Origin of the sequence: Azospirillum sp. ST 5-10, from assembly GCF_051225715.1 — a bacterium.
Lineage (GTDB): Bacteria > Pseudomonadota > Alphaproteobacteria > Azospirillales > Azospirillaceae > Azospirillum.
Genome location: NZ_JBPJSP010000018.1, coordinates 55,751 through 111,338 on the forward strand (window position 1 = coordinate 55,751; position 55,588 = coordinate 111,338).

A 55,588-nucleotide genomic window follows, 5' to 3' on the forward strand; every position below is an offset into this window, starting at 1 on the left:
GACGGTGACCGTGGTCGGCACCGCCTTCGACGTGCGTTTCGACGGGGCGGTGCTGGCGGTGGAGGTGCAGCGCGGCGCCGTGGACGTGCGTTTCGACGGCGGCGGCCCGGCGCTGGACGCCCGCCTCGGCCCCGGCGATCGGGTGGCGGTCGACCGCGTCTCGGGGCGGGTGAGCCGCGGCCGGCTGGAGCCCGATGCGGTGGCGTTGTGGCGCGACGGTCGCCTTTTCGTCGCCGACGCCACCGTGACCGAGGTGGTCGAGGAACTGCGGCGCTTCCACCCCGGCTGGATCGTCGTCGCCGACGACGCGCTGGCGGGCCGCCGCGTGACCGGCCTGTTCGACCTGCACGACCCGGACCGGGCGTTGCGCGCGCTGGTCGAGCCGGTCGGCGGACGGGTGACGGTGGTCACGCCGCTGCTGCACGTGCTGACCGGCTCCTGAGCGTCCGAAAAAAAGTTCGCCGCCGCGTGAAAAGAAAACGCCCGCTCCTCGTCCTTCCCGCAATTGCGCGAATGCAAGGCATTCGCGTTTGACGGCACAGGGCGAGGGGAACTGGACGATGCGGTGGAACCGGGGGGCGAGGGCGTGGCCGGTGGTGGTGGCGCTGGCGGCGCTGGCGGGCGGAGCGCCGGGGTGGGCGCAGACGGCCGGGACGGCCGAGGAGCGGCCGGACGAGCGCCGCATCCGCTTCGACGTCCCGGCGCAACCGCTGGCATCGGCCCTCAACGCGTTCGGCCGCCAAGCCGGCCTGCAGGTCTCGGTCGACGCGGCGGCGGCCGCCGCGGCCGAGGCGCGGGCGGTGCGCGGCACCTACACGGTGGACGAGGCGCTGGCCCGGCTGCTGGCCGGAACCGGCATCGCCTGGCGCTTCAGCGGCGACCGGACGGTCGTGCTGTCGCGCGCCGCGCCGGAATCCGGCGCCCTGCACCTCGACCCGGTGACCGTCGAGGCGCGCCACGGCGTCGCCGAGACCGCGACCGGGCCGGTGGAGGGCTATCTGGCGCACCGCAGCCTGACGGCGACCAAGACCGACACGCCGGTCCTGGAGCTGCCCGCCTCGGTGCAGGTGGTGCCGCGCGACGTCATCGAGGACCAGGGCGCGCTGAGCCTGAAGGACGTCTACGAGAACGTCAGCGGCGTCGCCCAGGCCGGCAACACCTTGAACGCGCAGACCGAGGTGCTGCCCATCGTCCGCGGCTTCGAATCGCCGACCCTGCTGCGCAACGGCCTGCGCTCGACCCAGGTCGGCGCGGTCGACCTGGTCAACGTCGAGCGGGTGGAGGTGCTCAAGGGACCGGCCTCGATCCTCTATGGCGCGCTGGAACCCGGCGGCACCGTCAACCTCGTCACCAAGCGCCCGTTGCCCACCGCCCGCCACGAGCTCGAGCAGCAGGTGGGCAGCGAGGCCTTTCTGCGGACCACCGCCGACAGCACCGGGCCGCTCGCCGCGGACGGGTCGCTTCTGTACCGCCTGAACCTTGCCTACACCAACGCCGACTCCTTCCGCGACGACATCGAGCTGCGCCGGACGGCCGTTGCCCCGAGCCTCCTGTGGCTGCCGACCGACCGGACGGAGCTGCTGCTCGACGCCTCCTACGTCCGCGAGACCCAGCCCTACGACTCCGGCATCCCCCTGGACGCGGACGGCAATCCGCTGGCGGACGAGTCAACCTTCTTCGGCGACCCCGACCTGGACGGGCGGACGATCGAGGATTACGCCGCCAGCTACCAGTTCACCTACGAGGTCGATCCGGTCTGGACCCTGCGCAACCAGCTCCAGCTCCATCGCGCCCGCGCCGAGAACGAGTCGCTGCGCCCGCGCGGCGTCGGCGAGGCCGGCGGGCGCACCATGCTGGCGTTGCGCTACCAGAACGAGGACCGCCAGGACGACGAGGCGCAGTTCGTCCTCGACGCCACGGCCAAGTTCGCCACCGGGGCGGTGGACCACACGCTGCTGCTGGGCGCCGAGTTGCTGGCCCAGGATTCCGACTTCCGCCGCTACCGCCAGAACGTCCCGGCGGTGGTCGTGTCCGACGATCCCGACGTCCATTTCGACCCGCCCGCCGACCAGCCGCGGGAGGCCATCCTCGGCACCACCCGCTGGGCCGGCCTCTACGTCCAGGACCAGCTCTCGCTGCTCGACGGCGGGCGGCTCAAGCTGCTGGTGGGCGGGCGCTACGACGTGGTCCGGCAGGAGAGCGAGACCGACGGCGTGGCGGCGCCGGACGTCCGGGACCAGGCCTTCTCGGGGCGTGCCGGCCTGCTCTACCGGGTGACGCCGCAGCACTCGGCCTACGCCAGCGTCAGCCAGTCGTTCCAGCCCCAGGCGCCGGGCACCCTCGACGCCGGAGGGGCGGCGCTCGATCCCGAGACGGGGGTGCAGTACGAGGCGGGGGTCAAGAGCGCCTTCTTCGACGAGCGCCTGCTGGCGACGGCGTCGGTGTTTCGCATCGAGAAGACGAACGTCGCCGTCCTCGACCGGCCGCTGTTCAACGCCACCGGGCAGCTCGCCTATTTCCCCGGCGTGGAGGAGCGCAGCCAGGGGGTCGAGTTCGACCTGACGGGCGCGCTGACCGACCGGCTGTCGGTGGTCGCCACCTACAGCTACACCGACACCGAGGTTCTCGAGAACGCCGACGACCCCGCCATGGTCGGGCAGCCGCTGGGCGGCGTGCCGAAGCACAAGGCGCGGCTGTGGCTCACCTACCGCTTCGGCGAGGGGAGCGGGCTGGACGGCTTCGGCGTCGGCGGCGGCGTGCGCTACGTCGGGGCCAGCACCGCGCAGTTCGACACCGACGTGCGGCTGGACCCCTACGCCGTGGTCGACGCCGCGGCCTGGTACGACTGGGAGACGCTGCGCCTCGGCGTCAACGTCTACAATCTGCTGGGCCGCGACTACGTCGCACGCGCCAGCGACCGCGCCATCGCCCACCCCGGCCAGCCGCTGACGGTGGTCGGCTCGCTGACGGTGCGCTTCTGAGGCCGCGCAGCGATGACGGGAAACCGCCGCAGGGCGCTGTTCCGCCTGCACGCCTGGATCGGCCTGCATCTGGGATGGCTGCTGTTCGTCGTGTGCTTCTCCGGCACCGTGGCGGTGTTCGGGCCGGAGCTGAACCGGCTGGCCGACCCGTCCCTGCGCGTCGATCCGCCATCGTCGGGCGGGCGGCCGCCGCCGTCGTGGCAGAGGCTGCACGACGCGGTGGCGGCGGCCCATCCCCACGCCGCGGTGCTGGCGCTGGCGGCTGCCGACGGGCCGCGGTCGGCGGCGCTTGCCGCGGTCGCCTACGGCCCGGAGGACGTCCGGCGGGTGCCCGTGGACCCCGCCACCGGCCGGGTGCAGGGCCAGCGCAGCAACTTCGGCGTCGCCGCCTTCCTGCGCATCTTCCACAAGCAGCTCTACATCGTGCCGTCGGTGATGGGGGTGCACGGCACGCTGCTGGTGGGGGCGCTGGCGCTGCCGCTGCTGGCGGGTGCCGTCGCCGGATGGCTGTCGCTGGCGCGATGGCGGCGGGCGTTGACGACCCTGCGGGTGGGACGCAGCCCGCGCCTGCTGTGGTCCGACCTGCACCGGCTCGCCGGCCTGTGGGCGCTGCCCGTCACCGCCCTGCTGTGCCTGACCGGCCTGTGGTACCTGGCGGAGACGGCGCTGGACGGCACCGGCGCCCTGCCCGCGGGACCGCGTCCACTGCGGCTGGAGGCGGCGGCGCTGCGCGACCGCCCGGCGGTGCTGGCGCCCATCGACCTGGACCGCGCCGCGGCGATCGCCGCCGCCGCCCTTCCCGGCCTGGAGGTCACGCGCATCGCCCTGCCGGTGCGGCCCGGCGACCCGCTCACCCTGACCGGGCAGGCCGCGGCGTGGCTGGTGCGCGACCGCGCCAACCAGGTCCGCCTCGACCCCTACAGTGGGGCGGTGCTGGACGTCCGCCGCGGCGAGGACCTCGGCCTCGCCGAGCGCTGGGTCGAGACGGCCGATCCCCTGCATTTCGGCACTTTCGCCGGGCTGCCCGGCCGCCTCCTCTGGTTCGCCGCCGGGCTGGCGCTGTGCGCCGGCATCCTCGCCGGCCTCGGCGGCGCCTGGCTGCGGCTGCGGGCCGCGGGCGGCACGGCCTTCCGGCCGCTCGCGGCGCTGGCGGCGGCGCTGCCGGCCGCGGTCGTGGTGGTGGCCGCGGTGGCCGGCACCTGGGCCTACGGCGGCGGCGCGCTGCGGATGGCGCAGGCGCCGGCGGCGCTGGTGCCGCTGGGGCAGGGGAGCCTCGGCCCCTGGACGGTGGCGGCGGAGCGGCGCTTCGCTCCGGCGGCCCCGCCGGGCACGGTGGACGTGGCCTTGCGCATCGGCGTCGGTGGCGGCGGCACGGCCAACGCCGCCGGGGTGGCGGTGTGGACCGGCGAGGGCGGGCCGCCGGACGGCGAGGGGCCGGCGGTCCGGCGGCTGGTCGACCGGGTGTGGGCGCGGGTCGCCGACTGCGGCCCCGGCTGCCGGCTCCACGTGCGCATGGAGGATTGGGCGGGGCGGAGCCACCGGTTGTCGCTGCCGCTCCACGCTCCCGCGGTGTCGCTCGTCCCCCTGCCCCCAGCCGGGGGACTGGCGGCCGGGGAGGTCGCCGTCGTCACCCTCTTCCTCCTCGGCCTGGCGGTTCCGCTGGCGGGGTGGCTGTGGCTGCTGGCGGGCCCGCCGGGGCGGGGGGACGCCGTCACTCCGCGGTGCGTGCGCAGTCGTCCAGACCGTCGCGCGCCACCACCGCCATGCGCTGCTGGATGATGCCGGCACGGCGCGCCACGTAGCCGCTGGGCCGGGCCGGGTCGCGCCCCAGCGGGTTGGGCAGCGTCACCGCCAGCAGGGCCGCCTCGCGCGACGACAGGGCCGCCGCCGGCTTGCCGAAATGGGCGCGGGCGGCGGCCTCGGCGCCGTACACGCCGTCGCCCCACTCGGCGACGTTCAGGTAGACCTCGAGGATGCGGGCCTTCGGCCACAACGCCTCGATCAGCACGGTGAACCACGCCTCCACCCCCTTGCGCAGCCAGGTGCGGTCCGGCCACAGGAAGGCGTTCTTGGCGGTCTGCATGGAGATCGTCGAGGCCCCCTTGAGGCCGCCGCCCTCCTCGTTGTCGGCCAACGCCGCCTCGATGGCCGCGAAGTCGAAGCCGTGGTGGCGGCAGAACTTGGAATCCTCCGAGGCGATGACGGCGCGCACCAGGTTGGGGGAGACGGCGTCCAGCGCCACCCAGTCGCGCGCGATCCCGGCGCCGCCGGCGGCGCGCAGCAGCATCAGCGCGGTGGCCGGGGGCGGCACGACCCGGTACAGCATCACCCAGCCGACGCTGACGGCGGCCAGGGCCAGCGCCGCCGCCAGCGCCGCGCGTCCAAGTCGCCGTTTCAATGCCGCCAAGGTCTCCTCGCGCCCGCCGCCGGTCCGTCCCTCGCCAACGTCGGGTGTCGCCGGCCCGAGGTCAACCGTCCCGTGCCGCCGTCCCGTGCCGGCACGTTCGTGGCGCTCGCTTTGCTCCACGCCCGTTCCCTATACTCCGCAGCCATGAACATGGCCCCCGTCCCCGCCGGTTACCGCGCGCTCGCCGAGGCGCCCGCCATCGTGGCGGGGCCGCGGCACGTGGTGTGGCTGAGCGCCGACGGCGAGGTGGAGACCCTCGGCCCCGCCGACGCGGCGGCGCGGGTGCGCCGCGCGCCGCCGATCCTCTGCCACACCCGCGCCGTCGCCCGCCGTCTCGGCCTGGCGGAAGCGTTCCCGGCGCTGGACGTGCTGGAGCTGTTCGCCTTCGTCAAGCCCGCCAGCTTCTGCGTGCCGACGCCGCGCGGCCTGGCCGAGGCGCTCGACCTGCCGGTTCCCGACGGGGCGGAGGCCGACGCCGTCGCCCTGCAGCGGGCGGTGCGCCGGCTGCTCGGCCTGCTGGCCGCCCCCGGCCGTGCCGACGCGGCGGAGGCGGTGGCCGTGGCCTGGGAGATGGGGCGGGCCGGCTGGCCGTGGGCGGCGCCGGTGCTGGCGGCGCTCGGCCGTCCCGACGGGCCGCAGCGGGGCCGCGCGCTGGACGGCTTCCGCGTGTGGACCCGCCTCAAGGAGTGGCAGGAGGGTCCGCCCGAACCGCCGCCGCGCCAGAGCCCGGTCGACCCCGAGGAGGCGCGCCGGCGCCTCGCCGAGATGCTGGCGGCATCCGTTCCCGGCAAGGCGGCGGAGCCGCGGCCCCAGCAGGCCGACTACGCCAGCGCCGTCGCCGCCGCCTTCGCGCCGCGCCCGGCGCCGGAGACGCCCAACGTCGTGCTGGCCGAGGCCGGGACGGGGGTGGGCAAGACCCTGGGCTATCTCGCCCCCGCCACGGTGTGGGCGCAGAAGAACGGCGGCACCGTGTGGATCTCCACCTACACCCGCAACCTGCAGCACCAGATCGACACCGAGCTCGACCGCCTGTTCCCCGACCCGGCCGACAAGGCGCGCCGGGTCGTCGTGCGCAAGGGGCGGGAGAACTACCTGTGCCTGCTGAACCTGGAGGACGCGGTGCGCGGCCTGTTCGCCTCGCCCCACGCTGCGGTGGCGGTGGGGCTGATGGTGCGCTGGGCCGGCGCCACCCGCGACGGCGACCTCACCGGCGGCGACTTCCCGGGCTGGCTGGTCGACCTGCTCGGCCGGCCGCACACCCTGGGCCTCGCCGACCGCCGCGGCGAGTGCATCTACTCGTCCTGCGACCATTACGCCAAGTGCTTCATCGAGAAGAGCATCCGCCGCGCCCGCCGGGCCGAGGTGGTGATCGCCAACCACGCGCTGGTGATGGTGCAGGCGGCGCTTGGCGGCGGCGACGAGATGGCGCTGCCGACGCGCTACGTCTTCGACGAGGGGCACCACGTCTTCGATGCCGCCGACAACGCCTTCTGCGGCCATCTGACGGGGCGCGAGACCCACGAGCTGCGGCGCTGGCTGGTCGGGGCGGAGACCGAGGGCGGGCGCAGCCGGGCGCGCGGCCTGAAGCGCCGGCTGGAGGACCTGGTGGCCGGCGACGGCGAGGCCGAGGCGCTGCTCGACGCCGTCCTGGAGGCGGCGCGGGCGCTGCCCGCCGACGGCTGGCCGGCGCGGCTGATGGCGGAGAACCCGCACGGGCCGACCGAGCGCTTCCTGCTGACCGTGCGCGAGCAGGTGCGCGCCCGCGCCGCCGGCCAGGACGGTCCCTACAGCCTGGAGGCCGACACCGAACACCCCGTCGACGGCCTGCCCGCCGCGGCCGACGCGCTGGAGGCGGCACTGGCCCGCCTGTCCGAACCGCTGGCCGGCCTCGCCCGGCGCCTCGCCCAGCGGCTCGAGGACGAGGGGGCGGCCGAGCTCGACCCCGACCAGCGCCGCCGCATCGACGCGCTCGCGCGCAGCCTGCAGCGCCGCGGCGTGCTGACGGTGGAGGGCTGGCGCGCCATGCTGCTGGCGCTGAAGGCCGCCCCGCCGATCGAGTACGTCGACTGGTTCGCCCTGGAGCGCCAGGACGGCCGCGACGTCGATGTCGGCCTGTACCGCCACTGGGTCGATCCCACCGTGCCCTTCGCCGAGGCGCTGGGGGCGCAGGCCCACGGCATGGTGGTGACCTCGGCGACCCTGACCGACGGCACCGGCGACGTGGCGCTGGACTGGCGCGCCGCCGAGGACCGCAGCGGCGCCAGCCACCTGCCGCGCCCGGCCCTGCGCGCCCAGGTGCCGTCGCCCTTCGACTACCGCGCCCACACCCGCGTCCTGGTGGTCACCGACGTGCGCAAGGACGACCTCGGGCAGGTGGCGGCGGCCTACCGCGAGCTGTTCCTGGCGGCCCGCGGCGGCGGCCTCGGCCTGTTCACCGCGATCAGCCGGCTGCGCGCCGTCTACGACCGCATCGTCGCCCCGCTCGACGAGGCGGGGTTCCCGCTCTACGCCCAGCACGTCGACCCGCTCGACGTCGCCACCCTGATCGACATCTTCCGCGGCGAGGAGCACGCCTGCCTGCTCGGCACCGACGCGGTGCGCGACGGCGTCGACGTGCCGGGGCGCAGCCTGCGCCTGATCGTCTTCGACCGGGTGCCGTGGCCGCGCCCCGACATCCTCCACCGCGCCCGGCGCGACGCCTTCGGCCGGCGCCGCTACGAGGACATGATCGCGCGGCTGCGCCTGAAGCAGGCCTTCGGCCGGCTGGTGCGCCGCGCCGACGACGTGGGCGTCTTCGTCCTGCTCGACCCGATGATGCCGAGCCGCCTGTTCGGCGCCTTCCCCGAGGGCGTCGAGGTCCGCCGCGTCGGCCTCAAGGAAGCCGTGCGGGTGACGCGGGAGTTCCTTGCGGACTGAGCGGGCGCGGGGCGGCGGGAGGTCGGGTATGCTGGGACGACGTCGCGGACGAACGAGCGGCCCATGCCCCGCGTCTCCCTCGCCGAGCTCCTGACGGACGCCCGGTCCGGCGGCTACGCCGTGCCGGCCTTCAACCTGTGGACCTACCAGGACGCCCTCGCCCTGGTGGCGGCGGCCGAGCGGGCGCGCTCGCCGCTGATCCTCCAGACCTCGGGCACCTGCATCCGCCACAACGGGCTGCCGCTCGCCTACGCCATGGCCGAGACCGCGGCGCGTCCCGCCGGCGTGCCGGTCGCCGTGCACCTCGACCACGGCGAGGAGCTGCGGTCGATTTGCGACGCCATCCGGCTCGGCTACGACTCCGTCATGTACGACGGCTCCCGGCTGCCGGTGGAGCGCAACGTCGAGACCACCCGGGTGGTCAAGGCGGTGGCCGGCGCCTACGGCGTGTCGGTCGAGGCGGAGATCGGCCACGTGGCGAAAGGGGAGGGGGACCGCGAGGTCGTCACCACGCCCGAGGAGGCGCTGGCCTTCCTCGACGCCACCGGGGTCGACGCGCTGGCGGTGGCGGTGGGCACGCGCCACGGCATGCAGACCCGCGACGCGCCGCTGCGCTTCGACGCGCTGGACGCGCTGAGCGCGCGGGTGCCGGCGCCGCTCGTCCTGCACGGCTCCAGCGGCGTGCGCGACGAGGACCTGCCGCGGGTGGCGCGCTCGGCGGTGTGTAAGGTGAACATCGCCACCCGCCTGCGCCGCGTCTTCATCCGCGCGCTGGGCGAGGCGGCGGCGGCCTTCGAGGGCAGCGACCACGTCGCCCTGACGATGCGGGCCCACGAGGCGACGACCGGCGAGGCGATGCGGCTGATGGACCTCTTGGGCAGCGCCGGGCGCGCCTGAGCAGGGCCCGTCCGGCGGATGCGGGGGGCTCTAGAGCGGGATCGCTTCCGGCCTCCGGCCAAAAGCGATCCCGCTCTAAGCGGCGCGATTCAGCGCGTAGGGCCGGATCAGGATCTCCGGCGGGATGCACAAGGCCTCGGACAGGCGCCGGATCATCGACAGCGACAGCGCCCGGCGGCGGTTGAGGACTTCGGAGACGCGCCCGCTCGACCCGATGATCGGCTCCAGGTCGGCGCGGGTCATGCCGCGCTGCTCCATCATGAATTCGATGGCCGCGATCGGATCGGCCGGAGGCATCGGATGATGGCGGCGCTCGTAGGCCTCCACCAGCGTCATCAGGACGTCCAGGCGGTCGCCGTCCGGGGTGTCTGGATCGGCGTCCCACAGCCGTTCGGTCTCGGCGAGCGTCGCCCGGAAATCGTCGTCGGTCTTGATCGGCGTCACATCCATCAGATGCTCTCCAGCCGGCCCTGCCGGATCAGATCGTCCTATTCGGCATGGGTGCCGATCAAGCGGACATAGACCATGCGCCAACGGTACTTGATGACCACGACGAGGCGGTACTTGTTGCTCGCGATCTTGAAGACGACGCGCTCGCCGACGAAGCTCGCGGTGCGGAACTGGTCTTTGAGCTGCGACGGGCTGCCCCAGTCCGCCTTCTCGGTGATCGCGAACCACTGCACCAGGGGGGCTCGGCTGTCGGCGCGGCCGGGTGTCTCCCAATGATCGCGCAACGTCCGGTAGGCGATGATCCGCATGCGCCGACTGTAGCGCTCTCCCAATATGGGAGCAGGCGGGGCCGGATCAATCCGGTGCCCGCGTCGCCGCGCCATAGACGGCGAGCACCCGGCGCACCGCGGCGACGGCCAGCTCCCGCGCCGTCGCCGGCAGCCGGCCCTCGGCGACCTCGGGGTAGAGGGCGGCGAGGTATTGGCTGACCAGCGTCTCCGGCAGCGTCCGGCCCTCCAGGCGGCGGAACAGGGCGTCCACGGCCGCCGCCGCGTCGGCCTGCGGCCAGTAGTAGCGGATGCGGTCGGAGTAGCTGAAGTGGCGCTGCAGCCGCTGCTCCGCCGGGGTGCCGTGGCAGTACTTCGCCCACTCCCGGGGGTCGGCCGTCATCACCCGCTCCATGGCGGCGCGCAGGGTGCGCTCCGCGGGGACGCCGTCCAGCGCCTCGGCGATGTGGTCGAGGCCGTAGAGCGCCTCGCGGAGCGCGAAGGTCAGGGCCGGCCCGACCTTGAGGATGGCGAAGCCGTCCGCCACCAGCCGGCGCAGCGCCCAGGCCGGCTGGTAGTCGGTGGAGTGGGCCTCGAACACGAACTGCGGCATGCGCTCCAGCGCGGCGCTGAGCGCCGCCGCCCGGTCCGGCCGGTAGACCACCACGTTCTCGTTGCCGAACTCGACGCCGGGCTGCACGACGACGCCGATCGCCCGCTCGAAGGCGGCCGCGGCGCCGTGGTCGGCGAAGGCGCGGCGGTGCGCCTCCACCGTCGCCAGGGCCGCCGCCGGCGCGGTCACGGCGAGCTCGCCGATGGCCTCCAGCGCGCCGCCGGGGATCGGCACCTCGGTGCCGATGACGTAGACCGGCGCGGCGAAGCCCGACGCGGCGGCGGCGGTCTCGCTGGCCTTGGCGAGACGGGCGGCGCGGCCGGCCGTCACCGGATCGGGCAGGGCGGCCCCCTCGCCGGCGCAGCCCATGCTGGTGTCCAGGTGGATCTTGGTGAAGCCGGCCCGCACGAAGGCGTCGATCATCGCCTCGGCGCGCGCCATCGCCGTCTCGGCCGGCAGGTGCTTCCACGGGTTGGGGCCGAGATGGTCGCCGCCGAGGATCAGGTTCGCGGTGTCGAAGCCGACCGTGCCGGCGATGCCCTCGACGAAGCGGCGGAAGTCGGCCGGCGTCATGCCGGTGTAGCCGCCCTCCTGGTTCACCTGGTTGCAGGTGGCCTCGATCAGCACCGGGCCGCCGGCGTCGCGGCCGTGGCGCAGGGCCGCCTCGATCACCAGCGGGTGGGCCGAGCACACCGAGGTGATGCCGACCGGTTCGCCGGCCGCCCGGCGGCCCGGGAAGGAGCCGAGAAGGGTGGTGCTCATGACGCGTCTCCGTTGCTGTGCCGCGCCAGGAACGCGGTGAGTTCGGCCTCGGTGGAAGTCCCCTCCATGGGACCCTTGACGGTGACCGCCCGCGCCCCGCCGGCGTTGGCCAGGAGCAGGGCGCGGCGGGGCTCGAGGCCGCGCAGCCAGGCCGTCACGAAGATCGCGCCGAAGCAGTCGCCGGCCCCGGTGGGATCGACCTCGGCGACGGGGAAGGCGGCGACGCGGGTGCTGCCGCCGCGGTCGTGGTGGCTGGCGCCGGCGGCGCCGCGCTTGACCACGACGGCCCGGACGCCGCCCTCCAGGATCTCGGCGATGGCGGCGTCCTCCTCGGTCGCCCGGGTGAACAGGAACAGCTCCGGGCCGCTCGGCAGGAACAGGTCGGTGTGCCGGAAGACGTGCAGCAGGGCGTCGTGCAGGCCGGGCAGCCCGAGCATCTCCTTGCGGATGTTGGGGTCGAAGGAGACGGTGCCGCCGCGGCCCTTGACCGCGTCGAGGGCGTCGCGGATGAGCGCCACGACCGGCTCGGCGACGAGGGCCGAGCCCATGACGTGGAGGTGGTCGGCGCGGGCGATCAGTGCCGCCGCCTGCGGCGTCGGCCCGATCCGGCCGCAGGCGCTGTGCTTGATGTTGAAGACGAAGTCGCGCTGGCCGTCGGGGCGGTAGCGCACGAAGGCGCTGCCGGTCGGGACGTCGGCGGCGACGGCGATGGCCGAGACGTCGACGCCGTCGGCGCGCAGGCGCGCCACGTTCAGCGCGCCGAAATCGTCGTCGCCGACGCAGGCGACGATGCCGCAGGGCTGCCCCAGCTTGGCCACCTGGTCGATGAAGATCGCCGGCGCGCCCGAGGGGAAGGGGCCGACCAGGGGGATCGGCCGGCGGAAGCCGTGGCCCGGCTCGACCGCCATGATCTCGACGAGCACCTCGCCGATGGTGACGATGGTCTTCATGGGGGACCCGTTCAGGCGCGGTTGGACTTGCTGCGGACGTCGATCAGGACGGCCACGATGATCACCAGCCCCTTGACGATGAGCTGGTAGAAGTAGGGCACCGAGAGCAGGCTCATGCCGTTGTTGATGACGCCGATGATGAGGGCGCCGAGCAGCGTGCCGACCATCGTGCCGACGCCGCCGGCGAGGCTGGTGCCGCCGAGCACGGCCGCCGCGATGGCGTCCAGCTCGTAGCCCATGCCGGCGTTGGTCTGGGCCGAGCCGAGGCGCGACGACAGGAGGATGCCGCTGATCGCCGCCATCGTCCCGGAGATCATGAAGACGACGACCTTGATGCGGTCGACGCGGATGCCCGAATAGACCGCCGCCTCCCGGTTGCCGCCGGCGAGGTAGACGCGGCGGCCGAACACCGTCTTCGACAGCAGCACGTGGTTGAGGACGAAGAGCACCAGGACGATCCAGATCAGGATCGGCAGGCCGAGCCAGCGGTCGGCGCCGATCGCCAGCCAGGCGTCGTCGCCGATCGGCGCCGGCAGGCCCTGGGTGGGCAGGCTCACCAGGCCGCGGTAGATGCCCATGGTCGCCACGGTGACGATGAAGGAGGGCAGGCGCAGGTGCGCCGCCAGCACGCCGTTGCAGGCCCCCATCAGCGCCCCGGCGGCGAGGGTGAACAGCACCGTCGGCCAGAAGCCGAAGCCGAGGGCGAAGCTCTGCGCCGCCACCATGCCGGCGACGGCGAGGATGGAGCCGACCGACAGGTCGATCTCGCCGAGCAGGATGACGTAGGTCATGCCGTAGGCGGCGACCGCCACCACCGCCACCTGCTGCATGATGTTGAGCAGGTTGTTGACCACCAGGAAGCGCGGGCTCAGCGCCGTGAAGACGACGCACAGCACGGCCAGGGAGAGGACGATGCCGCCGTACTGGCGGGCGAGCGGCGAGCCGGTGAGCCGCGTGGCGAGCGTGTTCATGCGTGCATCCCCGCTGCGTGGGTCATGACCGTCTCGGGCGTGAGGCCGGCCGCGTCGAGCACCGCGGCCACCCGCTTGTCGTGCATGACGACGAGGCGGTCGGAGAGGCCGAGGACCTCGGGAAGGTCGGAGGAGACCATCAGGATGGCCGCCCCGTCGGCGGCGAGCTGGCGGATGATCCGGTAGATCTCGTGCTTGGCGCCGACGTCGACGCCGCGGGTCGGCTCGTCGAGGATCAGCACCCGTGGCCGGATGCGCAGCCACTTCGCCAGCACGATCTTCTGCTGGTTGCCGCCGCTGAGGTTGCCGGCGGGGGTGTCGATGCCGGCGGTCTTGATCGACAGCCGCGCCACCTCCTCCCGCGCCGCCGCCGCCTCGGCGGCCGGCCGGGCGAAGCCGAAGCGGTTCGCCACCCGGTCGAGCGCCACCATGTTGATGTTGCGCTCCACGGCGTGGGCAAGGACCAGCCCCTCCTCCTTGCGGTTCTCGGTGGCGAAGGCGATGCCGTGGCGGATGGCCTCGCTGGGCGAGCGGAGGCGGACCGGCCGGCCGTCCAGCTCGACCGTCCCGCGGTCGATCCGGGCCATGCCGAACAGCGCGTTCATGACGTCGGACCGCCCGGCCCCGACCAGGCCGAAGAATCCCAGCACCTCGCCCGGGCGCACGTCGAAGGACACGTCCTCGAAGAGGCGGCCGGAGGCCAGGCCGCGCACGGCGAGGACCGGCGGCACCGTGGCGGCGGGCCGCGGCACGGTGCGGGCGGGATAGACGTCGTTCATCTCGCGGCCCACCATCATGGCGATCAGGCGCTCGATGGTGGTGTCCTCGCGGCGCATGGTGCCGACGAAGGCGCCGTCGCGGATCACCGTGACGTCGTCGGACAGCCGCATGATCTCCTCCATGCGGTGCGAGATGTAGATGACGGCGACGCCCCGCGCCTTCAGCTTGGCGATGATCTGGAACAGGATCTCCGCCTCGTTGTCCGACAAGGACGAGGTCGGCTCGTCGAGGATCACCAGATCGGCCGGGTGGCTGAGGCCCTTGGCGATCTCGACGAGCTGGCGGCGGGCGATCGACAGGTCGCCCACCTTGGCGCGGACGTCGACCGGCAGCCCCAGCTCCTCCACCAGCGCGGCGGCGCGGCGGTGGAGCGCGCGGTCGTCGATGAAGCCGAAGCGGTTGGGCTCGTGGGTGGCGAAGATGTTCTCGGCCACCGTGAGGTTGCGGCACAGGCTCAGCTCCTGGAACACGATGGTCAGGCCGCTGAGGCGGGCGTCGCGGGGATCGGCCGGACGGTAGGGCCGGCCCTTGAAGAGGATCTCGCCCGACGTCGGCGGATGGACGCCGGCGAGGATCTTCATGAGCGTGCTCTTGCCGGCCCCGTTCTCGCCGATCAGGGTGTGGACGCGGCCGCGCCGCACCCGCAGGGTCATGCGGTTGAGGGCCGCGACGGGGCCGAAGGTCTTCGTCACGTCACGGATGTCGAGCACCGTGTCGTCGGCGGGCGTGGTCATGGCGCTCGCTCCCTGGAGGTCGTCCCGGTTCGCCCCCACCCTTCCGGCCTGCGGCCGGGTCCCTCCCTCCCCCGCGAGGCGGGGGAGGGCCAGGGTGGGGGCAGGAGGTTGGCGGATCAAGCGCTTGCCGGGGCCGTCCGCGCGCCGCGGCTCACTTCGTCTCGCCCTCCTTGGTGACGACTCCGGGGACGATCGGCTGCTCGGCCGGGACGGTCTCGCCCTTGATCACCTTGGCGGCGGTCTCGACGGCGACCTTGCCCATCTGGTCCGGGTACTGGGCGATCACGCCGACCATCACCGGGTTGCTCCGCACCGCCTCGCGGGCCTCCTCCATGCCGTCGAAGCCGATGACCTTGACCTTGTCGTCCATCTTCGCCGAGGCGACGGCCGACGCGGCGGCCAGGGCGGCGTCGTCGCCGAAGCCGAAGATGCCGTCGACCTCGGGATGGGCCTGCAGGATGTTCTGGGCGGTGGTGAGCGCCTCGGAGCGGGTGATGCCGGCCTGGACCGCGACGATCTTGATGCCGGGGTGGGACTCCATCGCCTTCTTGAAGCCGTTCACCCGGTCGACCACCGACTGCACCATGGGATAGTCGATGATGGCGACCTCGCCCTTGTCGCCCAGCACCTTGGCCATCAGCTCGCCGGCCCTGACGCCGCCGGTGTAGTTGTCGGTGCCGATGTGGGAGGTGACGGTCACGCCCTTGGCCGGGATGTCGACGGTGATGACCTTGATGCCCGCCTTCTGGGCCTTGTTGATCACCGCCTTGACGCCGGTGCTGTCGACCGGCGCGATGACCAGGACGTCGACGCCCTTGGTGATGAAGTCCTCGACGTCGGCGAACTGCTTGTTGAGGTCCTGGTTGGCGATCGCGATCTCCAGCGGGACGCCCTCCGCCGCGGCTTCCGCCTTCATGGCGTCGGCGAGCGCGATGTAGAAGGGGTGCTGCTGGGTCAGGAGCGACGCTCCGATGCCCGCGGCGGACGCGGTGCCGGTCAGGCCGGCGATGGCGATGCCGGCGAGCAGCAGCCTGGAAAACACACTTCGGGACATGCTCTTCCTCCTGATTGGCCGACCCGGGGCGGGCGGTCGTTCTTGTGCATCGAGGGAGGAGGCGGGGCTCCGGCACGGTCCTCCGACCGGCCGGCGGAGCGTTCCGTCGCGACCGCGGGCGCGCCCATGCGCCCGGGCGTCGGCGCCGGAGCGCAGCGGGCCCGCGCCTCCCTCTCCGCCACATGGCTGTTGACGGCATAAGAGACTTCGTGGCATGCAATGTCAAATCAAAATTGCCGCGCGTAAATTTTCTTGATAGCGCGCGTCCAAACAAAAAGGCCCGCGCGGAGGGAGCCGGGGAAGGAATCCCGGGCCGGTGCGCGGCGTCGGGCGTTCGAAATTTTGCGCGCGGTGATGTTTCGCGCTAAGAACGCGCGGTGCGCGAACGGCTATGGAAGGCGACTCCGGGCGGTGGGCCATCGCTTCCGGAGCCCGATGCGAGATGGCCCCAGCCGGAAGCCTGCCATGACCGAAAAGCTCGTCAGAAATATGGAGGACTTCGCGCGCGCCAGCGGTCTGTCGCGCCCCACGATCTCCAAGTACTTCAACGATCCGAATTCCGTCCGGCGCTCGACCCGGGAGAAGATCGAGCGGGCACTTCTCGAGTTCGACTATCGGCCGAACATCCATGCGGTCAATCTGAACCGCAAGAACCCGCGCAACATCGGCGTCATCGTGCCGTACATCCTCGATCCGTTCTTCGCCGAGATCGTGCGGCAGATCGAGATCCTCAGCCTGCGCGAAGGCTATTGGGCGATCGTCGTCAGCTCCCACGGCGACCGCGGGCTGGAGGCCAAGGCCATCCAGACCTTCCTGTCGCTCAAGCTGTCGGGGGCGGTGATCGCGCCGCTGGGGGAGGATTCCGACCTCGACCTGATCAACGGCCTGCGGCGCTCCATGCCGCTGGTGTTCTTGGATTCGCGGATCGCCGACGACCTGCCGTTCGTCGGCACCGACAACGTCCAGAGCGTGTCGCTGATGGTCGAATATCTCTGCCGGACGGGCGAGCGGCCCTGCTTCCTCGAGATGCCGCCGCTCAACCGCAACGCCCTGGAGCGCAGCGCCGCCTACGTCCGCGCCATGGAGCGGCTGGGGCACGAGCCGCACGTCGTCGCCACGCGGTCGGCGAGCTGGGAGTTCGAACGGGTGGGCTTCGAGGAGACCAACCGCATCCTCGACGACGGCGGCTTCCCCACGCGCACCGTCCTGTGCGCCAACGACCGCCTGGCGTTCGGCGTGATGGCCGCGGCCTACCAGCGCGGCCTGCGGATCGGCCGCGGCGTGGAGGCTGACCTGCGCGTGGCGGCCCATGACGATCACCCGCTCAGCCGCTATACCTGTCCCGCGCTCACCACGGTGGCGCAGGACTACGCGCAGCTCGCCCGGACCAGCCTCAACCTCCTGCTCGGCATGATCGACGGCTCGGTGCCGCTGGACGCCACGCCCGACCGCAGTCCCCTCACGCTGCTGGAGGCCCGGCTGATCATGCGCGACTCCGCGTGACCGTCCTCTCCGGGTTCCGAAGGATTCACGATGTTCCGACACGCCCTGCTGTTCGATCTCGACGGCACGCTCATCGACAGCAACCCGTTCCACCTCCGTGCCTTCCGCGAGATCGGCCAGCGCTACGGCGTGACCGTCACCGAGGAGGTCTTCCGCGACAAGATCTCCGGGCAGAGCAACGCGGAGATCTGCCGCGTCCTCTTCCCGCACGTGGAGGAGGCGCTGCACCCCGCCATCGCCGACGAGAAGGAGGCGCTGTTCCGCAGCCTGCTCAGCCGCGAGGCGCAGGCCGTCGCCGGCCTGCCGCCGCTTCTGGAGTGGGCGCGGGAGCGGGGATGGGGGGTGGCGCTCGTCACCAACGCGCCGCGCGCCAACGCCGACCACATGCTCGACGCGATCGCCGTGACCGACCGCTTCCACGCCACCGTCGCCGCCGAGGACGTGGCGCGCGGCAAGCCCGATCCCTTGCCCTACCGGACGGCGCTGGACCGCCTCGGCGTCCCGGCCGCGGCGGCGGTGGCGTTCGAGGACGCGGTGCCCGGCCTGTCGGCGGCGGTCGCCGCCGGCATCCCCACCATCGGCCTGTCCACCACCATGGACGCCGACGCCCTGCTGGCCGCCGGCGCCGCCCTGGCGGTTCCCGACTTCCGGGACCCGGCGCTCCGGCGCTTCATCCTCGACCGCTTCGGCGGCTGACCCGGGCGCCCGTCGCGGTCGCCGGACGTCGCCTTCCCCCGGCACGGCCGGGGAGGGCGGGGGCAGGGTGTGGCGCGAGCGCCGGCGCAACCGCCGCGCATCCCGACGGCTCCCATTCCGGACGTGCCTGCGCTACACTGTTGCGGAGACGGGGCGTTCACCACCCGACGGGAAAGGTCTTTTCCGGTAAAGATGGTCGCCGATCGCCGACCTCGGCGCGATCGTGCAGTGAAAGTTCGGCTTCGGCGGGTCAGTTCCACCAACACCAGGTTTGCGGCATGCAAGAACCGACGTCGGTTACCGACCTTCTGACGACCCGCCTCCTGCTCCTGTCCAACACCCTGGCTCTTTACAGCAGCCGCTATTACCGCCAGCAGTTCGGCGTCACCCTGCCGGAATGGCGCGTGATGTCGATCATCGCGTCGCGTGACGGCACCACCGCGCGCGACATCAGCCGCGCCCTGGCCACGGACAAGGCCTGGGTCGGGCTTTCGGTGAAGAGCCTGGCGGAGCGCGGTCTGCTGACGCGCTCCTCGGACACGCAGGACAGCCGCCGGGTTCTCCTGAGCCTCACGACGCGCGGCCGTGACCTGCACGACGCGATCATGGCCGTCGCCCAACGGCGGCAGCGGAGACTCCTGGCGACCCTTCCCGACGGCGCCGCCGACGTGCTGAGCCTGAGCCTCGACCGCCTGCAGGCCGAAGCCGACCGGATGCTGGCCGAACTCGATCCGTCCGCCCCGGACGACGCCCCGTAGCGCGTCCGCACCCCGGCCGGCGCGCCAGCGCCCGCACGGCGTCGCGCCCCTCCCGACACGCCCGCCCCGACACGCCCGCCCTGGCACGCCGGCCACGGCCGCCGTCCGCGATTGCGGGGCGGGCATGCAGTCGGCTGCCCGAACGGTTTGCTTGACCGCGGTGGCGTGCGGGGCATATGGTAGTGATCACACCTATCTTGGCGGCGGCGCGGCCGGGGAGCGGATGGGGCCGGCCGCTCTCCGGGCCCGGCGATGCGCCATGCACCAGACCTCCGCCGCGAAGCGGAGCGACAGGGAGGATCACCGATGATCGACAGACGGACGTTGCTGTGCCGGAGCCTCGCCGCGGGCGCCGCGTCGCTCCTGCCGCGCGCGCTGTGGGCGGCGGACTGGGACGCCACCGTGGCCGCCGCCCGGAAGGAGGGGCGGGCGGTCCTCTACTCGGCCGGCATCGCCCGGGTCGAGGAACCGGCGATCGCCGCCTTCGGCCGGGAGTCCGGCATCGCGGTCGACTATGCGCGTCCCGGCGGCGGCGAGATCATCATGCGCAAGTTCGAGCAGGAGCTGACCGGCGGTGCCGCGACGGCCGACGTCTGCTCGCTGAGCGACTACGCGCTCGGCCTCTACGCGCGGGAGAAGGGCTGGACGGCGACGCCGGACCTGCCGAACGCGGCGAAGCTCGCCCCGGCGTTCGCCATGAAGGACGCGGGGATCTATCCGACCGCCGGCATGGCGCTGGTCATCGCCGTCAACACCGACATGATCGCCGACGGTCAGGAGCCGCGCACCTACGCCGCCCTCGCCGACCCGCGCTACAAGGGGCAGGTCCTGTTCGGCGCGCCGGAGAACGCCGGCACCTCGACTCTGCTGATCAAGGCGCTGGTCGAGCAGCACGGCTGGGACTTCGTCCGCGCCCTGCGGGCCAACGACGTCGGCGAAATGCGCCTCCAGGCCGAGGCGATGCAGGCGGTGGCGCGCGGCGAGAAGCCCATCTGCGTCGTCGCCCAGGCGTGGGGCCATCTCTACCGGGAGCAGGGGGCGCCGGTCCGGCTGATCTTCCCCGAGGACGGGACGGTCATGGCCCGCTACTGCCTGTTCGTGTCGTCCAAATCGCCCCGTCCCGCCGCCGCCGCGGTGCTGGCGAACCATCTCCTCTCCGCGGAATACCAGGCGAAGCTGGCCGACCAGATGGGCGCCTACGGATCGAACGCCGACGCGCCGACGCCCAAGGGCCTGCCGCCCGTGTCCCAGCTCAAGGTCTACGAGCCGAACCTGGCGGAGCTGATGGCCGAGCGCGGCCAGATCATCGACACCTGGCGCAAGATCATGAGCTGACCATGTCGCGAGTGGAAGTCAACGCGCTCATCAAGGACTACGGCTCGGTGCGGGCGGTCCAGGAGGTGTCGTTCGTCGTCCCGGAAGGCGGCATGACGACCATGCTCGGACCGTCCGGCTGCGGCAAGACGACGACCCTGCGCTGCATCGCCGGGCTGGAGACGGCCACCGCCGGCCGGATCGTCATCGGCGCGCGCACCGTCTTCGAGGACGGCCGCGACCGCGTCCCGGTCGAGGCCCGCAACCTCGGCATGGTGTTCCAGTCCTACGCCATCTGGCCGCACATGACGATCGCGCGCAACGTCGCCTACGGCCTGAGGATGCGCGGCCGGTCGCGCGACGAGATCGCGCGCCGGGTCGGCGCGGCGCTGGCGCTGGTGCGCCTCGCCGATTACGGCGAGCGCTATCCGGGGCAGCTCTCCGGCGGGCAGATGCAGCGCGTCGTCCTGGCCCGCGCGCTGGCTTATGATCCCGAGCTCCTCCTGCTCGACGAGCCGCTGGCCAACCTCGACGCCCATCTGCGCGAGGAGATGCGGCAGGAACTGAAGCGCATCCAGCGCGAGACGGGCATGACGATGATCGCGGTCACCCACGACCAGTCGGAAGCGCTCGCCCTGTCCGACCAGATCATGGTGATGTCGCACGGCCGCGTCATCCAGCGCGGCCGGCCGGAGGACGTCTTCCGCACCCCGCGGACGGCGGAGGTCGCCCATTTCCTCGGCGCCACCAACCAGCTTCCGGCGAAGCGGGTCGACGGCCGGTGGATCGTCGACGGCCTGGGGCCGCTGCCCGACCACGCCGCCCCCGCGACCGGCGCCGACGCGGCGCAGGTCCTGTTCCGGCCGTCCGACGTGGTCCTGCGCCCCGCCGACGGCGGCGAGGGATGGCCGGGCGACGTCGTCTTCGCCCAGTATCTCGGGCGCGACGTGCAGTATCTGATCCGCTGCGGCGGGCGCGAGATCACGGTCGAGGTCCCGAGCCACGGCGGCGTCTTCGCGGAAGGCGCGCCGGTCCGCCTTCAGGTGGCGCCGGGCGGGCTCTTCGTCTATCCGGAGGGGCGCGCATGACCGCCGTCCTCGCGGCCGGCGGCGAACGGGCCGGCCGCCGGCGCCGGCTGCGGCCGCTCGGCCTCTACGTCGCCTTCGCGGCGACGGCGGCCGCCCTGCTCGTCCTGACCGTCTATCCGATGGTCTGGCTCCTCATCGGCAGCCTGCGCGAGGACGGCGGCTACGGGCTGTCCCACTTCCTGGAGCTGCGGGACAAGTTCGCCTTCGCCGACATCCTCGTCAACTCGTGGGTCTTCGCGCTCGGCTCCGCCGGTGCGGCCCTGGCGGTGGGCATCGTGCTGGCGGTGCTGGTGGCCCGCACCGACGTGCCGTTCAAGCGGCTCGCGCGCCTGACGGCCATCCTCGCCTTCGTCTCGCCGCCCTGGCTCACCGCCATGGCCTACGTCTACATCGCCAGCCCGAACGCCGGGTTCGCGAACCTGATCCTCGACCGGCTCGTCGGGGTCAAGCCGTTCGACGTCCAGTCCATGGGCGGGATGATCTTCGTCACCGCGCTCTTCCTCTACTCCTTCGTGTTCCTGACGGTGGAGGCGGCGCTCGCCTCGGTCGACGGCAGCTTCGAGGAGGCGGCGCGCGTCTCCGGCGCCCGGCCGATGACGGTGATCCGCACGGTGACGCTGCCGCTGGTGGCGCCGGCCATCGTGTCCGCCACCGCCTTTTCCGTGATCATTGCCTGGGGGCTGTTCGCGGTGCCGGCGATCCTCGGCATGCCGGTGCGCATCTACGTCTTCGCGACCCAGCTCTACCTCTTCCTGAACGCCTTCCCGCCGCGCCTCGAACTCGCCGCGGCGATGGGCGTCGTCTTCGTCGCGACCGCGCTGGCCGTCGGCCTGCTGGTGCGGCTGACCCGGCGCCGGCGCGGGCGCAGCTTCGCCGTCGTGGCGGGCAAGGGGGCGCGGGCCGCCGCCATGCCGCTCGGCCGCTGGCGGCCGGCGGGCGGCCTCTTCGTCGTGCTGGTGACGGTGCTCTCGGTGGCGGGCCCCTACGTCGTCATCCTGTGGATGTCGCTGAACGCCCGCTCGTTCGGCGCCTTCAGCCTCGCCGACCTGTCCTTCGCCAATTTCCACTACGTGATCTTCGAGTACTTCGCGTTCTGGCAGATCACCGGCAACAGCCTGAAGATCGCGGCGATGGAGGTGACCATCGTCCTCCTGGTGGCGACCCTGGTCTGCTATTTCGTGCGCCGCACCACGCTGCCGGGACGGGCCCTGCTGCAGGGTGCGGCGATGTACACCGTGCTGGTGCCCTCCGTCGCCTTCCTCACCGCCGTGATGTGGGCGTGGATCGGCTCCGCGGCGGGGCTCTACGGCGGGCTGCTGCTGATCGCCATGACCCAGGCCGCGCGCTCGCTGCCGATCGCCACCCGCAACATCGGCGACGGCTTCGGCCAGATCGACCGCGCGCTGGAGGAGGCGGCGAGCGTCTGCGGCGCCGGCCGGGCCCGGGTCACCACCACGGTGACGCTGCCGCTGCTGCGGCCGGTGCTGCTCGCCACCTTCACCCTGGTCGTCCTGTCGGCGCTGCGCGACTTGAACACGCCGCTGTTCCTGGGCGGCGGCTCGACCCGCTCGATGACGCTCCCCGTGCTGATCTTCCAGCTCTGGTCGGAGACGCGCACGGGCGAGGCGGCGGCGCTCACCATCGTGCTGCTGGCCATCACCCTCGTCATCTTCCTTCCCGTATCGCGAGCCTTCCGGCGCATCTAACGAGGAGAACGGACATGCAGCCGCTCGAAGGCTTCCGCGTGCTCGACCTGACCCATGTTCTCGCCGGCCCCTGCGCGACGCACCACCTGCGCTGCCTCGGCGCCGAGGTGATCAAGGTGGAGCGGCCGGGCACCGGCGACCCGATGCGCGAACTGGCCGTGCGGCCCGAGCTGGACGGCCTCTCCCCCGGCTTCCGCGCCCTCAACGCCGGCAAGCGGTCGGTCGTGCTGGACCTCGCCAGCGCCGCCGGACGCGAGGCCCTGCTGGGGCTGGCCCGGGAGGCCGACATCTTCGTCGAGAACTTCCGCCCCGGCGCGGCGCGGCGTCTCGGCCTCGGACCGGAGGACATCCGCGCCGTGCGGCCGGGCATCATCTACTGCTCGATCTCCGGCTGGGGCCAGAGCGGTCCCAACAGCGGCCGCGGCGCCTACGACCACGTTATCCAGGCGGCGACCGGCATGATGGCGCTGCAGGGCGACCCGTCGGCGACGGCGCCGACGAAGGTCGGCTTTCCCGTCATCGACATCGCCACCGGCCTCAGCGCCGCCGAGGCGATCCTGGCGGCGGTGATCCGCCGCCTGCGCGGCGACACGGCACCGCTCACCCTGGACGTCTCGATGGTCGATTCCGCGCTCGCCCTGATGTCCGGGCCGGCCGCCGCCGCCCTGGCCGCCGGCACGCCGCCCCGGCGGGTCGGCAACCGCGGCTTCGTCGGCAGCCCGGGCGCCGACACCTTCGCGACGTCCGACGGGTACATCTCCGTCGCCGCCAACACCAAGGGGCAGTTCACCGCGCTGTGCCGGCGGCTCGGGCGGCCGGAGCTCGCGGCACCGCCGCACGTTCCGGCCGAGATGGCCGCCGACGGGTTCCTGACCGACCTGGCGACGCCGGAGCTGCGGGCGGCGCTCGGCGACGCCTTCGCGTCCGCCGAGGCCGAGCCCCTGGAACGGATGCTCAACGAGGACGGCGTGCCGGCGTCGCGGGTGCGCGACCTGCACGACTACCTGTCGCAGGTCTACCGCCGCACGCCCGGCATCGGCATCGCCGGGGAACCCCTGGCCTTCGGGCCGGCCTTCCGCTGGGACGGCGGCGGCGCCATCGCCCTGCCGCCGGCGCCGCGCCTCGGCGCCGACACCGACCGGCTGGTTCCGGAGACGAACGCAGTGAGGACGCAACCGTGGTGAGCATCCATCGCGCCGATCGCGACGGCGTCGCCGTCCTGTTGCTGGACAACCCGCCGGTCAATGCGCTGTCGTGCCGGTCGGGTTTCGTCGACGCGCTGGCCGCGTCGCTGCGCGCCTGCGCCGCGGACGCCGCGGTGGCCGCCATCGTCGTCGGCGGGCACGGGCGGTGCTTTTCCGCCGGCGCCGACATCGCCGACTTCGGCGACGACCCGCAGGCCGACGTCGCGCCGATCCGGCGGCTGACGGCGCTGCTCGACACGCTCGACACGCCGGTCGTCGCCGCCCTGCACGGCGTGGCCTTCGGCGGCGGCCTCGAGCTGGCGCTCGCCTGCCACGCGCGGGTCTGCGCGGAGTCCGCCCGACTGGCGTTTCCCGAGGTGACGCTCGGCCTGCTGCCGGGGGCCGGCGGGACGCAGCGCCTCGCCCGGCTGGTCGACCCCGCGGCCGCCCTCGACCTGATGCTGTCGGGCCGCACGGTGCCCGCCGCGGAGGCCCTGCGGCTCGGCCTGGTCGACCGGGTGGCGCCGGCGGACCTCCTCGCCGAGGCGGCGGCGCTGGCGGCGGAACTCGCCGGGCGGGGCGCCCCGCCGCGCCGGGCGAGCGGGCTGGCGGCCGGACCGCTGCCCGACCTCGAGGCCGCCCGTTCGGCGGCGGCGCGGCGGCGCGGCCTGGGAGACGCGCCCGGCGCCATCGTCGACTGCGTCGAGGCGGCGTGCCGCCTGCCCTTCGCCGAGGGCCTGGCGTTCGAGCACCGGGCCTTCGATCGCCTGATGGTGTCGGAGGAGGCGCGCGGGCTGCGCCACGCCTTCCTGGCCGAGCGCAAGGCCGCCGCGGTCCCGGGCCTGCCGGCGCCGCGGCCGGCCGGGCGCTGGTCGCGTGTGGCCGTGATCGGAGCCGGGACCATGGGCGCGGGGATCGCCACCGCCCTGCTGGACGCCGGTCTCCCGGTGATCCTCACCGACCGCAGCGCCGACGCCCTGTCCCACGGCGCGGCCGCCGTCGAGCGCGCCATCGCCGTGGCCGTGGCCAAGGGCCGGTGCAGCGCCGAGGACGCCGCGGCGCGGCGTGCCCGCCTGACCCTCGCCGACGGACTCGACGCGGCGGCGGGCGCCGACCTGTTCATCGAGGCGGCGTTCGAGGACCTGGAGGTCAAGCGCGGGATCTTCCGCCGCATCGACCGCATCGCCGGTGCCGACGCCGTGCTCGCCACCAACACCTCGACGCTCGACGTCGACGCGATCGCCGACGCCACCGGCCGGCCGGAGCGGGTCGTCGGCCTGCACTTCTTCAGCCCGGCCAACGTCATGAAGCTGCTGGAGATCGTGCGCGGGCCGCGCAGCGATCCGCAGGTCGTCGCCGACGCCCTCGCGTTCGCGCGCGCGATCGGCAAGACCGGCGTCGTGTCCGGCGTCTGCGACGGCTTCATCGGCAACCGCATCTTCGAGGAATACCTCCGGCAGGCCTATTTCCTTCTCGAGGAAGGGGCGCTTCCCGCCCAGATCGACGGCGCCATGGAACGCTGGGGGTTCGCCATGGGCCCGCTGCGCGTCATGGACCTCGCCGGCCAGGACATCGGCTGGACCATCCGCAAGCGCCGCGCGGTGGAACGGCCGGACCGGCCCTATTCGCGGCTTCCCGACCTCCTGTGCGAGCGCGGCCGCTTCGGCCAGAAGAGCGGGGCGGGCTACTACCTCTACGGCGACGGCAACCGGAGGGGCGACCCGGACCCCGAGGTCGATGCCCTGGTGCTCGCCCATTCGGCGGCGCTGGGCGTGACGCGGCGCGCCATCGCCGACGAGGAGATCGTGGCGCGCTGCCTCTTCGCCATGGTCAACGAAGGGGCGCGCATCCTCGACGAAGGGATCGCCGCGCGGCCGCTCGACATCGACGTCGTCTATCTCAACGGCTACGGCTTCCCCCGCTTCCGCGGCGGCCCGATGGTCCACGCCGACCGTTTCGGGCTGGCGGCCGTGCTCGCGCGCATCGAGGGGTTCGCCCGCGGCTACCAGGGCTGGGCCTGGGAGCCGTCGCCGCTGCTCGTCCGCCTCGCGACGGGTGGTGGCAATTTCGCCGCGCTCAATGAATGATGGGCGCGTTCGGTCCGACCGGCCCCATCCACCCGGCCCCATCCACCCGACAGCGTCGCTGATCCCAGCGAGAGGTGCACCATGCAGGAAGTCTTCATTGTCGCCGCCCTCAGGACCGCCGTGGGCGGCTTCGGCGGCTCGTTGCGCGACGTTCCGCCCGCCGTCCTCGGCAGCACGGTCGCCCGCGAGGCGGTCGCCCGCAGCGGCGTCGATCCGCAGGCGGTGGGCCATGTGGTGTTCGGGCAGGTCGTGCCGACGGAGCCGCGCGACGCCTATCTGGCGCGGGTCGTCGGCCTGGACGCCGGCCTGCCGCAGGAGACGCCGGCGTTGACGGTGAACCGGCTCTGCGGCTCCGGCCTCCAGGCGATCGTGTCGGCGGCGCAGATGCTGGCGCTGGGCGACGCCGAGATCGCCGTGGCCGGCGGCGCCGAGAGCATGAGCCGCGTGCCGTTCCAGTCGCCGGCCACCCGCTGGGGCGCGCGCTTCGGCGACACCGCCCTGGTCGACGTGCTGCACGGCGTGCTCACCGACCCGTTCCACCGCATCCTGATGGGGGTCACGGCGGAGAACGTCGCGGAGCGCTACGGCATCACCCGCGAGCGGCAGGACGCCTACGCCCTCGAAAGCCACCGCCGGGCGGCGCGGGCCTGGGCGGAGGACCGCTTCGCGGGGCAGATCGTTCCGGTGACGGTCCGACAGAAGCGCCAGGCGGTCGCGTTCGAGCGCGACGAGCACGTGCGCGCCGACGCCGCCATCGAGGACTTCCGCAAGCTGTCCCCCGTCTTCAAGGAAGGCGGTTCCGTGACGGCCGGGAACGCATCCGGAATGAACGACGGCGCCGCCGCCGTCGTGCTCGCCACGGGCGATGCCGTCCGGCGCCACGGGCTGACCCCGCTGGCACGGCTCGTCGCCTACGCCCACGCCGGCGTGGATCCCGCCTACATGGGCATCGGGCCGGTGCCGGCCACCGTTTCGGTCATGAAACGGGCGGGTCTCGGCGTCGCCGACATGGCCGTCATCGAGGCGAACGAGGCCTTCGCCGCGCAGGCGTGCGCCGTCGCCCAGGAGCTCGATTTCGATCCCGAAACGGTCAATCCGAACGGCAGCGGCATCTCCATCGGCCACCCCGTCGGCGCCACCGGCGCCATCAACACCGTCAAGGCGGTCCACGAGCTGCATCGCACCGGCGGCCGCTTCGGGCTGGTCACCATGTGCATCGGCGGCGGACAGGGGATCTCGGCCATCGTCGAGCGCGTCTAGGCCCTGTCCTTTCGGAGGCGGAACGGTTGGCGGCGGGCTGCTCCCGCCCGCCGTCAGTGCAGCCGGCGCGGCGGCGCCTCGTCGCCGCCGCGGGACGGCCGCTCGACCCGCGCCTGCGGAGCCACCGGACCGGAATGGTGGTGCGCCAGCCGCCACTCCCCGTCCTCGCGCACGAACAGGTTGGAGGCCATCAGCACGGCCTCCGACAGCACCTCCTCGCAGAGCACCAGGCCGGTGTCGGCGTAGAGGTGCACGCTGGGATGGCGCGCCCGGATCATCGTCGCCACCGGGGCGGTCATCAGGTCCTTCCAGCTCTGCATCACCGCCTCGCGGCCGCACAGCGGCATCCAGCCCGGATGCAGGCAGGCCACCGGCGACCGCCGCGCCCACAGGGCGTCCATCGCCGCGAAGTTGCGCTCGTAGAAGGCGCGGTAGAAGGCTTGGTTGAGGGCCAGCAGGGCGTCGGTGTCGTTCATCGCGGGTGGCGCCTCCTTGGCGCGGGTGGCCGGACGGCCATGCTACCCGAAACCATGGGGCGCGCGCATCCGGTCCGCGCTACCATGGCGGCCACGGACGGGTGGAGGGGGACGGACCATGGACAATCCGTTGCGCGGGCGGTTCTCGGTCGCCCGCTTCGTCGCGGTGATGGTGAAGGAGTTCATCCAGATGCGCCGCGACCGCCTGACCTTCGCCATGATGGTCGGCGTTCCGGTCATGCAGCTCGTCCTGTTCGGCTTCGCCATCAACTCCGACCCCAAGGCCCTGCCCACCGCCGTGCTGGCGGCCGACGACAGCCCGTTCGCCCGCACCCTGGTGGCGGCCCTGGAGAATTCCGGCTACTTCGCGATCGGGCACCGGGCCGCGTCGCCCGCCGAGATCGACACGCTGCTGCGCGAGGGGACGGTGCAGTTCGCCGTCACCGTGCCCGCCGGGTTCGCCCGCGACCTGCAGCGCGGCGACCGGCCGGTCCTGCTGGTCGAGGCCGACGCCACCGACCCCGCCGCCACCTCCAACGCGCTCGCCGCGCTGAGCGTGATCGCCCGCCAGTCCCTCACCCCCGACCTGACGGGGCCGCTGTCCCATCTGCGCGCCTCGGCCGACCCCATCGAGCTGCGGGTGCACCGCCGCTACAACCCGGAAGGCATCACCCAGTACAACGTCGTTCCCGGCCTGATGGGGACGATCCTCACCATGACCATGGTGATCATGACGTCCCTGGCGGTGACCCGCGAGCGCGAGCGCGGCACCATGGAGAACCTGCTGGCGATGCCGGTGCGCCCGTTCGAGGTGATGCTGGGCAAGATCGTCCCCTTCATCGTCGTCGGCTATCTCCAGGTCGTCATCATCGTGCTGGCGGCGCGCCTGCTGTTCGACGTCCCCATCGTCGGCAGCCTCGCGCTGCTGTCGGCGGTCATGGTGCTGTTCATCGCCGCCAACCTGGCGGTGGGCTTCACCTTCTCGACCATCGCCAAAAACCAGCTCCAGGCGATGCAGATGTCGTTCTTCTTCTTTCTGCCGTCGATGCTCCTGTCGGGCTTCATGTTTCCCTTCCGCGGCATGCCGGGCTGGGCGCAGACCTTGGGCGAGGTGCTGCCGCTCACCCACTTCCTGCGCATCGTCCGCGGCATCCTGCTGAAGGGCAACGGCTGGTCGGAGATCGCCGGCGAGGTGCTCGCGCTGGCCGCCTTCATGGCGGCGGCCATGGTGGTCGCCCTGAAACGCTACCGCCAGACCCTGGATTGAGCCGGGCACAACCTTTCATTAAGGACCGCCGGCGCTAAATGGGGGCTGCCATTGCAGGGGGGAATGCGATGCGCCGGATGCTGGCATGGGCGATAGCGCTCGTCGGTACGGTCGTGGCGGCGACGGGGGCCGCCGCGGCGGGGGGCCGGGAAGGGGCGGCGCACGGGCAGCCGCAGCCCGTCGCCTGGAGCGGGATCGCCAAGCCGAGCCGCGGCGTCGCCCAGGCCATCGGCGGTTATGCCGCGGGGTGCCTGTCCGGCGGCGTGGCGCTGAGCGGCGAGGGCCCCGGCTATCAGGTCATCCGCATGAGCCGGCGGCGCTACTACGGCCATCCCGAGCTGGTCTCCTTCCTCAGGGATTTCGGTGGCGGGGTGGCGGCCGCGGGGCTGGGCACCGCCCTGATCGGCGACATGGCACAGCCGCGGGGCGGGCCGATGCGGGCCGGCCACGCCAGCCACCAGAGCGGCCTCGACGCCGACGTCTGGCTGCGCCTCGACCTGCCGTCCCTGGCGCGCAAGGCCCGCGAGTCGCTGGCCGAGATCAACTACGTCGACTACGACCGCAAGCGGGTGACGCCGGCCTGGTCCGACCGTCAGGCGGAGATGGTGCGGCTGGCGGCGCGCGACCGGCGGGTCGAGCGCATCTTCGTCAACCCCGTCATCAAGCGCGAGCTGTGCCGGCGCGACTGGCCGGACCGCGCCTGGCTGCGCAAGGTGCGGCCGTGGTACGGCCACGACGGGCACATGCACGTCCGCCTGTCCTGCCCGCCGGGCAGCCCGCACTGCGTGCCGCAGAAGGCGCTGCCGGACGGCGACGGCTGCGGCGACGACCTCGCCTGGTGGCTGGAGCGGATCGAACCGCTGCGGCCGATCCCGCCGGACAAGGCGGTGACGCCGGCGCCGAAGCTGCCGGCGGCCTGCGCGGCCGTGTTCCGCGCCGACGGGACGGTGGTGGCCGAGACGGAGAAGCTCCGCCTACAGGATAACAATTAGCCTCTGTTCCGCTCCGAGCGAAGAGATTACCCTAAAAGAGGGGCGACGGCGCACGAGCGGGTGCCTATGGCTGCGAACGACAGGAACAGCTCCGGCGAACCGGAAGGATTGAGCCTCCGGACGCGGCTCTACGCCTGGTGGGAGGGGTACGACCTGTCCGCGCTCAAGCGCAAGGACGACTCCGAGGATCGCCAGGAGGGCGCGGCGCCGGTGCCGGCGAAGGCCGCCGTCGGCATGAACCGCTGGGGGAAGCCGCTGTGGTCCGCCACCCGGATGGAGGTGGCCGAGCGGCTGTGGGGATCCGGGTTCGTTACCCCCGGCGGCAATGACCACGTGCCCTATCTGGTCAAGCCGATGGGGCTCAACCCGGCGATGAGCGTGCTCGACCTGTCGGCCGGCCTGGGCGGCACCAGCCGGGCGATGGCGGCCAAGTACGGCTGCTGGGTCACCGGCCTGGAAAGCTCGCCACTGCTGGCCAAGGAGGGGATGCAGCGCTCCTTCAAGGAGGGGCTGGAGAAGAAGGCCCCCATCGAGGCCTACGATCCCGAGCGCTTCAGCTATTCCAAGCGGGTCGACGCCATCCTCTACAAGGAGGGGATGTTCGCGGTCCGCGACAAGGACCAGCTGTTCGACGGCATCGAGGTGGCGCTGAAGCCGCGCGGCCACCTGCTGCTGACCGACTACATCCTGGCGCCGGACGCCAAGCGCGGCGTCATCGAGGCGTGGACCGACAAGGAGCCGCTGGAGCCCAACCTGTGGTCGCTGGAGCGCATGCAGAACGCCTTCGCCCAGCGCAACCTCGACCTGCGCATCGCCGAGGACATGACCGACACCCATCGCCACCTGATCCTGGTGGCGATCCAATCCTTCGCCCACTATCTCGAACAGTACGCGCTGACCCACGAGACCAAGGTGTCGGTGGTCGACGAGATCGAGCTGTGGGCGCGCCGCGTCGCCGCCCTCGAGGCCGGCTTGCGCTGCTACCGCTTCTATGCCCTCAAGCCGGCGGAGTAGGGGGCGGAAGCGGGCGGGTCGGCGCCGCGTTCGCCGGCGCTCTGCCGGTTGACACTCCATGGGCGCCGCACTATGGTGCGCGCCCTGTACCTAGCCGCCGACCGCACCAGGAAGACCAGTCATGAAGATCGTCAACTCGCTGAAGTCGATGAAGACGCGCCACAAGGCCTGCCGCGTGATCCGCCGCAAGGGCCGCGTCTACGTCATCAACAAGCAGAACCCGCGCTTCAAGGCCCGCCAGGGCTGACACCGGGCGGGCGGCCGGTTCCGCCGGCCGCGTCTGCACGCGATGCGAAAACGACGAGCCGCGCCGGACCTCCGGCGCGGCTCGTCGTTTTGCGCCATCGCATCGGCGACGCCTCGCCGGCTGCGGAGGAGGACGGCGAAGCCGGGTTCGCGTATGATCGGCGGCGGGATGAGGTCTTTCGGAGGTCGTCCATGAAGCCGTTCGCCCTGGGCCTTTGCCTGTTCCTGGCCGTTTCGCCCGCCGCCGCGCAGACCGCGCCGCCGCAGATTCCCGGGCAGCCCGAGCCGTCGCGGGTCGTCGCCGCCACCTACACCGTCGACCCCGGCCACACCCAGGTGGCGTTCGCGGTGAACCACCTCGGCTTCAACGTCTACCACGGGCTGATCGGCGGCAGCACCGGCACCCTGACCCTCGACCCGGCCCGGCCCGAATCGGCGAGCGTCGCCATCGAGATCCCGCTGGCGGAGGTGGTGACCACCAGCCCGGAACTGACCGATCATCTCAAGACCGCCGACTTCTTCGACGTGGCGAACCACCCCACCGCGACGTTCCGGTCCACCTCCGTGACGGTCGACGGGACGCGCGCCCGCATCGCCGGCGACCTCACCCTGCGCGGCGTGACCCGGCCGGTGGAGCTGGACGCCCGTTTCGTCGGCGCCGGCATGAACCCCATGCACAAAACCCTGACCGCCGGGTTCGAGGCGACCACCTCGATCCGGCGCAGCGCGTTCGGCATCGCCTTCGCCCTGCCGGCGGTCGCCGACCAGGTGGACCTCGCCATCACCGTGGCGTTCGAAAAACCGGAGTAGGGCGCCGGCGCGTCGGCGCCGGCCGTCCCGCGGTGCGGCGCCGATCCCCGGCCGCCGTCCCACCTCCTTGTGCCGGCGGATAAGTGGTGATACCACTTGTTCCGGAACGCCCGCATCGTCAGCGACGGGCGACGGCCGAGGAGGACACAGCCGGCATGAGGATGCCCGAACCGGACCGCGGCGTGATCGCCAACCGCCGCGCGATCGTCGAGCGCCTGCGCACCATCGTGCCGGGCGAGGGGGTGATCGTCGACGAGGAGGAACTGCGCGCCTACGAGTGCGACGGGCTCATGGCCTACCGCCAGCCGCCGCTGGTGGTGGTGCTGCCCTCGACGACCGACCAGGTGAGCCGGGTCCTCAAGGCCTGCCGGGAGATGGGCGTCAAGGTGGTGCCGCGCGGCGCCGGCACCGGCCTGTCGGGCGGCGCCCTGCCGCTCGCCGACGGCGTGCTGCTCGGCATGGGCAAGTTCAACCGCGTGCTGGAGGTCGACTACGACAACCGCTGCGCCGTCGTGCAGCCCGGCGTCACCAACCTCGGCATCTCCAACGCGGTGGCCGAGCGCGGCTTCTACTACGCCCCCGATCCCTCCAGCCAGATCGCCTGCACCATCGGCGGCAACGTCGCCGAGAACTCCGGCGGCGTCCACTGCCTGAAGTACGGGCTGACCACCAACAACCTGCTGGGCGTCGAGATGGTGCTGATGGACGGCACCGTGCTGCGCCTCGGCGGCAAGCACCTGGACGCCGGCGGCTACGACCTGCTGGGCGTCGTCACCGGGTCGGAAGGGCTGCTCGGCGTCGTCACCGAGGTGACGGTGCGCATCCTGCGCAAGCCCGCCATCGCGCGGGCCGTGCTGATCGGCTTCCCCTCCAACGAGAGTGCGGGCGACTGCGTCGCCGCCATCATCGCCGCCGGCATCATTCCCGGCGGCATGGAGATGATGGACCGTCCGGCCATCAAGGCGGCGGAGGACTTCGTCCACGCCGGCTACCCCCTCGACGTCGAGGCGCTGCTGATCGTCGAGCTGGACGGGCCGGAGGCCGAGGTCGACCACCTGATCGAGCGGGTCAGCGCGATCGCCCGTGCCAAGGGCTCGGTCACCCTGCGCGTCTCCTCCTCGGAGGAGGAGCGGCTGAGCTTCTGGGCCGGCCGCAAGGCCGCCTTCCCGGCGGTCGGCCGGATCAGCCCCGACTATCTCTGCATGGACGGCACCATCCCGCGCAAGGCGCTGCCGTTGGTGCTGCACCGCATGCAGGAGATGTCGCGCAAGCACGGGCTGCGCGTCGCCAACGTCTTCCACGCCGGCGACGGCAACCTGCACCCGCTGATCCTCTTCGACGCCAACCAGCCCGGCGAGCTGCAGGCGGCGGAGGACTTCGGCGCCGACATCCTGACCTTGTGCGTCGAGGTCGGCGGGGTGCTCACCGGCGAGCACGGGGTCGGCGTGGAGAAGCGGGACCTCATGGGCCGCCAGTTCTCCGAGACCGACCTGAAGCAGCAGCAGCGCCTGAAGTGCGCCTTCGACCCCGACGGGCTGCTCAACCCCGGCAAGGTGTTCCCGGAGCTGCACCGCTGCGCCGAGCTGGGGCGCCTGCACGTCGCCGGCGGCCAGCTGCCGTTTCCCGACATTCCCCGTTTCTGAGGGCCGCCCTCCCATGCCTGCCGACGTCCTGGCGATCACCACCCTTCGTCCCGACACCCCGGCGCAGCTCGTCGACGCCGTCCGCTGGGCGCTCGCCAACGAGGAGCCGCTGGAGGTGCGGGGCCGCGGCACCAAGCGCGGCCTCGGCCGCCCGGTGCAGGCGGCGCACGCGCTGGACCTCTCGGCGCTCGCCGGCGTCGTCGCCTACGAGCCGGAGGAGCTGATCCTCACCGTCAAGGCCGGCACGCCGATGGCCGAGCTGCTGCCGCTCCTGGCCGAGCGGCGCCAGCACCTCGCCTTCGAGCCGCCGGACCTCGGGCCGCTGTTCGGCCTGCCGGCCGGCGGCGGCACGCTCGGCGGCGTGCTGGCCGGCGGCCTGGCGGGGCCGCGGCGCATCGCCGCCGGCTCGGCGCGCGACCACCTGCTGGGGCTGGAGGGCGTGTCGGGGCGCGGCGAGATCTACAAGGGCGGCGCCAAGGTGGTGAAGAACGTCACCGGCTACGACCTGCCGAAGCTGATGGCCGGCTCCATGGGCACGCTGACGGCGCTGACCGAGGTGACGGTGAAGGTGCTGCCGGCGCCCGAGGACACCCGCACCCTGCTGCTGGCCGGCCGCGACGAGCAGGCCGCGGTGCAGGCGCTGACCCGGGCCCTGCAGAGCCCGCACGACGTCACCGGCGCCGCCCATCTGCCGGAGGCGGTGGCCGAGCGTTCCGGCGTGGCGACCGTCGCCTGCCTGCGCGCCGCCGCCACGGCGGTCCGGCTGGAAGGCTTCGGCCCCTCGGTCGCCGCCCGCCTCGCCGCGCTGACGGCGGAGCTGGGCGCCGATGCGGTGCTGGAGCGCGAGGAGTCCCTGGCGCTGTGGCGCGAGATCCGCGACGTCGCCCCGCTGGCCGGGCCGGCCGACCACCACGTCTGGAAGTTGTCGGTGCCGCCCGCCGCCGGGCCCGGGGTGATCGAGGACATCCTGCTGCGCCTGGGCGACGGCCGCTTCTACATGGACTGGGGCGGCGGCCTGATCTGGCTGGCGGTGGCGCCCTCGGCCGATCCCGCGGCGATCCGCGCCGCCCTGGTGCCGAGTGGCGGGCACGCCACCCTGGTGCGCGCGCCCGACGCGGTGCGCGCCGCGGTCGACGTCTTCCAGCCGCAACCGGCTCCCCTCGCCGCGCTGGCCGCGCGGGTCAAGGAGAGCTTCGATCCCCGTCGCGTCCTGAATCCCGGCCGTCTCTACGCCGGGGTCTGAGGTCCGGAGCCCATGCAGACCAGCTTTTCCCTCGACCAGCTCGCCAAGGCCGACATCCAGGAGGCGGAGCGCATCCTGCGCAAGTGCGTCCATTGCGGCTTCTGCACGGCGACCTGCCCGACCTACGTGACGCTCGGCGACGAGCTCGACAGCCCGCGCGGCCGCATCTACCAGATCAAGGCGATGCTGGAGAAGGGCGGCACCCCGTCGGACGCGACGGTGAAGCACCTGGACCGCTGCCTCTCCTGCCTGTCCTGCATGACGACCTGCCCGTCGGGGGTCGACTACATGCACCTGGTGGACCATGCCCGCACCCGGATCGAGCGGACCTACACCCGGCCGCCGCTGGACCGCGGCCTCCGCGCGCTGCTGGCCCGCCTGCTGCCGAACCCGCGGCTGTTCCGGCTCGCCCTCCTCGGCGCGGCGGCGGCGCGGCCCTTCGCCGGGCTGATGCCGCGGCGCCTGCGCGCCATGCTGGCGCTGCTGCCCAAGGGCGGGGTCCCGGGACCCAGCCCGGTCGACCGGCCGCAGACCCATCCGGCGGCGGGCCCGCGGGTCAGACGCGTCGCCATGCTGGCGGGCTGCGCCCAGCAGGTGCTGGCGCCGTCCATCAACGAGGCGACCGTGCGCCTGCTGACCCGTCACGGGGTCGAGGTGGTGGTCGCCAAGGGGGCGGACTGCTGCGGCGCGCTGACCCACCACATGGGCAAGACCGACCTCGCCCACGCCAGCGCCAAGCGGACCATCGACGCCTGGCTGGCCGAGATGGACGGGGCCGGGCTCGACGCCATCGTCATCAACGCGTCGGGCTGCGGCACCACGGTCAAGGACTACGCCCATCTCTTCGCCGGCGATCCCGTGTGGGAGCCCAAGGCGGCGCGGGTCGCGGCGCTGGCCAGGGACGTGACGGAGGTCATGGCCGACCTCGGCCTCCGGCCGCCGGCGACGGCGACGGGGCAGGCGGTCGCCTACCACTCCGCCTGTTCGATGCAGCACGGCCAGAAGATCAAGGCGCCGCCGCGCGACTTGCTGCGCAGCGCCGGCTTCACGGTGCGCGAGATCCCCGAGGCCCATCTCTGCTGCGGCTCCGCCGGCACCTACAACATGCTGCAGCCCGACCTGGCGGGCGAGCTGCGCGACCGCAAGGTCCGCAACATCGAGAGCGTCGCCCCCGACGTGGTGGCGGCCGGCAACCTCGGCTGCATCACCCAGATCGCCACCGGCACCGGCATCCCCGTGGTGCACACGGTCGAACTGCTGGACTGGGCGACCGGCGGCCCGCTGCCCGAGGCGCTGCATGGCCACCCCGCCTTCGTCCGGCCGTCGGCCCGCCCGGTGCGGGCGGCGGAGTAGGAGCCTGCGTGCCGGTGTCGTCCCTGCCGTAGTGCGCGGTCCGGGCGGCGGATTCCCTGACCTTGGCGTCGGCGGTCGCGGCGGCCGCCGCGCGGCGCCGCCCGGCGTGCGTGCCGGTTCCGGTCGGCGAACTGTTGCCCTGCGACGGCTCCGGCTGCGGCAGGTCGTCGCGATCGATGGTGCGCTCGTCGTCGCTCGCGGCGTGCGCTCCCCTCGTGAAGCTCCGTTCGGGCGATCCCTTTCGCCGACACGGTGGCGACGATGCGGTTCCACCTGTTCCCGCCGGCCGCGCAGCCTGCTACACCTTACCGAAGCACCTCGGAACGGATCAGATGGAAAGCGACCGCGTGGCAATGGACATGGAGAGCGAGAGCGCCGGGTACGGGATGGCTCACCGGTTGTCGGCCTGGGCGGTCCACGTCTTCACCGGCAGCGGCGTGGTGCTGGGGCTCCTGGCGCTGCTGGCGATCTTCGACGGCCAACCGGCCATGGTCTTCCTATGGCTGGGCATCGCCCTGGTGGTCGACGGGGTCGACGGCACCTTCGCCCGCCGCGCCCGGGTCAAGGACGTGCTGCCGGCCATCGACGGCTCGGCGCTCGATCTGGTGATCGACTACATGACCTACGTGGTCGTGCCGGCGCTGTTCCTCTACTGGTTCGGCCTGCTGCCGCCCCACGTCGGCATCGCCGGCGCCGGCTGGATCCTGCTGACCGCCCTCTACTGCTTCGCCAACACCGGCATGAAGAGCGCCGACAACTATTTCGTCGGCTTCCCGGCGATCTGGAACGTGGTGGCGCTGTACCTCTGGCTGCTCGACCTCGACCCCTGGATCAACGTCGCGGTCATCGTCGTGCTGGGCCTGCTGACCTTCACCACGGTGAAGTTCCTGCACCCGTTCCGGGTGCGCACGCTGATGACCCTCAACATCGTCGTCATCACCGCCTGGCTGGTGACCAGCGCCTGGCTGGTGGTCGACTTCCCCGACCGTTCGCCCGTCGCCTTCGCCATCTGGCTGGCGACCTCGGTCTACTACGCCGCGATGTGCCTGTGGCGCACGGTGCGCGGACCGGGGTGAGGCACTGCGTGGACGGACGTGCGGCCGTCAGGGACTTCTCGTCGATGAGCACCCGCCGGGTCATGCGGCCGTTCGTTCGACGAAATGTCGAGCGGCGCCGAGGACCGCCTGCACGTCGCTGCGATTCAAGGTCGGCCACTGCTCGAGGATCTCGTCGAGGCTGAGGCCGTCCGAGAGATTCTCGAAGGGGTGGCAACGGGAATGCGCGTGCCGCGGAAACACGGCACGCCGCCCATGATCTGGGGATCACGCACGACGATCGTCCGGAGGTCGATGTTGTTGCCCATGATGGGCCTCCCGAAGTCGATGACGGCACCGCCCGCCCGATGTCCGTAGCGTAGACGGGCGGGCGTTCCGGTGAAACCGCCTTCCCCACCACCGGCCGTGGCCGGTGCCGTCAGAACCGGTCTTCCTCCAGCGCCATCACCGTGTGCCGTGCCGAGCGGATCGGCGTCAGCAGGCCGCGCGCCTGGGGCAGCACCTGCTCGGCGTAGAAGCGGGCGGTGACCACCTTGCTCTCCAGGAAGCCGGGGTCGGCGCCGGGACGGGAGAGCGCGTCGAGGGCCGCCGCGGCGGCGCGGGCCATCATCCAGCCGCCGGCGACGGTGCCCCACAGGCGCAGGTACGCGGCGGCGGCCGCGGCGGCGGCCACGGCGTCGCCGTCGGCCTGGGTGCGCACCATCCATGCCGTCGCCTCGTCCAGCGCGTCGAGCGCGTCGGCGAGATGGCTGCGGATGGCGGCGGCGTCGTCGCCGGGCAGGCGCTCCAGCACGTCGACGGTCTCGCCCATCTCGGCCAGGAAGGCGCGCGCCGCGGCCCCGCCGTCGCGGCCCACCTTGCGGAAAGCGAGGTCGTTGGCCTGGATGCCGTTGGTGCCCTCGTAGATCGGCAGGATGCGGGCGTCGCGGTAGTGCTGGGCCGCTCCGGTCTCCTCGATGAAGCCCATGCCGCCGTGCACCTGCACGCCGGTCGAGGCGACCTCGACGCCGAGGTCGGTGGACCACGCCTTGACGATGGGGGTGACGAGGTCGATGCGCGCCTGCGCCGCCGCCCGCGCGGCCTCGTCCGGGGCGCGCCGCGCCGCGTCGAGCTGGGTTCCGGCGTACAGCGCCAGGGCCCGGGACGCTTCCGCCTTGGCGCGCATCTCCAGCAGCATGCGGCGCACGTCGGCGTGGCGGATGATGGCGACGGGCCCGCCCTTCGGCTCGGCCAGGTCCTTGGACTGGACGCGGGTGCGGGCGTAGTCGCGGGCCTGCTGGTAGGCCCGTTCGGCGATCGCCACGCCCTGCAGGCCGACGCCGAGGCGGGCGTTGTTCATCATGGTGAACATGTACTCCAGCCCGCGGTTCTCCTCGCCGACCAGATAGCCGACGGCGCCTCCGTCGTCGCCGAAGCTCATGACCGCGGTCGGGCTGGCCTTGATGCCCAGCTTGTGCTCCAGGCTGGCGCAGCGCAGGTCGTTGCGGGCGCCCAGGCTGCCGTCGGCCTCGACCAGCACCTTCGGCACCACGAACAGCGAGATCCCCTTGACCCCGGCCGGGGCGTCGGGCAGGCGGGCCAGCACGAGGTGGACGATGTTCTCCGCCAAGTCGTGGTCGCCGTAGGTGATGAAGATCTTCTGGCCGGTGATGCGGTAGCTGCCGTCGCCGGCGCGCACGGCGCGGGTGCGCACGGCGGCGAGATCGGAGCCGGCCTGGGGCTCGGTCAGGTTCATGGTCCCGGTCCATTCGCCCGACACCAGCCGCGGCAGGTAGAGCGCCTTCTGCTCCTCGCTGCCGTGCTCGCTCAGCAGGTCGACCGCCCCTTGCGTCAGCAGCGGGCACAGGCCGAAGGACAGGTTGGCGCCCTGCCACATCTCCTGCACCGCGAACTGCACCGTCCACGGCAGGCCCTGGCCGCCGTGCTCCGGCTCGAAGGGCAGGGAGTTCCAGCCGGCCTCGACGAATTGGGCGTAGGCCGCCGCCCAGCCCTCGGGCGTGCGCACCACCCCGTTCTCCAGCACCGAACCGTCGCGGTCGCCCACCGGGTTGAGCGGCGCCAGCACGCCGGCGGCGAACCGGCCGGCCTCCTCCAGCACGGCGTCCACCAGATCGGGCGTGGCCGAGTCGCAGCCGGGCAGCGTCGCCACCCGGTCGAGTCCCACCACGTGGTGCAGAAGGAAGCGCAGATCGGAGACGGGGGCGGTGTAGGGAATCATGGCGGCGGGTCCTCTCCCGGTCGAAGGGTGCAGCGGATCTGGCGTCCGGTTGACGTGCACGTCACCATACCGCGTCGCGGGACGGCTGGCGAGCCTCCTCGCTTGGCACGCCGGTTGCTTGGTAGGGGGCGACGCTTCACCGAGGACCCCGCCATGACCGTCGCCGCCCTTGCCCGCCAGGCCGAAACCCTGGCCCACCGCGCCCAGGCGCAGCGCGGTCCCGCCGACGTCGAGGCGGCGGTGCGCAACGCCAGCCGGCGCACCGGTGTCGATTTTGCCTACCTCATGGAAAAAGCTGCCGTCGAGAGCGGATACCGCACCGACGCCAAGGCCGGCAGCTCCAGCGCCACCGGGCTCTACCAGTTCATCGACCAGACCTGGCTCAACACGGTGAAGGCGCATGGCGACAAGCACGGTCTCGGCCAGTACGTCGACGCCATCCAGACCCGCGGCGACGGCCGCGCCGTGGTGTCCGACCCGGCGATGCGGCGCAAGATCCTCGACCTGCGCACCGACCCGGAGATCTCGGCGCTGATGGCGGCGGAGTTCACCCGCGACAACATGGAGGCGCTGCAGGCCAACGTCGGCGGCAAAATCGGCTCGACCGAGCTCTACCTCGCCCATTTCCTGGGCTCGGCCGGGGCGTCGAAGTTCCTCAACGCCATGAAGGACGCGCCGATGCGCCAGGCGGCGGAGCTGTTCCCGGAGGCGGCGTCGGCCAACAAGGCGGTGTTCTACGACCGCTCCAGCGGCGAGCCGAAGACCCTGAAGGCGATCTACGACCGGTTCGCCGCCAAGTTCGACGAGACCGGCGGGCCGCTGGTCTCGGCCGCCGCCAACGCCACCGAACGGGTGCGCCGCGGCGACATGCCCGACGGTTTCACCACCCAGGTCCCCACCTGGTCGACCCGCAACCTCGGGGCCAACCCCCTGTCGATCTACCAGGTCCTCGCCCTCAACGCCCTGGAGACGCCGGACGAGGTGGACGACAACCGCAACCGCGACGCCGACGCGCCCAAGCGCATGCGCGACGAGCCGGTGCGCACCGCCCAGACCTACGAGACCGGGCTGGGCCTGGGGCTGGCGGAGATGTGATGCGGCCGCCGCCCGATCGGTCCGATCGGGCGGCGTGTGTGTCGGCCGGCGGGCGCCGCCTCACGGCGGGCCGAAGACCAGCGCCGCGTTGGTGCCGCCGAAGCCGAAGGAGTTCGAGAGGACGGTGCGGATCGGGCGCGGCCGGGCCCGGCGGGGGACGAGGTCGATGCCCCGGCAGTCCGCCGACGGGTCCTCCAGGTTCAGCGTCGGCGGCGCGATCTGGTGGCGCAGCGCCAGGATCGAGAAGATCGCCTCGACGCTGCCGGCGGCGCCCAGAAGGTGGCCGACCGCCGACTTGGTCGACGACATGGAGAGGCCGTTCGCGGCATGGTCGCCGAACAGCCGCCGGACCGCGGCGATCTCCACGGGGTCGCCCGCCGGGGTGGAGGTGGCGTGGGCGTTGACGTAGTCCACCGCGTCGGGCGCCAGTCCGGCCATGGCCAGGGCGGCTTCCATCGCCCGGAACGCGCCGTCGCCGTCCTCCGCCGGCGCCGTGATGTGGTGGGCGTCGCCGGACGCGCCGTAGCCCAGCAGCTCCGCATGGATCGCGGCGCCGCGCCGCAGCGCGTGGTCACGCTCCTCGAGCACCAGCACGCCGGCGCCCTCGCCCATGACGAAGCCGTCGCGGCGGCGGTCCCACGGCCGCGACGCCGTCTCCGGATCGTCGTTGAAGCCGGTGGACAGGGCGCGGCTGGCGCAGAAGCCGGCGATGCTCAGGCGGCACACCGCGGCCTCGGTGCCGCCCGCCACCATCACCTCGGCGGTGCCGAGGGCGATGCTGCGCGCGGCCTCGCCGATGGCGTGCGCGCCGGTCGAGCAGGCCGTGACGATCCCGTGGTTGGGCCCCTTGAGGCCGTGGCGGATCGACACGTGCCCCGACGCCAGGTTGATCAGGTTCGCCGGGATGAAGAAGGGGGAGATGCGGCGCGGGCCCCGTTCGTGAAGCTCCACGGCCCCTTCGGCGATCTCCGCCAGCCCGCCGATGCCGGAGCCGATCATCACCCCGGTGCGCCGCCGCTCCTCCTCGGCCTCCGGGCGCCAGCGCGCGTCGTCCAGCGCCTCCGCCGCGGCCGCCAACGCCAGGGCGATGAAGCGGCCCATCTTCTTGCGCTCCTTGGCCGGCACCCAGTCGTCCGGCGTGAAGCCGCCGTCGGCCGCGGACCCCTGGGGGACCTGGGCGGCGATGCGGCAAGGCAGGTCGCCGGCGTCGACGCCGGCGACGGTGCGGATGCCCGACTCGCCGGCGATCAGCCGCCGCCACGACCGCTCGACGCCCAGCCCCAGCGGGCTGACCATCCCCATCCCGGTCACCACGACCCGCCGCAGCCCGGGCGCGTCGCCCCGTCCGCTTCGCGTGCTATCCACGATCCGTCCTCCTCGCCCGGTCCGCCGGGGATGCGCCGGTGCCGTCCGTGCCGCCGGCCCCGTCCCGTTGTCTCCGTTCCGTCACCACCGACCGGACGGTGGCGGCGGTGATCGGCTTCAGGGTGTGACGATCCACCACCACGGGGTCGACCGGTGCGCCGGTCTCGACGTCGACCAATGTCACCGCCGGTCCTTCCGGCGCCCAATGGGCGTTCCCCCAGGCGAGCAGCGCCGCCACGACCGGCAGGAAATCGCGCCCCGCGGCGGTCGGCACGTACTCGAAGCGCGGCGGCCGTGCGCTGTAGGGGCGGCGTTCGAGCAGCCCGTTCTCGACCAGCGCCGACAGCCGCCGGCTCAGCATGTTCGGTGCGATCCCCAGACTGGCCTGGAACTCGTCGAAGCGGCGCATCCCGCGCAGGGCGTCGCGCAGGATCAGGATGCTCCACCATTCGCCGACGCGGTCGAGGCTGCGGGCGACGGGGCAGGCCATCCCGTCGAGGCGTTTTCGCTGCATCGGGCGCCCTCCCGTCCGTTCCGATGTGACTTGCAATATGAAAGTCGCTATAGCCGACTTGCTTTCATGATGCAAGTCATGGCGGCAGGCCGTCGCGTCGGCACCGTCGGGGCGGGATCGGGCCCGTCAGGAGCGGTGCCGGACCGCCATCAGCACGTGATCGGCGTAGCGGCCGTCGATCCGCGCGTAGCACCGGGCCGTCGCCTCGACGGCGAAGCCGTGGCGGGCGTAGAGCGCGAGGGCGCGCGCGTTGTGGCCGAGCACCCACAGCGACAGCCGCGGCCGGTCGGCAAGCCGCTCCAGCGCCGCGCCGAGCAGCCGGGAGCCCACGCCGCGGCCCCATTGGCGGCGCGTCACCGCCAGGGTGAGCGACCAATCGTGCGCGGTGCGGGCCGGCGATCCGCCCCAGGCCGACGCCGCGCCGACGACGGCGCCGTCCAGCAGAGCCACCAGGGTGAAGGCCTGCCGGCTGGCCGCCTGTCCCGCGAGGAAGCGGCGGGCGTGCGCCGGGTCCTGCAACGACTCCCCGGCGTCGCGCAGCAGGCAGTGGGTTTCGCCGCGCACCGTGCGGTCGAAGGCGAGATAGGCGTCGGCATCGCCGGGCGCTGCCGGGCGCACGGCAACCTCTTCGTCCCGCCCGCCGGCGGGACCTGCGGGAGGACGGTCGACGGTCTCCGCCGCCCACCGCGGCGCGTCGTCGGGCACCGACAGGCGGGCCAGCAGCAGCTCGTCATGGTCCGCGCCGGCGATGCGCAGCGAGCCGTGCAGGCGGCCCTCGTCGGCGTAGCCGAGCCGCCGGTAGAGCGCCGCCGCACCCCCGTTGTCGGCGGCCACCGTCAGCTCCAGGCGGTGCAGCCCGGCGCGGCCCGCCCACGCGTGGGCGGCGGCGAACAGGCGGGTGGCGACGCCGCGGCCCCGCCAGTCCGCCCGCACCCCCGCGGCCAGCGTCGCCACCCCGCGGGTGCGGGCCAGCCGGCCGCCGGTGGCGGCGAGATAGCCGACCGGCTGTCCCGCCGCCTCGGCCAGGAACACGGCGCTGTTCCCCGACGCCTGGAACGCCGCGAGATCTTCGGACGGTCGGCGGGAGGCGGCCCAGGCCGGGCGTTCCCCCGGCTCGCGCACGAGGAAGGGCGAGGTCGCGTCGACGGCGGCGGCCAGCGCCTGCAGGGCCGGGCCGTCGGCCGGCACGGCCTCGCGCACGGCGACGCCGGTCACCCCCGCCCCCGGTTGGTGACCAGGCGGCGGAAGGCGCGCAGCGCGTCGCTTTCGTAGATCACGCCGGTCGCCCGCAGGGTGGCGGTGTCCGCCACCACCGGCAGCGCCGGGGCGCGGGTGTCGTCGAACCGCCGCAGCGCTTCGCGCAGGTCGGTGGTCGGGGTGAGGGGCGGCAGCGAGCGCAGCAGGGCGCGTGCCGTCGCCGTGCCGTCCTCGGCGCCCGCCGGCCGGCCGCCGGCCAGGGCGCCCGCCGCGTCGCCGGCGGAGAGCAGGCCGGCGAGCCGGCCGCTCTCCGGCTCCACCACCAGGATCGCCCGGTTGCCGCCCGCACGGAGCGCCGCCGCCAGCGCGTCGCGGCCGGCGTCGGCGGCCAGCACGGGGGAATCGCCGCGCATCAGGTCGCGCACCCGCACCGAGGCGAGCTGGCCCAGCTCGTGCCCGTCGCTCAGGTCGATCCCGCGCAGCGCCAGCTGCCAGGTGAAGAAGGAGTGGCCGACGGCGGCGCGCACCAGCGTCGCCGAGACGACGGTCGCCAGCATCGCCGCGAGCGTCGCCGGATAGTTGCCGGTCAGCTCGAAGATGATGAGGATGGTCGAGATCGGCGCCCCCAGCATCGGGCCGGCGACGGCGCCCATGCCGACCATGACGTAGAGCCCGGTCGCCGACGCGCCGCCGCCCAGCACCGTCTCCGCGGCCAGCCCGAAGACGCCGCCGGCCATGGCCCCGAGGAACAGCGACGGGCTGAAGATCCCGCCGCCGAAGCCGGCGCCGAAGCACAGGCAGACCGCGACCAGCTTGACCAGCAGCAGGGCGGCGTAGCCGCCCAGGCCGTAGCCGCCGCGCAGGGCGGTGTCGGTCGCCTCGTAGCCGACGCCCAGCACCTCGGGATAGGCGATCGCCAGCAGGCCGAGCGCCAGGCCGCCGAGCGCCGGATGCAGCCAGCGCGGCAGGCCGGTGCGCCGTCCGGCGGCCAGGAACGCCCGCTGGCTCCACAGCAGCCCGTGCATGAGCGCCACCGCCACCGCCGCCGCGACGACGCCGAGCAGCGCGAAGGAGGGGAACTCCAGGGCCGGCGGGGTGTCCAGCATCGGCAGCACGAAGGCGGGGAAGCCGCCGTAGACGGCGCGCCCCAGGGCGGTGCCGATCACCGCCGCCAGCACCACCGGGGCGAACGCCGACAGCACGGAGTTGCCGGTCACCACCTCCAGCGCGAACAGCACGCCGGCGATCGGCGCGTTGAAGGAGGCGGCCACCGCCGCCGCCACCCCGCAGCCCAGCAGGGTGCGCAGGAGGGCCGGCGTCAGCCGGAAGGCGCGCGCCGCCCATGAGGAGATGGCCGCGCCGAGATGGACGACCGGTCCCTCCCGCCCCAGCGAGGCGCCGACGCCGAGCGACACGGCGTTGGCCGCCGCCGCGGCGACGCCGACGCCGAGGTCCATGCGCCCGCCCCGCACCGCGGTCGCCTCCATCACCTCGGCCACCCCCTGCGGCCGGGCTCCCGGCAGGACGGCGCGGATGAACAGCCCGACCAGCAGGCCGCCGACGGCGGGGCCGGCCACGAGGTGCCACGCCGGCAGGGTCGCCGCGAGGTGGGCGAAGCGCTCGTCGGTCCAGCCGTAGAAGAGCCCCTGGGTCAGGGCGATCGTCTCGCGGAAGAGGATCGCCGCTCCGCCGGCCAGCCCGCCGACCACCAGCGCCAGCACCATGAGGACGATGCGGTCGTTGTGGACGACGCGGCGGAGGCGGATCAGCAGGCGGGGCAGAAGGGTGCGTGGCAAGGCGGGACCGGACGGTTCGACGGTGGACGGGGGTGGATCGCGGTGGCGGTGTGGGATGCAGCCGGCTTGAGGGCGCCGTCTGCGGATGCAATACTGAATGATCAGGCGGCGCGTCCAGCAGACACGGCAAATGTTCGACAACAATGAAACCGCGTCGCGCTCCGCGCCGGGCCGGCGCGTGGCCGCCGGCGACGACATGGCTGTATTTCGGCCGCGGCTGCCGGCTGCGGCGAAGATCCTCCCTTACCTGGAGGAGATCGACGCAAATCGCTGGTATACGAACAACGGACCCTTGCTGCAGCGCTTCGAACGGGGCCTCGCCGCGTGGTTCGGGGTTCCACCCGAGCGTGTCGTCGCCGTCGCCAGCGCCACCGCGGGCCTGTCACTCTGCCTCCTTTCCGCCGGCGCGTCGCCCGGCGGCCTGTGCATCCTGCCGTCCTGGACCCACGAGGCCTCGGCGGTGGCGGCGGTGCGGGCCGGGTTGACGCCGTGGCTGCACGACGTCGACGAGGCCACCTGGCAGCTCGATCCGGCGGCGGTCGCCGACAGTGTGCGCCGCCAGCCCCGGGTGACCAGCGTTCTCGTGACGGCCCCGTTCGGCGCGGCCGTCGACCCGGCGCCGTGGGCGGCGCTGGCCGAGCGGAGCGGCGTCAGCGTCGTGATCGACGCCGCCGGCGGCTTCGACGGCACGCGCGGCGGCGCGGTCGACACCGTCGTCAGCCTGCACGCCACCAAGGTGTTCGGCATCGGCGAGGGCGGCGTGGTGATCGCCCGCGACGCGGCGCGGGCGGAGCGCCTGCGCACCCTCGCCCGGCTCGGGCTCTCCGCCGACCGGACTGTCGCGCAGGCGGGGATGAACGCCAAGCTGAGCGAGTACGGCGCGGCCGTCGGCCTGGCGGCGCTCGACGAGTGGCCGCAGCGGCGGACCGGCCTGCGCCGCCTGCGCGCGGCCTACGCGGCGCGCTTCGGCTCCGATGGTCCGATCCGACCCTGGCTGCCGGACGGGGTGTCGTCCACCGTCGTCGTGCGCCTGCCGCGGCCGACCGTCGTCGCGACGGCCGAGGCCCTGCGCCGCCGCGGCATCGGCACGCGGCTGTGGTGGCACCGCGGCTGCCACCGTCAGCCGGCCTTCGCCGACCTGCCGCGCCAGGCGTTGCCGGTGACCGAAGCGCTGGCGGACTCGGTGCTGGGCCTGCCCTTTCACGACGATCTGGACGGGCGCGACGTCGACCGCGTCGTCGCCGCGCTGCTGGATGTGGTGGCGCAGCCGGCGTGATCCGCGGCGCCGCCGACGGCCGGCACCGCGACGCGCGTCCGCAGGGTGCCCGCGTCGGGAATTCCCAGGAGGTAAGGGCTGACCGAGAACGGCAGCCATCGTCCGGCGGCGTCCCGCTTGCCGGTCAGCCGCAGCGGGCCACGGTGCCCGATGCGCGACAGCGACAGGGCCCAGCGGCGGGCCGGTTCGACGACGGACGCGGCGGCCGCGGTTCCCGCCTCGGCGGGCCGGATGTCGGCCGGTTCGCCGCCACGCTGGGTGCAGGCGGCGGCGCGGATCTCGGCGACGCCGCCGTCCGGCGGGACGATGGTTTCCGCCACCTCGACCACGTCGGCCAGCCCCCAGGTCCAAGGCGCACCCGGCCGGGCGTGCCATGCCGCCCGCTGCGCCGCCAGATCGTCCGCCCCGAGCAGCGGCTGGACGACGCACCCGCCGTCGGCCAGCGCGGCGACGACCTGACCCCAGGTCTCGAGCAGGGAGACCGGGCCGTCGCCCCGGCTCGGCTTGGCGACCACGGGCAGGCCGCCCCGCCGCACCAGGGCCGCCGCCCCGGCGACGGTCGTGGCGCAGGGGACGAAGGTCAGTCCGTGGGCCCGGGCATGGGCCGCCGCCGCGGCGCGCGCGGCGCCCGGCGGGCCGAGCACCCAGCGCAGCGACGGCGTGCGGCCGGACAGGGCCGCCAGCGCCGCGTCGGAGGCGGCGAACGCCGTGTCGATGCGGTGCGCGGCGAGCAGGGCGGCGACACGCTCGGCGTGGTCCGGGGCGCCGGCGGGCGGCAGGCGGACGGCGTGGTCGCAACGCCGCAGGTCCGGCTCGTCCGGCGCCGATGCGGCGCCGACGACCAGCAGTCCGGCGCGGCGGTCCGCCAGCGTGTCGAGCAGGGCCGCGCCGTGCCGGGTGCCGAGACCGGCGACCAGCACCCGGCGCGCCGCCGGGGACGCCGGTGGGGCCGGAGCGGCCGGCCGGCGCGGGGCCGCCCAGGTCCCGTCCCCGTCGAAGGCGCGCCGCCGCGCCGCCGGAAGGTCGAACGACCGGGTCGCCGGCCGGCCGGTGCCGGCCCGTGCCGCCATGGCCGGCGCCGGCCAGCCCAGCCGCGAGGCGACGAGGTGAAGCACCTGGTTGTGCCCGAGGGCGGCCCGCACCGCGGCGCTGCCGCCGAAGCGGGGGTTGAGCTCGTAGGGCAGGAAGCGGCCGTCCGCCAGCCGCTTTCCCTGGATGTTCAGCGGTCCGCGATGGCCGCGGCGGCCCAGCGCCTCGCCCCACGCCCGCACCGCGGCCGCGACGCCGGCGTCGTCGAGCAGGCGGATGCCGGTCCGGAAGGGGGGCGCGGTCACGCCGCCGTCCAGGCACAGGGTGGCGACGGTGCCGTCCTCGGCCAGGGTCAGTTCGGCGTTGATCTCCTCGTCGCGGAAGGCCCAGCGCCAGGGCAGGCCGCGCGCCGCCGCCCGCCGGAACGCCGGCAGCGCCGCGCGCACCGATTCGGGGCCGCAGAAGGCCTGGATCGTCAGGGCGGTATCCGCCGCCGCGGCGGCCAGGTCGCGCTCGTCGGCCAGCAGCCAGACGTCCCGGCTGCCCGAACCGCGCCACGGCTTGGCCAGCAGCGGGAAGCCGTGCTCCGCGGCCAGAGCCGCGACGTCGTCGGGACCTTCGGCGGTCGGCGCGAACGGCAGCCCGTGGTCCCGCGCGAAGCGGTGGCAGAGCCGCTTGTCGAGAAGCAGGGCGGCGAGTGCCGGCGGCGGAACCGGGAAGGCCGTGTCGGGAAACTCCCCCGCGGCCGCCAGCGCGGCCAGGGCCGGCACGTCCTCGTCGCGCCCGGCGAGCACGAGGTCGGGGCGCTCCGCCGCCAGCACCGTCCGCAGCGCCGCCGCGAACGCCGCCGCCTCCCGCACCGGCGGGACGCGGTGCAGCCGGTCGCAGGCGAAGGCGGCCGGCGCCGCCACGCTGTTGACGCCGACGACGGTCAGGGAGTCGCGGACGCTCGCCAGGCAGCTCACGACGGCGTCGGCGACGAGGCTGCCGGCGCTGGTGATCAGGAGGGTCGGCACGGCCGGCGGCCCCTGGTCACACGGCGGGCGCCGCACCGGCGGCGTCGAGCAGGTCGCGCATGGCGCGGTCCGGCGAGAAGCGCTGCGCGGCGCGTTGCCCGGCGCGGGCGACCGCCTCCAGGGCGGGGTCGCCGGAGAAGGCACGCTCCAGGTGCTCGCCGAGCCCGTCGAGATCGTGCCGGAACGTGAGGAGGTCGCCGTCGCCGAAGAAGCGCGCGGTGGCCCGCGTGCGCGCGGCGATCCCCACGGCGCCGCGGACGAGCCCGTTGAGGATGCGCTCGCTCAGGCCGCCGCCCATCAGGTTCGGGGCGTGGCTGACGACGGCCCGGCTGCGGCCGGCGAGCTCGACGAGGTCGGGAAACGCCATCGGGCCGAGGACGCGGGCGTGGGGGTGGACGGCGACCCCGGCCGGCCAGCCGGCCGTCACGAACTGGCAGGGAAAGCGGGCGAGGGCGGCCAGCAGGCGGCGCTTGGCGCGGGCGATGACGAAGCGGCCGACGCACTCCAGCAGGAGCGCGCCGTCCCCGCGCCAGGGATCGAGCGCCCCGTCGCGTTCGCCGAACAGGGCCGCGGCATGGTGCCAGGGCGGTGTCTCCGGCTCGGCCTCCAGCCGCTCGACCAGCGCCTCGGCCGTCGCCGCGTGGCCGGGCAGACGGATGCGCCAGTCGTCCCGCTCTGCAACGAAGATGGGGTAGCCCGTGACGTAGGTGACGGCAACCGTGCGCCGCCGCCAGTCCGGCGCCGGATCGCGCGGCGGCACCCATAGGGGAAGCGAGGCGCAGCGGCGGCCGGGCACGCAGTCCGGGCCGTCCAGGTCGATGAAGGCGAGCAGGGCGTCCGGATCGACCGCCCGGGCCAGGGCGATGGCCTGCCGGCTGTGCGCGAAGTAGGCGGGGTTGTTGAGCCGCATCACCAGCCGCCCCGGCGGCAGGGCGCGGCAGGCGGCCGCGAAGGCGGCGCCGGCCTGCAGGACGCCGCCGTCGGCAAGCACCAGGTCGGCGCCGGAGAGGTCGGCGTCGGCCGTCACGGCGTCGGCGGCGATGACGCGCGTGTCCCAGCCCAGCGCGCGGAGGGCCGCGGCCCGCAGGGCGATGCCGGTGCGGACGACGCCGTACCAGTCGAAGGCGGCCGAGCGCTGGACGATGACGGCTTGGCGCCGCACGGTGCCGGGCGGCGGATCTTCGGTCATGGTGCACGCTCTAGCACCGCAGGCCCGGCGCGTCCATCGGGACGGGCCCCGGGACGATCGTCCGCCGATCGTCCGCCGGCCGTTGCCGGCCGCCGGCCCGGAAGCTATGGTCCCGCCCACCGCGAGACCGACCGGAGAGGCAGGGAGCCATGGCCAGCGTCACCATCCGTCCGGCGACCGTCGAGGACGCCGACACCATCCTCGCCTTCGTCAGGGAACTGGCCGAGTTCGAGCGCGAGCCGGACGCCGTCAAGGCGACGCCCGCCGACTTCCGCCGCGACGGCTGGGGGCCGGACCCGGTGTTCGCGGCGCTGATCGCCGAACTGGACGGCGTCCCCGCCGGCTTCGCGCTCACCTTCCGCAACTATTCCACCTGGGAAGGGCGGCGCGGCCTGTTCGTGGAGGATCTCTACGTCCGCCCGGAGGCGCGCCGCCACGGCGTCGGCCGGCTGCTGCTGGCGGAGGTGGCGCGCCGCGCGCTGGCCGAGGGGTGCCGGCGCGTCGACCTGAACGTGCTGCACTGGAATCCGGCACGCGGCTTCTACGCCGCCACCGGCTTCCGCCATATGGAGGACTGGCTGCCCTACCGCCTCGACGGAGCCGCGCTGGACGCCCTGGCCGCCGCGGCGGTCTGACGGGCACCGTCTGACCCGTCCGTCCGCAGCGCGTCGGAGAAGCGCCGGGTCGCCCCCGTGAGCTGGTCCGTTTCCTCGCGCATGCGGCGGGCGGCGGAGAAGATGCCGTCGGCGACGTCGCCCGCCTGCTCCGCCGCCTTGGCGACGCCGGCGATGGCGGCGCTGACCGAGCCGGCGGAATCGGCGGTTTCCTGGATGCCGCGGGCGATCTCGCGCGTCGCCCGGTCCTGCTGGCCGACGGCGCCGGCGATCTCGTCGGCGATGCGGCACACGCCGTCCAGGGTGGCGCCGATGCCGGCGATGGCGCCCACCGCCCCGTCGGTCGCCTGGCGGATCGCCGCGATCTGCCGGGTGATGTCGTCGGTCGCCCGCGCCGTCTGACCGGCCAGGCTCTTGACCTCGCCGGCGACGACGGCGAAGCCCTTGCCGGCTTCCCCGGCCCGTGCCGCCTCGATGGTGGCGTTGAGGGCCAGCAGGTTGGTCTGGGCGGCGATGGCGCTGATCAGGTCGACCACCTCGCCGATGCGGTGGACCGTCTCGGTGAGGTGGGCGATGGTCGCCGAGGAGCGCTGCGCCTGGCCCGCCGCGTCGCCGGCGAGCGCCACCGACTCGCGCACCCGCTCGCCGATGCTGGCGATCGAGGCGGACAGCTCCTCGGTGGCGGCGGCGACCGCGTGCACGCTGTCGGCGGTGCGCGCCGCCGCGGACGACACCTCCTGGGAGAGGGCGGTGGTCCGGCCGGCGCTCTGCGACAGCGTCTCGGCGGCGCCGTGCAGGGCGCCGGCGCGCTCGCCGAGCCGATCGGACAGCGCGGCGATCTCGCCCTCGAAGGCGCCGAGATTGCCCTCCAGCGCCTCGCGCCGTTCGCGGTCGCGGGCGGCGTCGCGGCGTTCGCGCTCCCCGGCCTCGCGCAGGCGCAGCAGCCCGTCGCGGAACACCTGGACGGTGCCGGCCATAGCGCCGATCTCGTCGCCGCGGCCGAGGTGGGGGACCGCGGTGGCGAGATCGCCGCGGGCCAGCCCGTCCATGGCCGCGGCGAGGCCGGCGAGGGGCCGGACGATGCGGCGGCGGGTGAACCACACCAGCAGCCCGCCGACGACGGCGACCAGGACCAGGGCGGCACCGCCGCCGGCCAGCACGCTGAGCCGCAGGTCGGCGATGCCCTGGCGGTTGGCCTCGGTGAGGGCGGCGCGGCCGCGCGTCAGCTCGTCGTTCATGGCGCGCATGGCGGCGACGGCCGGCGCGGTGTCCAGGGCGGCGGCGGCGACCGCCCGCTCCCGCGGCCCGCCGGCGGCGACGACCGCGGCGGCGGCGTCGAGGCGCCGCTCCAGCTCGCCGAGCGTCGCCGCCAGGGTGTCCACGGCCCGCCCCTCGGCCGGCGACAGCGCGCCGGCGTAGCGGTAGACGTCGAGGTTGGCGGCGGCCCGCCGCAGGCTGCGGCGCACCTCCTCGGCCTGCGCCGGGGCGCCGCCGAGGAGATAGTCGCCGAAGCGGTGGATGACGCCGCCGAAGCCCAGCGCGGCGCGCAGCTCGGACAGGGCGTCGGCCTTGGCGGCGGCGCCCAGGTCGTAGGCGGTCCAGCGCTCGTCCACCTCCTGGATGCCGCGCACGGCGACGGCGCCGACGGCCAGCGCCAGCAGCAGCGCCAGCGCCAGCCCGGCCGACAGCAGCCCGCCGAGCCGGGCGATGCCGATCCGCACCCGCCGTCGGCTTGTGTGACCTCCGCTCATCGCGTCCTCCCCCACGGCCGTCGCGCCAGCAGACGGTCGAGCGACAACGCACCGGGGCCGCGCACGATCAGGCTGCACAGCAGGATCATCCACAGCACGTGCTGCGGATTGTCGAAGGCGGGGTTGGCCGCCCCCACCACGAACTGGATGACCAGCGTCATCGCCAGCAGCGGCACCGCCGCCAGCCGGGTCGCCAAGCCGGCCAGGACCAGGACCGGCATCGTCAGCTCGGTCGCGGCGGCGAGCCCGGCGGCAGCCTCCGGCGGCAGCAGCGGCACCCGGTATTCCTGCTCGAACAGGAACAGCGTCGCCGGCCAGTCCGAGAGCTTCTGCACGCCCGAGCGCAGGAAGATCGGCGCCACCGTCAGGCGGATCCACAGGTCGAGCAGGGGGGCGGCGTAGCGGGCCAGCAGCGCCTCGGCCTGGCCGGCCAGGGCGGCGAGACCGTCGCCGCGGGACGTCGTCAGGGACGGCATCATGGCGTTCCTCCATGGGGCGGCACGCCCAGCGCGTAGCCCGCCACCAGAGCGTTGCGGAGAAGCAGGGCGAGCACGGCCTGCGGGTCGCCGCCGCGAACGGCGGCCGCCTCGGCCAGGGTGGCGCCCGCCAGCAGCGCGGCCGCCACGGCGCCGTCGGCGGGCGCCAGCCGGGCGCACAGCACCTCCTCGGCCGGGCGGCCCACCAGCACCGCCTCCGGGTGCCGCTCCGGGATCCCTGCGTCCGTTCCGCGCCACAGCGCGTGCACCGGCCAGGGCGAGCGGACGAGGCGCACCGAGGGGTGGGGCACCAGCCGCAGGCCGGCCGCCCGGTCCGCCGGCACGGCGGCGAGGCGCTGCGGGTCGAGCGGCTCGGCGTCGGCGGCGAACAGGGCCTCGTGCATCGCCCAGTCGAGCCGGGCGACGTCGGCCAGCCATGGCGGGGCGCCGGGGACGAGGCCGGCGAGGCGGTCGGCGAAGCCGGCGCCGTAGGCCCACAGCGCCGGCTGGCGCGGCGGGCTCGCCGCGGCGAAGCGGCGTGCCGCGGCGTCGAAGGCGTCCGCCCCGGCGAGGCGCCGCGCGGTGGGATGGGCCGCCGCCAGCACCGCCGCCAGCGAGCCCAGCACGGTGTTGCGGTAGACCGCCAGCCGGGCGGCGGGCAGACCCGGGGCGAGATGGGCGGCGACCGAGCCGTCGCCGGCCAGCACCCAGTCGCGCAGGGCGCGCTGCCGATCAGCCAGCACGGCGCCCCTCCTCCGCGCAAGCCGCGTCCAGCACCGCCTGCGCGCGCGCCGCCTCGTCCAGCAGGACGGCCAGGGGCGGCAGGGCGGTGTCCCACTCGACCAGGGTCGGCCGCGGGCCGAAGCGCTCCAGCACGGCGGCGAACAGGGCCATGACCGGGGCGCCGACGCGGCTGCCGTGGTCGTCGATCAGCAGCGTCTCGCCGCCGAACGGGACAGCGGCGTGCCCGGCCAGATGCAGCTCGCCGACCGCGTCGCCGGGGATGCGGTCGAGCCAGGCCGCGGGGTCGAAGGCGAGGTTGACGGCGCTGACGTGGAGGTTGTTGACGTCGAGCAGCAGGCCGCAGCCGGTCCGGCGCACCAGCTCGGCGAGGAACTCGGCCTCGGGAATGGTGCTCTCGGCGAAGGCGATGCAGGCGGCGGGGTTCTCCACCAGGATGCGCCGGCCGAGCGCCTCCTGGGCGTCATCGAGGTTGCGCCGCACCACCTCCAGGCTCTCCTCGGTGTAGGGCAGGGGCAGCAGGTCGTTGAGGTAGGCGCCGTCGTGGACGCTCCAGGCCAGATGCTCGGACACCAGCACGGGTTCGATCCGGTGATGCAGCGCGCGCAGGCGCAGCAGATGGTCGGGGTCGAGGCCGTCGGCGCCGCCCAGCGACAGGCCGACGCCATGGCAGCTCACCGGCCGCTCCCGCCGCACCCGGTCGAGCCCGGCCAGCCGCGGCCCGCCGGGGACGAGGTGGTTTTCCGGATGCACCTCGACCCAGGCGGCGGGGCAGGCGGCCGCGACGAAGTCCCGCAGGTGCGGCTCGCGCAGGCCGATCCCGGCGCGGGGCGGCAGCACGGGCGGGGGCGCGGGCGGGGGCTTCGGCGCGGCCACGGCCGTCACGCCTTCTTCTTCGGGTTGGTGCCTTCGAAGGGGGTGAGGCTGCCGTCCATGCCCTGGCAGGCGCCGGCGGGCACCAGCTTCCAGTCGCCGCCGTCGTAGGTCAGATTGCTGTTTCCGGCGCAGGAATGCAGGCCCTTGGCGTGGGCGCAGCCGTTCTCGCCGGCCTTGGAGATGCCGTAGCACTTCTCCATGGACTGCTGGGCCGAGGCCGGGGCGGCCAGGGCGGCCAGCGCGCCGGCGAGGACGGTGGCGAGCGGCAGTGCGGTGCGGATCTTGTCGGTCATCGCGGGTCTCCTTGGCGTGTTTGGCCCGGCCTCAGGCGGCCGGGACGGGGTCGAGCAGCAGGTCGAGGATCGCCTGCGGCTCGGGGCGCTGGGTGAAGTCGGCGTCGATGCGCGCGAAGCGCACGACGCCGCTCTGCGCCAGCACGTAGGTGGCGGGGATCGGCAGCTCCCACGGATCGCCCGGCGGGCGGCCCTGGCGGCGGCCGAGGTCCAGCCCGCGGTCGCGGTAGGCGTCGCGGACGTCGTCCGGAACCCGGAACAGCAGGCCGTAGCTGCGCGCCACGGCGCCGCCGAAGTCGGACAGGATGTCGAAATCCAGCGCCTCGCGTTCGGCGAGGCTCAGGCTGTGGTCGGGCAGGTCGGGCGACACCGCGACCAGACGGGCCCCGGCCGCCGCCAGCCGCGGCTGGACCAACTGCATGGCGCGCAGCTGGGCGCAACAGTAGGGGCACCAGCCGCCGCGGTAGAACAGCAGCACCACCGGCCCCCTCGCCACGACGTCGTACAGCGACACGGTGCGCCCGACCTGGTTGGGCAGGGCGAAGTCCGGCGCCGGCATGCCGGCGCGCAGGGCGCCGAACTCGACCCCGCGCGCCTTCAGGTCGGCGATCATCCGGTCCATCGCCTGCACGCTCCCGGCGGGCAGCCCGGCGCGGGATTGTTGGC

The 55,588-nt window shown here is 73.8% G+C and carries 49 protein-coding genes and 1 pseudogene (2 of these 50 cut by a window edge); 26 read left to right on the plus strand and 24 right to left on the minus strand.

What is annotated here, in order from left to right; all coding sequences use genetic code 11:
* The 3 genes from ACSBPG_RS19480 to ACSBPG_RS19490 form a co-directional block, all read left to right on the plus strand.
* Window positions 1-442, plus strand: the 3' portion of a protein-coding gene (locus ACSBPG_RS19480) for a FecR family protein (protein ID WP_435538866.1). 533 nt of this gene lie to the left of the window's left edge; only the last 442 of its 975 coding nucleotides appear in the window; the start codon falls outside the window, past its left edge; its stop codon occupies window positions 440-442.
* 118 nt (window positions 443-560) lie between these two features.
* The gene (locus tag ACSBPG_RS19485; protein WP_435538867.1) at window positions 561-2,981 is read left to right on the plus strand and encodes a TonB-dependent siderophore receptor; all 2,421 of its coding nucleotides are present in this window, start codon (window positions 561-563) and stop codon (window positions 2,979-2,981) included.
* A gap of 12 nt (window positions 2,982-2,993) precedes the next feature.
* Window positions 2,994-4,760, plus strand: coding sequence for a PepSY-associated TM helix domain-containing protein (locus ACSBPG_RS19490; protein ID WP_435538868.1), 1,767 nt, complete (start codon window positions 2,994-2,996; stop codon window positions 4,758-4,760).
* On the opposite strand, the gene mtgA is transcribed toward ACSBPG_RS19490, so the two are convergent.
* Window positions 4,693-5,388: a monofunctional biosynthetic peptidoglycan transglycosylase gene (gene mtgA / locus ACSBPG_RS19495; RefSeq protein ID WP_435538869.1), complete on the minus strand. Its 696-nt coding sequence runs from the start codon at window positions 5,386-5,388 to the stop codon at window positions 4,693-4,695. The genes ACSBPG_RS19490 and mtgA overlap by 68 nt on opposite strands.
* A 144-nt stretch (window positions 5,389-5,532) precedes the next feature.
* Between mtgA and ACSBPG_RS19500 the strand changes: the two genes are divergently transcribed.
* Together ACSBPG_RS19500 and ACSBPG_RS19505 are read left to right on the plus strand one after the other, a co-directional pair.
* A complete protein-coding gene (locus ACSBPG_RS19500) occupies window positions 5,533-8,304 on the plus strand; it encodes an ATP-dependent DNA helicase (RefSeq protein WP_435538870.1) in 2,772 nt (923 codons plus the stop codon).
* Window positions 8,305-8,367: 63 nt separating this feature from the next.
* Window positions 8,368-9,201: a class II fructose-bisphosphate aldolase gene (locus ACSBPG_RS19505; protein WP_435538871.1), complete on the plus strand. Its 834-nt coding sequence runs from the start codon at window positions 8,368-8,370 to the stop codon at window positions 9,199-9,201.
* Between the two features lie 75 nt (window positions 9,202-9,276).
* Here ACSBPG_RS19505 and ACSBPG_RS19510 read toward each other — a convergent pair whose 3' ends face one another.
* From ACSBPG_RS19510 to ACSBPG_RS19540, 7 genes are all read right to left on the minus strand, one after another.
* Window positions 9,277-9,651: a helix-turn-helix domain-containing protein gene (locus ACSBPG_RS19510; RefSeq protein ID WP_435538872.1), complete on the minus strand. Its 375-nt coding sequence runs from the start codon at window positions 9,649-9,651 to the stop codon at window positions 9,277-9,279.
* A 38-nt stretch (window positions 9,652-9,689) separates the two neighbouring features.
* A complete protein-coding gene (locus ACSBPG_RS19515) occupies window positions 9,690-9,959 on the minus strand; it encodes a type II toxin-antitoxin system HigB family toxin (RefSeq protein ID WP_435538873.1) in 270 nt (89 codons plus the stop codon).
* Window positions 9,960-10,005: 46 nt separating this feature from the next.
* Window positions 10,006-11,292: a D-tagatose-bisphosphate aldolase, class II, non-catalytic subunit gene (locus ACSBPG_RS19520; protein WP_435538874.1), complete on the minus strand. Its 1,287-nt coding sequence runs from the start codon at window positions 11,290-11,292 to the stop codon at window positions 10,006-10,008.
* The gene (locus tag ACSBPG_RS19525; protein ID WP_435538875.1) at window positions 11,289-12,242 is read right to left on the minus strand and encodes a tagatose kinase; all 954 of its coding nucleotides are present in this window, start codon (window positions 12,240-12,242) and stop codon (window positions 11,289-11,291) included. Before ACSBPG_RS19525 ends, ACSBPG_RS19520 begins: the two co-directional genes overlap by 4 nt.
* Before the next feature lie 11 nt (window positions 12,243-12,253).
* Complete coding sequence (locus tag ACSBPG_RS19530) at window positions 12,254-13,213, minus strand: ABC transporter permease (protein ID WP_435538876.1); 960 nt, start codon at window positions 13,211-13,213, stop codon at window positions 12,254-12,256.
* A complete protein-coding gene (locus ACSBPG_RS19535; protein WP_435538877.1) occupies window positions 13,210-14,727 on the minus strand; it encodes a sugar ABC transporter ATP-binding protein in 1,518 nt (505 codons plus the stop codon). Before ACSBPG_RS19535 ends, ACSBPG_RS19530 begins: the two co-directional genes overlap by 4 nt.
* A 151-nt stretch (window positions 14,728-14,878) precedes the next feature.
* Window positions 14,879-15,781, minus strand: a complete 903-nt coding sequence (locus tag ACSBPG_RS19540; protein ID WP_435538878.1) for a substrate-binding domain-containing protein — start codon at window positions 15,779-15,781, stop codon at window positions 14,879-14,881.
* Window positions 15,782-16,246: 465 nt separating this feature from the next.
* Here ACSBPG_RS19540 and ACSBPG_RS19545 point away from each other — a divergent pair, with 465 nt between their 5' ends.
* The 9 genes from ACSBPG_RS19545 to bktB all read left to right on the plus strand — a co-directional run bounded on the left by ACSBPG_RS19545 (window position 16,247) and on the right by bktB (window position 27,377).
* On the plus strand, window positions 16,247-17,284 hold the full coding sequence (locus ACSBPG_RS19545; protein WP_435538879.1) for a LacI family DNA-binding transcriptional regulator: 1,038 nt from the start codon (window positions 16,247-16,249) through the stop codon (window positions 17,282-17,284).
* A 30-nt stretch (window positions 17,285-17,314) separates the two neighbouring features.
* Window positions 17,315-17,980 (plus strand): HAD family hydrolase, encoded by a 666-nt coding sequence (locus ACSBPG_RS19550; protein WP_435538880.1) that lies wholly within the window; start codon window positions 17,315-17,317, stop codon window positions 17,978-17,980.
* 278 nt (window positions 17,981-18,258) lie between these two features.
* On the plus strand, window positions 18,259-18,738 hold the full coding sequence (locus ACSBPG_RS19555) for a MarR family winged helix-turn-helix transcriptional regulator (RefSeq protein WP_435538881.1): 480 nt from the start codon (window positions 18,259-18,261) through the stop codon (window positions 18,736-18,738).
* A 306-nt stretch (window positions 18,739-19,044) separates the two neighbouring features.
* The gene (locus tag ACSBPG_RS19560) at window positions 19,045-20,073 is read left to right on the plus strand and encodes an ABC transporter substrate-binding protein (RefSeq protein WP_435538882.1); all 1,029 of its coding nucleotides are present in this window, start codon (window positions 19,045-19,047) and stop codon (window positions 20,071-20,073) included.
* Window positions 20,074-20,075: 2 nt separating this feature from the next.
* Window positions 20,076-21,140, plus strand: coding sequence for an ABC transporter ATP-binding protein (locus ACSBPG_RS19565; protein WP_435538883.1), 1,065 nt, complete (start codon window positions 20,076-20,078; stop codon window positions 21,138-21,140).
* Window positions 21,137-22,846, plus strand: coding sequence for an ABC transporter permease (locus ACSBPG_RS19570; protein ID WP_435538884.1), 1,710 nt, complete (start codon window positions 21,137-21,139; stop codon window positions 22,844-22,846). The genes ACSBPG_RS19565 and ACSBPG_RS19570 overlap by 4 nt, the downstream gene beginning before the upstream one ends.
* 14 nt (window positions 22,847-22,860) lie before the next feature.
* Window positions 22,861-24,030: a CaiB/BaiF CoA transferase family protein gene (locus tag ACSBPG_RS19575; protein WP_435538885.1), complete on the plus strand. Its 1,170-nt coding sequence runs from the start codon at window positions 22,861-22,863 to the stop codon at window positions 24,028-24,030.
* On the plus strand, window positions 24,027-26,117 hold the full coding sequence (locus ACSBPG_RS19580; RefSeq protein ID WP_435538886.1) for a 3-hydroxyacyl-CoA dehydrogenase NAD-binding domain-containing protein: 2,091 nt from the start codon (window positions 24,027-24,029) through the stop codon (window positions 26,115-26,117). Before ACSBPG_RS19575 ends, ACSBPG_RS19580 begins: the two co-directional genes overlap by 4 nt.
* Before the next feature lie 81 nt (window positions 26,118-26,198).
* Window positions 26,199-27,377: a beta-ketothiolase BktB gene (bktB, locus tag ACSBPG_RS19585; protein ID WP_435538887.1), complete on the plus strand. Its 1,179-nt coding sequence runs from the start codon at window positions 26,199-26,201 to the stop codon at window positions 27,375-27,377.
* A 53-nt stretch (window positions 27,378-27,430) separates the two neighbouring features.
* Here the strand turns inward: bktB and ACSBPG_RS19590 are convergent, their stop codons facing one another.
* Window positions 27,431-27,853, minus strand: coding sequence for a nuclear transport factor 2 family protein (locus ACSBPG_RS19590; protein ID WP_435538888.1), 423 nt, complete (start codon window positions 27,851-27,853; stop codon window positions 27,431-27,433).
* A 118-nt stretch (window positions 27,854-27,971) separates the two neighbouring features.
* Between ACSBPG_RS19590 and ACSBPG_RS19595 the strand changes: the two genes are divergently transcribed.
* The 9 genes from ACSBPG_RS19595 (at window position 27,972) to pcsA (ending at window position 37,497) form a co-directional block, all read left to right on the plus strand.
* A complete protein-coding gene (locus ACSBPG_RS19595) occupies window positions 27,972-29,120 on the plus strand; it encodes an ABC transporter permease (RefSeq protein WP_435538889.1) in 1,149 nt (382 codons plus the stop codon).
* A gap of 77 nt (window positions 29,121-29,197) precedes the next feature.
* Complete coding sequence (gene mepA / locus ACSBPG_RS19600) at window positions 29,198-30,112, plus strand: penicillin-insensitive murein endopeptidase (RefSeq protein ID WP_435538890.1); 915 nt, start codon at window positions 29,198-29,200, stop codon at window positions 30,110-30,112.
* Between the two features lie 108 nt (window positions 30,113-30,220).
* Window positions 30,221-31,126 carry an SAM-dependent methyltransferase gene (locus tag ACSBPG_RS19605; RefSeq protein WP_435538891.1) on the plus strand — a complete coding sequence of 302 codons (906 nt, stop codon included), beginning with the start codon at window positions 30,221-30,223 and terminating at the stop codon, window positions 31,124-31,126.
* 121 nt (window positions 31,127-31,247) lie between these two features.
* Window positions 31,248-31,373, plus strand: a complete 126-nt coding sequence (gene ykgO / locus ACSBPG_RS19610) for a type B 50S ribosomal protein L36 (RefSeq protein ID WP_012973122.1) — start codon at window positions 31,248-31,250, stop codon at window positions 31,371-31,373.
* 191 nt (window positions 31,374-31,564) lie between these two features.
* A complete protein-coding gene (locus tag ACSBPG_RS19615; RefSeq protein WP_435538892.1) occupies window positions 31,565-32,182 on the plus strand; it encodes a YceI family protein in 618 nt (205 codons plus the stop codon).
* Between the two features lie 155 nt (window positions 32,183-32,337).
* Window positions 32,338-33,825: an FAD-linked oxidase C-terminal domain-containing protein gene (locus ACSBPG_RS19620; RefSeq protein WP_435538893.1), complete on the plus strand. Its 1,488-nt coding sequence runs from the start codon at window positions 32,338-32,340 to the stop codon at window positions 33,823-33,825.
* A gap of 13 nt (window positions 33,826-33,838) precedes the next feature.
* Window positions 33,839-35,068 carry a glycolate oxidase subunit GlcE gene (glcE, locus tag ACSBPG_RS19625; protein WP_435538894.1) on the plus strand — a complete coding sequence of 410 codons (1,230 nt, stop codon included), beginning with the start codon at window positions 33,839-33,841 and terminating at the stop codon, window positions 35,066-35,068.
* A 12-nt stretch (window positions 35,069-35,080) separates the two neighbouring features.
* Complete coding sequence (gene glcF / locus ACSBPG_RS19630) at window positions 35,081-36,421, plus strand: glycolate oxidase subunit GlcF (RefSeq protein ID WP_435538895.1); 1,341 nt, start codon at window positions 35,081-35,083, stop codon at window positions 36,419-36,421.
* Between the two features lie 332 nt (window positions 36,422-36,753).
* The gene (gene pcsA, locus ACSBPG_RS19635) at window positions 36,754-37,497 is read left to right on the plus strand and encodes a phosphatidylcholine synthase (RefSeq protein WP_435538896.1); all 744 of its coding nucleotides are present in this window, start codon (window positions 36,754-36,756) and stop codon (window positions 37,495-37,497) included.
* 60 nt (window positions 37,498-37,557) lie between these two features.
* Here pcsA and ACSBPG_RS19640 read toward each other — a convergent pair whose 3' ends face one another.
* The 3 genes and pseudogenes from ACSBPG_RS19640 to ACSBPG_RS19650 form a co-directional block, all read right to left on the minus strand.
* A complete protein-coding gene (locus tag ACSBPG_RS19640) occupies window positions 37,558-37,719 on the minus strand; it encodes a DUF433 domain-containing protein (protein ID WP_435538897.1) in 162 nt (53 codons plus the stop codon).
* A pseudogene (locus ACSBPG_RS19645) lies at window positions 37,695-37,784 on the minus strand (DUF433 domain-containing protein); the annotation flags it as partial. The gene ACSBPG_RS19640 and the pseudogene ACSBPG_RS19645, both read right to left, overlap by 25 nt.
* Before the next feature lie 110 nt (window positions 37,785-37,894).
* Window positions 37,895-39,694, minus strand: coding sequence for an acyl-CoA dehydrogenase (locus ACSBPG_RS19650; protein ID WP_435538898.1), 1,800 nt, complete (start codon window positions 39,692-39,694; stop codon window positions 37,895-37,897).
* 153 nt (window positions 39,695-39,847) lie between these two features.
* Between ACSBPG_RS19650 and ACSBPG_RS19655 the strand changes: the two genes are divergently transcribed.
* Window positions 39,848-40,789 carry a hypothetical protein gene (locus ACSBPG_RS19655; RefSeq protein WP_435538899.1) on the plus strand — a complete coding sequence of 314 codons (942 nt, stop codon included), beginning with the start codon at window positions 39,848-39,850 and terminating at the stop codon, window positions 40,787-40,789.
* Between the two features lie 60 nt (window positions 40,790-40,849).
* Here the strand turns inward: ACSBPG_RS19655 and fabF are convergent, their stop codons facing one another.
* The 4 genes from fabF to ACSBPG_RS19675 all read right to left on the minus strand — a co-directional run bounded on the left by fabF (window position 40,850) and on the right by ACSBPG_RS19675 (window position 45,661).
* Window positions 40,850-42,115 carry a beta-ketoacyl-ACP synthase II gene (gene fabF / locus ACSBPG_RS19660; protein ID WP_435538930.1) on the minus strand — a complete coding sequence of 422 codons (1,266 nt, stop codon included), beginning with the start codon at window positions 42,113-42,115 and terminating at the stop codon, window positions 40,850-40,852.
* A gap of 31 nt (window positions 42,116-42,146) precedes the next feature.
* Entirely contained in the window at window positions 42,147-42,668 is a 522-nt protein-coding gene (locus ACSBPG_RS19665) for a winged helix-turn-helix transcriptional regulator (RefSeq protein WP_435538900.1), read from the minus strand.
* Window positions 42,669-42,794: 126 nt separating this feature from the next.
* Window positions 42,795-43,883 carry an N-acetyltransferase family protein gene (locus ACSBPG_RS19670; RefSeq protein WP_435538901.1) on the minus strand — a complete coding sequence of 363 codons (1,089 nt, stop codon included), beginning with the start codon at window positions 43,881-43,883 and terminating at the stop codon, window positions 42,795-42,797.
* Window positions 43,880-45,661: a chloride channel protein gene (locus ACSBPG_RS19675; protein WP_435538902.1), complete on the minus strand. Its 1,782-nt coding sequence runs from the start codon at window positions 45,659-45,661 to the stop codon at window positions 43,880-43,882. Before ACSBPG_RS19675 ends, ACSBPG_RS19670 begins: the two co-directional genes overlap by 4 nt.
* A 130-nt stretch (window positions 45,662-45,791) precedes the next feature.
* Between ACSBPG_RS19675 and ACSBPG_RS19680 the strand changes: the two genes are divergently transcribed.
* The gene (locus tag ACSBPG_RS19680) at window positions 45,792-46,937 is read left to right on the plus strand and encodes a DegT/DnrJ/EryC1/StrS family aminotransferase (protein WP_435538903.1); all 1,146 of its coding nucleotides are present in this window, start codon (window positions 45,792-45,794) and stop codon (window positions 46,935-46,937) included.
* Here ACSBPG_RS19680 and ACSBPG_RS19685 read toward each other — a convergent pair.
* Both ACSBPG_RS19685 and ACSBPG_RS19690 read right to left on the minus strand, forming a co-directional pair.
* Complete coding sequence (locus tag ACSBPG_RS19685) at window positions 46,862-48,982, minus strand: hypothetical protein (RefSeq protein ID WP_435538904.1); 2,121 nt, start codon at window positions 48,980-48,982, stop codon at window positions 46,862-46,864. The genes ACSBPG_RS19680 and ACSBPG_RS19685 overlap by 76 nt on opposite strands.
* Window positions 48,983-48,998: 16 nt before the next feature.
* Window positions 48,999-50,171, minus strand: coding sequence for a glycosyltransferase family protein (locus ACSBPG_RS19690; protein WP_435538905.1), 1,173 nt, complete (start codon window positions 50,169-50,171; stop codon window positions 48,999-49,001).
* 149 nt (window positions 50,172-50,320) lie between these two features.
* On the opposite strand from ACSBPG_RS19690, the gene ACSBPG_RS19695 reads away from it, so the two are divergent.
* Complete coding sequence (locus tag ACSBPG_RS19695; RefSeq protein WP_435538906.1) at window positions 50,321-50,806, plus strand: N-acetyltransferase family protein; 486 nt, start codon at window positions 50,321-50,323, stop codon at window positions 50,804-50,806.
* On the opposite strand, the gene ACSBPG_RS19700 is transcribed toward ACSBPG_RS19695, so the two are convergent.
* The 6 genes in view from ACSBPG_RS19700 to ACSBPG_RS19725 are tightly spaced (at most 31 nt apart) and all read right to left on the minus strand, a layout consistent with a single transcriptional unit that may run on beyond the window.
* Window positions 50,755-52,536: a methyl-accepting chemotaxis protein gene (locus ACSBPG_RS19700; protein WP_435538907.1), complete on the minus strand. Its 1,782-nt coding sequence runs from the start codon at window positions 52,534-52,536 to the stop codon at window positions 50,755-50,757. The genes ACSBPG_RS19695 and ACSBPG_RS19700 overlap by 52 nt on opposite strands.
* Entirely contained in the window at window positions 52,533-53,015 is a 483-nt protein-coding gene (locus ACSBPG_RS19705; RefSeq protein ID WP_435538908.1) for a DoxX family protein, read from the minus strand. Before ACSBPG_RS19705 ends, ACSBPG_RS19700 begins: the two co-directional genes overlap by 4 nt.
* Window positions 53,012-53,755 carry an HvfC/BufC family peptide modification chaperone gene (locus tag ACSBPG_RS19710; RefSeq protein ID WP_435538909.1) on the minus strand — a complete coding sequence of 248 codons (744 nt, stop codon included), beginning with the start codon at window positions 53,753-53,755 and terminating at the stop codon, window positions 53,012-53,014. The genes ACSBPG_RS19705 and ACSBPG_RS19710 overlap by 4 nt, the downstream gene beginning before the upstream one ends.
* Complete coding sequence (gene bufB / locus ACSBPG_RS19715; protein WP_435538910.1) at window positions 53,745-54,638, minus strand: MNIO family bufferin maturase; 894 nt, start codon at window positions 54,636-54,638, stop codon at window positions 53,745-53,747. The genes ACSBPG_RS19710 and bufB overlap by 11 nt, the downstream gene beginning before the upstream one ends.
* Complete coding sequence (locus tag ACSBPG_RS19720) at window positions 54,635-54,922, minus strand: BufA1 family periplasmic bufferin-type metallophore (RefSeq protein WP_435538911.1); 288 nt, start codon at window positions 54,920-54,922, stop codon at window positions 54,635-54,637. The genes bufB and ACSBPG_RS19720 overlap by 4 nt, the downstream gene beginning before the upstream one ends.
* A 31-nt stretch (window positions 54,923-54,953) precedes the next feature.
* Window positions 54,954-55,588: the 3' portion of a peroxiredoxin-like family protein gene (locus ACSBPG_RS19725; RefSeq protein WP_435538912.1), read on the minus strand. Its footprint extends 31 nt past the window's final position; the window shows 635 of its 666 coding nt (coding positions 32-666); the start codon falls outside the window, past its right edge — the gene reads right to left on this strand; it ends in the stop codon at window positions 54,954-54,956.

What these genes read in the sequence shown, in the direction of transcription:
- ACSBPG_RS19650 (WP_435538898.1), bottom strand. Translation starts at nt 39,694, where the DNA reads ATGATTCCCTACACCGCCCCCGTCTCCGATCTGCGCTTCCTTCTGCAC.
- ACSBPG_RS19545 (WP_435538879.1), top strand. Translation starts at nt 16,247, where the DNA reads ATGACCGAAAAGCTCGTCAGAAATATGGAGGACTTCGCGCGCGCCAGC.
- ACSBPG_RS19615 (WP_435538892.1), top strand. Translation starts at nt 31,565, where the DNA reads ATGAAGCCGTTCGCCCTGGGCCTTTGCCTGTTCCTGGCCGTTTCGCCC.
- ACSBPG_RS19595 (WP_435538889.1), top strand. Translation starts at nt 27,972, where the DNA reads ATGGACAATCCGTTGCGCGGGCGGTTCTCGGTCGCCCGCTTCGTCGCG.
- ACSBPG_RS19510 (WP_435538872.1), bottom strand. Translation starts at nt 9,651, where the DNA reads ATGGATGTGACGCCGATCAAGACCGACGACGATTTCCGGGCGACGCTC.
- ACSBPG_RS19695 (WP_435538906.1), top strand. Translation starts at nt 50,321, where the DNA reads ATGGCCAGCGTCACCATCCGTCCGGCGACCGTCGAGGACGCCGACACC.
- pcsA (WP_435538896.1), top strand. Translation starts at nt 36,754, where the DNA reads ATGGAAAGCGACCGCGTGGCAATGGACATGGAGAGCGAGAGCGCCGGG.
- ACSBPG_RS19575 (WP_435538885.1), top strand. Translation starts at nt 22,861, where the DNA reads ATGCAGCCGCTCGAAGGCTTCCGCGTGCTCGACCTGACCCATGTTCTC.
- ACSBPG_RS19490 (WP_435538868.1), top strand. Translation starts at nt 2,994, where the DNA reads ATGACGGGAAACCGCCGCAGGGCGCTGTTCCGCCTGCACGCCTGGATC.
- ACSBPG_RS19505 (WP_435538871.1), top strand. Translation starts at nt 8,368, where the DNA reads ATGCCCCGCGTCTCCCTCGCCGAGCTCCTGACGGACGCCCGGTCCGGC.
- ACSBPG_RS19535 (WP_435538877.1), bottom strand. Translation starts at nt 14,727, where the DNA reads ATGACCACGCCCGCCGACGACACGGTGCTCGACATCCGTGACGTGACG.
- ykgO (WP_012973122.1), top strand. Translation starts at nt 31,248, where the DNA reads ATGAAGATCGTCAACTCGCTGAAGTCGATGAAGACGCGCCACAAGGCC.
- ACSBPG_RS19520 (WP_435538874.1), bottom strand. Translation starts at nt 11,292, where the DNA reads ATGAGCACCACCCTTCTCGGCTCCTTCCCGGGCCGCCGGGCGGCCGGC.
- bktB (WP_435538887.1), top strand. Translation starts at nt 26,199, where the DNA reads ATGCAGGAAGTCTTCATTGTCGCCGCCCTCAGGACCGCCGTGGGCGGC.
- ACSBPG_RS19570 (WP_435538884.1), top strand. Translation starts at nt 21,137, where the DNA reads ATGACCGCCGTCCTCGCGGCCGGCGGCGAACGGGCCGGCCGCCGGCGC.
- ACSBPG_RS19530 (WP_435538876.1), bottom strand. Translation starts at nt 13,213, where the DNA reads ATGAACACGCTCGCCACGCGGCTCACCGGCTCGCCGCTCGCCCGCCAG.
- ACSBPG_RS19540 (WP_435538878.1), bottom strand. Translation starts at nt 15,781, where the DNA reads ATGTCCCGAAGTGTGTTTTCCAGGCTGCTGCTCGCCGGCATCGCCATC.
- ACSBPG_RS19690 (WP_435538905.1), bottom strand. Translation starts at nt 50,171, where the DNA reads ATGACCGAAGATCCGCCGCCCGGCACCGTGCGGCGCCAAGCCGTCATC.
- ACSBPG_RS19665 (WP_435538900.1), bottom strand. Translation starts at nt 42,668, where the DNA reads ATGCAGCGAAAACGCCTCGACGGGATGGCCTGCCCCGTCGCCCGCAGC.
- ACSBPG_RS19485 (WP_435538867.1), top strand. Translation starts at nt 561, where the DNA reads ATGCGGTGGAACCGGGGGGCGAGGGCGTGGCCGGTGGTGGTGGCGCTG.
- ACSBPG_RS19700 (WP_435538907.1), bottom strand. Translation starts at nt 52,536, where the DNA reads ATGAGCGGAGGTCACACAAGCCGACGGCGGGTGCGGATCGGCATCGCC.
- ACSBPG_RS19590 (WP_435538888.1), bottom strand. Translation starts at nt 27,853, where the DNA reads ATGAACGACACCGACGCCCTGCTGGCCCTCAACCAAGCCTTCTACCGC.
- ACSBPG_RS19555 (WP_435538881.1), top strand. Translation starts at nt 18,259, where the DNA reads ATGCAAGAACCGACGTCGGTTACCGACCTTCTGACGACCCGCCTCCTG.
- glcE (WP_435538894.1), top strand. Translation starts at nt 33,839, where the DNA reads ATGCCTGCCGACGTCCTGGCGATCACCACCCTTCGTCCCGACACCCCG.
- ACSBPG_RS19655 (WP_435538899.1), top strand. Translation starts at nt 39,848, where the DNA reads ATGACCGTCGCCGCCCTTGCCCGCCAGGCCGAAACCCTGGCCCACCGC.
- ACSBPG_RS19500 (WP_435538870.1), top strand. Translation starts at nt 5,533, where the DNA reads ATGAACATGGCCCCCGTCCCCGCCGGTTACCGCGCGCTCGCCGAGGCG.
- ACSBPG_RS19565 (WP_435538883.1), top strand. Translation starts at nt 20,076, where the DNA reads ATGTCGCGAGTGGAAGTCAACGCGCTCATCAAGGACTACGGCTCGGTG.
- ACSBPG_RS19550 (WP_435538880.1), top strand. Translation starts at nt 17,315, where the DNA reads ATGTTCCGACACGCCCTGCTGTTCGATCTCGACGGCACGCTCATCGAC.
- ACSBPG_RS19705 (WP_435538908.1), bottom strand. Translation starts at nt 53,015, where the DNA reads ATGATGCCGTCCCTGACGACGTCCCGCGGCGACGGTCTCGCCGCCCTG.
- glcF (WP_435538895.1), top strand. Translation starts at nt 35,081, where the DNA reads ATGCAGACCAGCTTTTCCCTCGACCAGCTCGCCAAGGCCGACATCCAG.
- ACSBPG_RS19515 (WP_435538873.1), bottom strand. Translation starts at nt 9,959, where the DNA reads ATGCGGATCATCGCCTACCGGACGTTGCGCGATCATTGGGAGACACCC.
- ACSBPG_RS19560 (WP_435538882.1), top strand. Translation starts at nt 19,045, where the DNA reads ATGATCGACAGACGGACGTTGCTGTGCCGGAGCCTCGCCGCGGGCGCC.
- ACSBPG_RS19525 (WP_435538875.1), bottom strand. Translation starts at nt 12,242, where the DNA reads ATGAAGACCATCGTCACCATCGGCGAGGTGCTCGTCGAGATCATGGCG.
- mepA (WP_435538890.1), top strand. Translation starts at nt 29,198, where the DNA reads ATGCTGGCATGGGCGATAGCGCTCGTCGGTACGGTCGTGGCGGCGACG.
- ACSBPG_RS19680 (WP_435538903.1), top strand. Translation starts at nt 45,792, where the DNA reads ATGTTCGACAACAATGAAACCGCGTCGCGCTCCGCGCCGGGCCGGCGC.
- ACSBPG_RS19620 (WP_435538893.1), top strand. Translation starts at nt 32,338, where the DNA reads ATGAGGATGCCCGAACCGGACCGCGGCGTGATCGCCAACCGCCGCGCG.
- ACSBPG_RS19720 (WP_435538911.1), bottom strand. Translation starts at nt 54,922, where the DNA reads ATGACCGACAAGATCCGCACCGCACTGCCGCTCGCCACCGTCCTCGCC.